Source organism: Membranihabitans marinus, assembly GCF_019802045.1.
GTDB lineage: Bacteria > Bacteroidota > Bacteroidia > Chitinophagales > Saprospiraceae > Membranihabitans > Membranihabitans marinus_A.
Genome location: NZ_JAHVHU010000013.1, coordinates 1 through 57,671, shown reverse-complemented (window position 1 = coordinate 57,671; position 57,671 = coordinate 1). Strand labels below are relative to the sequence as shown.

Below are 57,671 nucleotides of genomic sequence, written 5' to 3'. Positions count from 1 at the left end.
AGCCGTGGATCCACTGGGTGGTGCCGGTGTCCATTATTGGGGGCCCATCGCTGAAAAATACAATCTAAACCTGGATATTTTAAATAAAAGCGTTGATCCTACCTTTCGTTTTATGACCGTCGATTGGGATGGCAAGATCCGAATGGACCCATCGTCACCCTATGCTATGGCGGGGCTGGTTGACTTAAAAGAAAAATATGATGTGGCATTTGGTTGCGACACTGACCACGACCGGCATGGAATTGTAACTGGAAAAAGTGGTTTGCTCCAGCCCAACCACTTCTTATCTTCCTGTGTTTATTATCTATTCAATCATCGGCCCCAATGGAGCACCGATACCATGATCGGTAAAACTTTGGTTAGTAGTCAGATGATCGACCGGGTAGCTAAAAAAATTAACCGGAAGGTTCTGGAGGTGCCCGTCGGTTTCAAATGGTTTGTAGAGGGCATGTATAGTGGATCATTGGGTTTCGTAGGTGAAGAAAGTGCCGGCGCTTCATTTCTTCGGACCAATGGAAAGGTGTGGGCTACAGATAAAGATGGGATTATCGCGTGTCTTCTTGCAGCAGAGATGAAAGCTGTGACGGGTCAGGACCCCGGTGAAATTTATGCGCAACTCTCTGCAGAATTAGGGGAACCAGTCTATGATCGGGTCGAAGCCATTGCCACTCCGGAACAAAAACAAAAACTAAGTAAGTTATCTCCTGCCATGATTCAGCAAAAAGAGTTAGCCGGAGAAAAAATTACAGACATTTTAACCAATGCCCCGGGTAATGGTGCCCCGATCGGCGGGCTAAAAGTCACTTCAAAAAATGGATGGTTTGCAGCACGACCATCCGGGACAGAAGATATTTATAAGATTTACGCAGAGAGTTTTTTAGGAAATGAACATCTGAAAAAACTAATTGGAGAGGCGCAGGAAATCGTTGATAAAGCGTTGAAGTGATTTGTTTTCAGTATAGCTAATGCTCTGTTTCATACATTTTTATAATTAAAATGTAACGAACCAAATTATGCAATTCACAATCTAATCCGACATCTCTGAGGTCTGTTACCTGCAAGGATTCTGGCCCAGTCAGGGTCGGATTAGATTGAACTCAGAGTCATTTTGAGATGTATGAGATGTTTTTTTTAATGACTTATGAAACATGCCACTAGTAGTGCAATTCAAAAGTTGTAGGCATTAGATGAAGCACTTTCCTCCACAACAAGTTGGGGTGCTTGCTTAGCGCTCCAAATGTAGATTCTAAGCAGACCTGCAGCGCAGGTCCAAATATACTTGCGACGGTTATGGTCAAAATATCGACCTCCGAGAGGCTGTAATGTGCCCTTGGACATTGCTATTTCTCCAAAGTCGAAGCGGATTTCCAACGCATACTGCGAAAATCAGGGAATAATCTCAAACTCTTTCCCCAATCCACTGTCCTCAGTTAGTTTTATAATTCCCTGCTCCACATACTTTTCATTCCCAAAGTCAGACCGAATCAAATACTCTCCATCGAGATCCAGATAATCAAAATGAGAAGCTAAGTGCGCCATGGCTCCGATACCTACGGAAGATTCCGTCATACAACCCGCCATAAGCTCAAGCCCCAAACGTTTGGCTTTCTGAATCAAGGCCAGTGCAGGTGTGATGCCACCGCATTTCTGTAATTTGATATTCACCACCTGGTAAATTTTGGCAATTGACTCCAGATCACCGATCCCCTGAAGACTTTCGTCAGCAGCTAGTGGTATGGTAGTGTCTATTCCCTCCAATTCATACTCCGCTTCCCGAGGTACTGGTTGTTCAACCAGGTCCACCCTGTTCGTTTGCAATTGAGGCAACCGGCCCAAAAAGTCAGTCACCGTCCATCCACTGTTCGCATCAATCCGCAATGGCCCATGGTAGTGGTATCGAATCTCTTCGAGCAGATCCATATCTCCTTCGAATCCCATCTTCAATTTTAGCACAGGCCAGCCCCAGTTCAATTTCGTTTTCCAGTCATCCTGTGTGATGGTCAGACTGGAGGTAGCCGGAATCGTCAATGATCCACCTGTTTGTTTCCACACCGGTACGTCATGGATTCTGCCGTGTAAATCATAGAGGGCACAATCGATGGCCGACAATAAAAAAGAATCTGGATCTAACTTTTTACTTAATTCCAGGTGCAACTCCTCGGGTGTCCATCCATCGGAAAAGTGATCTAAAAAACTTAGGATTGCCTGTAGCTGCTTTTCTATAGCAGCTTCTTTTTTACCGTAGTAAGGGACAAAGCTCATCTCCCCATAACCCCGATGTTCACCCTGGCGCAGTTCGATTATAAAACTCGACCGCTGATAAAACGTCCCGTAGGATAATTTAAAGGGGAATACCAGCGGATAAGTGACTTTTATTCTTCTTCCTTCCACAGTCATTTCAATTTATTATTCTATCCAAATAAGCATTAGCATCTGGGGGTGTCATTTGCTTTAAACGATCCATTTCCAGTTTTTGATCATCGTTTTTACACCAAGCTTTTAGTTTTTTGACATCACTACTCCACACGTTCCCATCGGAAAATTCAACCCCCTTAAAGTCTCGGACTTTATAGAGGGAATGAGCTCCATAGCAGGTTCCCAGATAACAATAACGCAGCCCTTTCTCCTTACTGCGTCGTATGACTTCCAGCATCATGTATTTCCCAAGCGGCAGGTCCTGAAAATCTTCTAACTCAAAAAAACTATACCAATAATGTATGATTTCTTTGTTTTGAGAACTCAATACATAGCCCGCTGTCTTCCCCGCTATCTCAAATATGATAAGATGGGTCAGAAAAGGAGACTGCAACACATATTCCAGACGTGCTTTGGACATCTCTCCACCACGGAATCGCTCCCGGCTATAGCGTAGGCAGAAATTTAAAAAATCCGCTGACTGAACATTAAATTCTTCCAGGGGTATCCAATTAACCGACACGTCAAAATCTTCAAATTTCCGGGCTACTCGTCTGTTCTCGGATCCCATGCCAAACTTCGCCAAGTTAACTCGAAGACTTCTGGCTTTGTAATACAGAAAATGATCCAACTCCAAATTCCCCGTGTAAGGCAAAAATCCGGCTTCATACGTTTCTGTCATTTTATTTCGGTTTTGAAACACGACATAAGGCGCGTAGGAAAAAGTGTAAGAATCATAATCTTTCACATATTCGGAAAATATCAGTTTCATAGTGTGACCTGTGGAATTATTTAAATGGGCCAAGATAAAAAATCCCGACATCAATACTTGATCAACCCGACCGGAAGTTACTTGCCACGTGATGTATTTCGCTTTTTGTACTATCTTAGTGGTAGATTTCAGTAAATTGAATATCAAATATATGATTGCAAGCATATTTGCCCTCGCCGCAGGAATTGACTTATCCAATCCATACATTCTTCTTAGTGGAGCATGTATCATATTGATTCTCAGCTACTTCTTCAACAGATTGTCGGATCGCACAAACGTACCTTCAGTGATACTACTCATTATCACAGGGATCTTAGTACGGTTTGGGATCGAACAAGCTCATTATGACATGCCCAATCTCATGCCCTATCTGGAGATACTGGGAATAGTGGGACTGATCATGATCGTTCTGGAAGCCGCATTGGACCTTCAACTTACCCGGGAAAAATACCCCATGATAGGCCGGACAGTGATCGTAGCTACCACTTGTCTGATTGCGACCACCTTTGCAGTAGCCTGGTTTTTGAAAAGCCAGCTCGATATTACCTTTGGAATTGCATTTTTGTATGCCACGCCATTGTGTGTCATGTCCAGTTCGATCATCATACCAAGTGTCACAGGTTTATTGCAGGACAAGAAGGAATTTATGATTTATGAGGCAGCTTTTTCAGACATACTGGGTATTTTGCTGTTTTATTTTGTCATATCCTTTCTGGAAGAGGGCGGGATGGTAGCCACCTCGCAATTTTTTGTGAGTCTTATTTTGACGATATTGGTTTCACTGATAGCCACCGCGATCCTGATATATCTTTTCAAAGATCTTAAAAGCCAAACCAAGCTTTTTTTATTGACAGCTAACTTGGTCCTGTTGTACAGCTTGGGTAAGCTTTTTCACCTGTCTCCCCTGATTATTATCATGGTATTTGGAATGGCCCTGGCGAACCATGGCAAATTTAAAAGTTTGCTCAACCGTTATGGGGTTGGTACGGAGAGTATTGAAAAAATTGAAAAAGAATTTCATCTAATCACGCTGGAGTCCGCTTTTCTGGTTCGGACCTTCTTTTTCGTCGTTTTCGGGATGACGATCGATGTGGGAAATTTGTTGAACTTGGAAGTTTTTCTTATCAGCCTGGCTGTCGTGGCTTGTATATTTATCTTCCGGGCGATCATGTTGCATTTCTTTGCCCGCGAAAATTTTACGCCGGAATTATACATTGCCCCCCGTGGATTGGTGACTATTCTGTTGTTCTTCCAGATTCCAGATGAATTCATCAGTTCTGAAGTAAAACCAGGAATTCTGCTTTATGTAATCATCCTAACCAGTTTGGTGATGACCTATTACCTTATTAAAGACAAAATGAAACGCGACCAGCAAAACGGGAATGGAGGGGCAGAAGAAAAAGTGAAGGTAAGTACGCAAGAACCCGAACTCAATCCGGTGGATGTGGCGTGATTAATTTTCCATTAGTCGTTTGTGCCCCGTGCCTTTAGGCCGGGGAATGGTGCATCTCCCGGGATCTGGCTTTACCCGTTAATCATTTCCCGGTAAGGGCTAAAGCCCGAATCTTTGTTTATCTATTATAACCCCAGGCTAAAGCTCTGGGGCTAAATGACTTTCAGAACCAGAATGAGTCCATAAATCAATACCATCCCAGGCTAACCGCGTGCGCTAAAGCTATAGCGGTGGCGCAAGCTGTGGGGCTAAACTCTTCATTTCATAATCATCCCTTTTGGTTGAGTAATTGCGATGTATTTTGCCCCGTGCCTTTAGGCCGGGAAAAGGCCTGAACATAGTTACTTTCTTCATCGGTCTAATCTTTCTTTTTATCGATCAGATTTCTTCACTCATCTAAATTACCTTCCATTAACAGGTATTATGCTTTGCAAAGTACTATATCCATTGTATATTTACCATCGTAATCAAAACAATCTTTCGTTATGAAGGTAGAAAACATCAAAGCACAAATGAGGAAAGGAGTGCTCGAACTGTGTGTACTCGGACTCCTGTCCAAAGAAACCATGTATCCTTCCGATATAATTCAAAACTTGAAAAAAAATGATCTGATCGTCGTCGAAGGAACAATGTATCCTCTGCTGAACCGATTGAAGCGGGATGGGTACCTGTCCTATAACTGGGTGGAATCGAGCTCCGGCCCACCCCGGAAATATTACGAAATTACCCCGAAAGGAAATGACCTCAAAGAAGAACTCACTAAAGCCTGGGAGAACCTGGCTCAAACCGTCAATTTTTCAAATTCAATAAATACTACGAACAATGAATAAGATCGAATACATTAACCTTGGAGGAATACCATTAGCGATCGATATGGACGCATCTCAAAGACTGCAGGATTATCTCTACGAATTGGACGATTATTTTGGCAAATCTGATTACGCCGATGAAATCATCCGCGATATTGAACTGCGGTTGGCCGAACTGATCGAAGAGTCGATGGGTTCACGCAAAGTAGCAAATATGACCGATATCGAAAAGAGTATTGCGATCATGGGAAGACCTGATCAATTTGAGCAACCCGATCGTGATGAACCAGGGGAAACTTATGCCGGAAATAAAGAAAGCGCCTCCTACCGGAGAAAGCTATACAGAGACCCTGAAAATAAAGTCATCGCCGGCGTATGCAGTGGAATAGCAGCATATTTTGACATTGATGACCCCATCTGGGTCAGACTTGCCTTTGCCATTATTTTCTTTACTGCTGGTGCTGGTGTTTTACTTTATATCATTCTATGGATCGTAATGCCCAAAGCCCGGACTTCCATTGATCGGCTCCGCATGAAAGGCCAACCAATCGATCTGGAAAATATCGAACGAATGATGGAAAGCGGTATTGACCACATCTCCGATTTTGCTGATAAGGTCAGCGATAAAATAAAGCGTAAAAACCGGTGGTAAAAACATTATCCCATACCGGAATCCTCCTTCAAGTACCATAATTGAAGAGTTTTGATGAATACAAATGTTCAGAATTTGAATGATCAATATTTCCTAAAATAATATACTTCGGCTAATAATAAATTAAAAATTAGTATATTAGGTCATCATCACCGCTGGAAACGCAAACCAAATCGGCTTCCACTTTTATGGTTTTCCATTCTGGCCAACACCTAATATACTTCGAATGATCAGAAAATTTCCCATAGTAATTTTACTGCTCTTGTTTCCTTTCATTTCTCAAACCCAAAATGAAATTGAAGTCGTATACGATGACCACAGCCGCAGTATAAAAGTGAATCCGGCGCAGAAAGTCATCGAAGCCGGTAAGCAATACCGTCTTAAAATTACTTCTATTAACCCGGTCTATATTCAGGATCGGATCTACATCAGAAGTTATCGTTATATCTCTCCCACGCCGGAAATACTAGAACCGCTCCTGCCCGGGATCCCAGGAACGGATGTATTTGATCATTTTGAGGTTATACCTTCCGGGCAGCGTGAATTTTTCCTCAAATCTTTACAGTTTTTTAATGAACTGGAAGTGTTGCGCAGTGCGAGTGATGAATTGTACCAACGGACTCGTCACGCCCCCGATCCTGATTTTGCAAAAGAAACCCTGGAGCACATCCAATCTGTTTTCGATACCACGGAATTGCAGGATATCGTACGTCAAATCGCCTATTTTCAGGACTATATTCGAGCTGCTGAATCTATTTATAAGACCAATATTAAAAAAATAACACTTCGAACCCCCGATACTGATATTGTTTTGCGGGAATATGCCCGATTGACCCGCATAATGCAAAAGACCCAACAAATTAACTATATCCAATTACTGGATTATATTGTCCGATCCGTTCATGCGGTGGATAACATTTATTCCGATGTTTTTACCGGTCAAAAGGATGTTACGGAAATCAGGCTGGGATTGTATGACCACTATATTAACGATACGATATATTCTGGAATTTTAAGGTTCCATACAGAACAAAACTGGCGTGTAAATTTTTCTTCTGGGCTATTTTATACGAATCTGCATACCAGAGATTACTATTTGAGAGAACGCACCGAGACCATAAATGATATCGTCGAAGAAACCAATTTTAAAGGGGATATTTCTGTCGGTGCTTTGTTGCATTTTTCATACAAGGTCAAAGCGAATGTAAGCATCGGCCCGGCCCTCGGTGCCTCGATATCGCCATTGGATGGAAAGATCCGCTACCTGGGTGGTTTGGGTACAATACTGGGAAAGAAAAGAATTTTCAGTATAAATGCCGGAATATCTATTGGTAAGCTGTCCGTCCTTTCGGGACAGATACCCATTGATCAAACGGGGCCTTATCTTCCCGCTAGTAGCACAAAAATCCCTCGGTATGCCCGGACTAAGGCAGGTTTTTTTGTTAGCCTGAGTTACAATCTCACACAATTTGGAAATCCATAGATTATGAAGAATCACATCATTATGGAGGCTTATCCGGATAAAATCCAGGCTCGTCTGGAAGCACGGAGCCGGCAACGAGCCCAGGGTATTCCCGGCTCAATCAATCATTTTGCCCGGGAATTGGTTTTTGAGGATTTAAAACTTTGGCGAGTAGGGGCATTAAAAGTCAGCTTTAAAGGAGGCGATAGCGACTTGCACACGCTCATAGCACAAACTGCCAGCAGCTGGTCTCAATGGGGAAATATTACTTTTGATTTTGGATGTAATGAAACGGAAGAAACGTGTCGGTTATGGCACGAACAGGATACAAGCCACATCAGGGTGGGTTTTGACCAGCCTGGATATTGGTCGTTAGTAGGCACGGACAGCACGGATCAAGCTATTGTAGGACCTGGTGAAATCACACTGAATTTATCTGGCTTCACTGAGGTTTTACCTGAAAACTGGAAAGGTATTGTGCTCCATGAATTTGGTCACGCTTTGGGATTTCATCATGAACATCAGACCCCTGCTTTGGAGTGTGATTTTGATTGGAACAAGCTGTATGATTATCTGGGGGGGCCGCCAAATTACTGGCCCAAATGGAAAGTGGATCATAATCTTCGGCAGCTGCGCAATGGGGGACTATCCTTTTCTGCGCACGATGCCCAATCCATAATGCATTATAGCTTTCCCGCCTGGATGTTCGTTCAAGGCGAGAAATCTCCGTGCTTCACCTCAGAGAACACCTCGCTTTCTGAAATGGATAAAGAAATGATGGCTCTGGCCTACCCTTTTGATGAAGAACTGATAGCAGCTGTAGATGCTGAGCGAATCAACCACCTGCAAAGCTTAATTGCTTTCCAATCACCGGGCTCTTCAATACGGCAGTTTAACAAAAAACACTTGGCGTACTACCTGAGCATGAGCTAATCACCACATTGTCATTTCTTCCAATTCTTTCGTAGTAGAACTTATATTCTATCTTAGCGTTGAGATAGAACCACTATAGATCGCGTTCAAAAATCTGAAGCGCTATTTTTTTCTTAGAATTTAAAATACAAAATTACAATGTCTACACAAATGAAACCATGCCCGGTTTGTAAATCTCCTTATGGATATTCGACAGGAACCGAGCTTTATGCTTGTCCGGAGTGTGCCCATGAATGGAATCCGACCACGCAAATCGAAGAAGACACCCTCCGGGTATTGGACTCTAATGGCAATCAATTGCAAGACGGGGATTCGGTTATCATCGTAAAAAGTCTTCCCGTGAAAGGAGCTCCCAAGCCCATTAAGTCAGGTACGAAGATAAAAAACATACGATTAACAGACGGAGATCACAACATTGATTGCAAGATTCCCGGTTTTGGATCCATGGCTCTTAAATCAGAATTTGTCAAAAAAGCGTAATCGATGGGGGGAATTTCTGAGGTTAAAAATAAATAAAGTAATACAATATAAGACATTCCACGAAAATACGTCGTATCTTTAGGGCTTGGTAAGGCATATATACTTTATGTGCCATGTTTTTTAAAATTACAACAATTTAACAATGAGTATCGGAACAGTAAAATTTTTCAACAACAGTAAAGGATTCGGATTCATCACACCTGACGATGGTGGAAAGGATGTATTTGTACATGCTAATGATTTAGACGGCGTCTCTATTACTGAAGGCGACAAGGTCGAATATGATGTTGAAGAAGGAAAAAAAGGATTGAATGCAGTGAATGTCACTTTGATATAATACAACCATTCATTTTTAGAAAAATTACAGGCTCGTCATTCATTTGACGGGCCTGTATTTTTTAATTCTACATGGAAGTTTCATCAGTCCGGATTCCCTTAAGCAATAATCCAGAAATCGTGAATTGGTACTGCCCCTCCTTTAGGATTTTTTCATACGCCCCATTCAGTTTTTATTCGTTTTACAAATGTATTTCATCAAACAAAGCATCCTGTCAAGATGAGGACAGTTCACATCATTGGAGGCGGACCTGCTGGCCTGATGCTGGCAGCCCATTTGGATCCTAGCAAATATCGAGTTACTCTGTTCGAAAAGAAAAAAACAGTGGGACGAAAGTTTTTAGTTGCTGGGGAAGGCGGACTGAATTTGACCTACACGGCCTCTATAGAAGAACTCACGACACAATATTCCCCGGATGGATTCATAGACCCCATCCTTCGACAGTTCACCAATGATGATCTGAGAAACTGGCTGAACCTCATTGGGATTCCTTCTTTTATAGGGTCGAGTAGCCGCGTATTTCCGGATCTGAACTTAAAACCAATCGAAGTGCTCAACAAGATCCTAGATCACATTTCCACCAGAGGGATCGCATTTCAGTTGGACACACCATGGACGGGATGGAATACAAAAGGACAGCTGTGTTTTGAAGGATGTGAGGCTGTGGACTCTGATATCGTGGTGTTTGCACTGGGTGGATCCAGCTGGAAGGTGACCGGTTCTGACGGTAGATGGCGAACCACCTTTGAAGAACGCGGGGTCCACGTAGTCCCCTTTAGGGCAGCCAATTGTGCATTTGGCGTTGATTGGAATGGTGATTTTATAGCGGTGCATGAAGGGAAACCATTAAAGAATATTGCGTTGACTTACCAGGACCATTATTCGAAAGGAGAGCTGGTTATTTCAAATTTTGGCCTGGAGGGAAACGCTATTTACGCCCTGAGTCAAAAAATACAGCACACCCTGCTGACCGAAGAAAGCACAGTCATCCATTTGGATTTGAAGCCGACATTGACCATTCATGAATTAAGACAAAAATACGAAAACTCACATCGCACTAAGGTGACTGATATTTTAAAAAAGGATTTGAACCTGGACCGCACCGCCATTGGGCTATTAAAGCAATTCACCGATAAAGACACTTTTCTGGATCCCGATCGGCTTATAAAAACGATCAAAGCCGTCCCGGTTATTATCCATTCTGCGGATGAGCTCGATAAAGCCATTTCGACCTTGGGGGGTATTGCGTTGGATGAGGTTGATGCGCATTTCCAATTCAAGAAAATACCGGACACTTATGCCATTGGAGAAATGCTGGACTGGTATGCGCCCACCGGAGGATATTTATTGCAGGGCTGCTTTAGCATGGGTTTCGTATTGGCAAAGCACCTGAATGAGCTGGAGGTTGGGGAGGCAGAGTGAGCGGACAATTCGGTGCTTTTTGCAAGGTATTTACAATTGGAAATAGCATTTTTGAGCAATAACCTGAAAATTGTCGGTTAATCGTTCGACTTTCGAGTAAAACGAATATCTTGTCAATGTCATCTATTTAGTTCAACCTTTAACTCCCTCCCGATGAAATACAGGCTCGTGTTCTTACTTTTGCTCTTTGGTTTTTTAGATATACAGGGACAGACCAACACCTCGTCTGAAAATATCACAATCACCGCTAAAAGAAGTAAAACCAGGGTGCAGACCAATCAAAATGGTGAGCTTCAGATCAATGTATCTCCCGGGGATGCCCGTAAATTCAAAGCAGCTGGACGGGTTCATTACAGTAACTTTGGGGCGAAAGGTGACGGAAAAACCGATGATATAGATGCTATCGCTGCAACACATGCTTTTGCCAATCTGCATCACCTGGCTGTGAAAGCAGATGAAGGGGCCACCTACTACATTGGCGGTAAAGCCAGAACCGCGACCATCCAGACCGATACCGATTTTGGTACGGCAGCCTTTATCATTGATGATACCGATGTCGAGAATCGAAGTGCATCTGTTTTCAGGGTTCGATCCAGCCTTGAATCCTTTACTCCCGTGGGAATAACTTCTCTTAAAAGAGACCAGGACAAAATCAATGCCAATCTCCCGTCACCCTGTCTGATCACGGTCACCAATTCTCATAAAAGGCGGTATATTCGCTTTGGGCCAAACCAAAACGATGGATCACCCCAGACAGATATTTTTCTAGTGGACAAAGAGGGCTACATTGACCAAAACGCACCGATTATCTGGGACTTCGATCAGATCACAGAAATCACAGCCCTTCCTATTGATGAAAATAAACTTTACATCACCGGAGGTCATTTCACCACCATCGCCAATAAAGCAGAATCAAAATACACCTATTATAGTCGAAACATCTCGATCAGCCGATCGAATGTATTGGTGGATGGACTGGAACACGACATCATTGGCGAAGGAGACCATGGTGCACCTTATGGTGGTTTTATCACCATCCGGGACTGTGCTTTCGTTACGGTTAAGAACACCACACTGACCGGGCACAAAACCTACCGAACTATTGGTTCCGCAGGAAAACCCGTTTCCATGGGCAGTTACGATATTTCGGTCGGCCGTGCCGTCAACATATCCTTTGTGAACTGCAAACAGACCAATGATATTAACGACCGTACGTATTGGGGCATTATGGGATCCAATTACTGTAAAAATCTGGTATTTGAACAATGTACGTTCTCCCGATTTGATGCACACATGGGTGTGGCTAATGCCACCATCCGGAATTCAACTTTGGGCCACATGGGAATTAATGCTATCGGCAGCGGTGTTTTTATGGTGGAAAATTCCACCATCTATGGTAGTAGACTCATTAACCTGCGCTCAGACTATGGCAGTACCTGGCGGGGGGAGTTTATTATCCGCAACTGTACCTTCGTACCTGCCGGAGGACGTAGAACCAGCGCCAGCTTATTTGGTGGTTCCAACTCAGGTCAGCATGATTTTGGTTATACTTGTTACATGCCAGAGCGGATCACGATCGAAAATCTTAAAATCGATGACTCCAATCATCCGGACGATTATCAGGGTCCCGCAATTTTTGGAAATTTTAATCGTCAATTGACCGATAATTCTTACCGGGAGAAGTTCCCCTTTATTCTAACTAAAGAAGTCATTCTTCGAAATGTGACGACCACCAGCGGAAAGGACTTGAGGCTGAGTGATAACCCTTTTATGTTCAAAGATGTTCGGATTGATTCCAGGTAACTCGTATATTTTAAAGCAATTTATTTAATAAAATCGGGAGTTGCTTCAATAGACAAAGCGCGTATGACGTATTACTCCAAATTTACCATAAAATAATCCGACCTAAGCCGCTCTATTCACCACGTCAATCTGTTATGAACAAAAGAGGCAGTGCATCAATTGCTTAAATTTCAAAATGGGACATATTACATCGCCCAATTTTGGGTAACGTGACTTTTGCGGGATAACTTCATTACCCAAACAAACACTATTACTTAAGCTATCGCCGTTATACTGCAGTAGCATAAAGAACTATTTCTTTATACATATTTTAGCACACCTCTTAAATTAAATGATTCGTGGTTTTTCCCCGGTTAACTAAAATTATATTCTCACCGGTTCTTATTCTGGTTTTAAGTGCGTCACAAAACCTTCATGCCGAGCAGTTTCTAAAAAACAGAGTAATTGTCCTTACTGATATTGAAGCGGATCCGGATGACACGCAATCATTAATTCGATTGTTATTATATTCGAATCAAATTGATATAGAAGGAATTATTGCTACGACTTCTTGCTGGCTTACTTCAGCGGTGCACCCTGAATCCATTGAAAAAGTTATCCAAGCTTATGGTAAGGTGCAGCCAAACCTAATCAAGCATGAAGCTGGTTTTCCTGAGGCGAAAACACTATCGGCAATAGTCAAAGAAGGTTTACCAGAATATGGTATGAAGGGTGTCGGAGAAGGAATGGATTCCGAAGGTTCTGAATGGATTATTCAGGTTTTGGAAGAAGACGATGAGCGTCCGTTGTGGATATCAGTGTGGGGTGGTGTTAATACACATGCACAAGCTCTATTTAAAATAAAAAATACCAAAGAAGAAAAAGAAGCAGATCGGTTAATTTCAAAACTCCGGGTTTACACCATTTCGGATCAGGATGACAGTGGGATTTGGATCAGAAACAATTTCCCTGAATTGTTTTATATTGTCAGTCCGGGTGATCATTACAGCAGCGCCACCTGGACCGGAATCAATGCTTATGTCCGGGGCATTGACAACCACAGTATAAGCAACCAATGGATAGCACAAAACATTCAACAAAACCACGGTCCGCTCGGCGCAGCATACCCCGACGTAGCTTGGGGGGTAGAAGGGGACACCCCAGCTTTTTTGTCACTAACACCCAATGGTTTAAATCAACCAGAACATCCGGAATGGGGCAGCTGGGGTGGTCGCTATGAACTTTATAAGCCAGATTTTTCGAAGACCAAAGAAGGAGGTTCAAGAGTAACGATAGCACCAGAAACCAGACCGATCTGGACCAATGCCATAGATCATTATACACCATACCTTCCTAAAGAATACGGCCGTTCAGTGAAACAAGATACGGTTTCATTTCATAACGATAAGGTTACTTTATGGCGGTGGAGAGATGAATTTCAAAATGATTTTGCCGCGCGTATGGATTGGTGTATCCTATCGTATGAAGAAGCCAATCATCCGCCAGTTCCTGTCCTCAGTCATCCTGAAGAAATCTCCGTTAAATCGGGTGAAGGTTTTACGCTGGATGCTATCAACACGACCGACCCCGATGGTGATAGTTTTAGTTTTCTGTGGTTCAACTACCCGGAAGCTGGCACCCTAAACAAGCCCATAAACGTGAATGGAGCAGAGAATGTGTACAAGGCTTACTTCAAGGCCCCGGAAGTAACCAAAGAAGAAACGGCGCATTTCATATTAAAAGTAACGGATCGGGGTAAGCCTCGATTAACAAGATATAAAAGAATAGTCGTTACCATCTCCCCCAGATCTTAAGCGTATTGAGTGATGAAAAATGTTAAAATCCTGAAAATCAGAAAACTTTTTACATTGATAGCAATCCTTTTGATGTCAACAACTGGCTTCACACAGAATAAGCAGGCTACCCCTAAAGAATTACTAAATAAAAGATGGAAAGATGTGGCTACTAATATGCCAGCAGAATGGTACAATTCCAAGGAAGCGAAATTAGTGGCAGAAAATGTATTATTGAGCCAAAAAGAGATTGGTGGATGGGAGAAGAACAAACCTTATCATCATACCTTTTCTGAATCTGAAAGAGAACACTATATTAACAGTAAATCTGAAATTGGCGCCACATTCGACAATGGTGCGACGATAATGGAAATGAGGTTTCTTGCCAGAATGTATTCGCATATCAAAGATGACAGATATAAGCAATCTTTCCTAAAGGGATTGCAATATATTTTCACTGCACAATATAAAAATGGCGGATGGCCGCAATTCTATCCCGTTCGCCAGGGAAGTGTTGCCTATTCTGGTCACATTACCTACAACGATGATGCCATGGTCAATATCATGGAGTTTCTAAAGGAAATTTATACCAATGACGGGATTTATACTTCTTTAAAGATAAGCAATGATATAAAGCAAAACGCCCGGGAGGCCTTCAATAATGGAATTCGATGCATACTTGACACCCAGATCATCGTTAACGGGTCACCTACTGTCTGGTGTGCCCAGCACGATTCTGTGACACTAGCCCCGGCCAAAGCCCGCAGTTACGAACTTCCCTCCTTTAGTGGATCGGAATCGGCCGGAATCGTATTGTTATTAATGGATATTGAGCATCCTTCCGAAGAAATAAAAGCCGCGGTAAACGGCGCCGTAGAATGGTTTGAGACCAATAAGATTGAGGGCATAAGAATAGAAACAGTAACCTTGGATGACGGTCGGAAAGACAGAATTGTGTTAGAAGATGAAAATGCGCCGCCACATTGGGGTCGATTTTATGATTTGGAATCAAATGAAATCTTTTTCTGCAGCAGGGACGGCATCAAAAAAAAGTCGATGCGTGAAATTAGCTACGAGCGACGAAACGGGTATAGTTGGTATACACGGGCGCCGGAAAAAGTGCTGACACGATATCCCGACTGGAAAAATCAAACAGTACGGAAAAAATAAGGACTCTCCACAATTAAACCCGGTATCAGCGTGATTATTAAAATAAAACAATAAAAATGTCCTTTAAACACAGAGCTATAATAGCAACGCTATTCATCCTAGCCCTCTCCCTAATCAGTTTAAACGGCTATGCCCAACAACTCGCTTTTCCAACCGCTGAAGGATACGGTAGATATTCAAAAGGCGGACGAGGTGGGGATGTGTATGAGGTCACAAATTTAAATGATCGAGGCGAAGGAAGTTTAAGAGCTGCGGTTGAAGCTTCCGGCCCCCGGACCGTGGTTTTCAGGTTATCCGGGACGATCACACTTGAGAGTCCTTTGAAAATAAAGCATAGGTAGCGAATTCCTCTCTAATGTGTGGAATCATTGACACGCAGAAAGATGTAGGTGGATGGCCGGTTCTCAAAAGCGTACCGCCACCAAAAGATTCAGACCGTGATGGAATGCCTGACCAATGGGAAGAAATGAATACCCTGGACAAAAATAATCCGGATGATAGAAATAGAATGGCTTCGGATGGATTCACCATGCTGGAAAAATATCTAAACAGCATCAAATAACCATATCAATCATTTATAGTACACGTTTAAAAATCACGCTACATTATTTTGGCACCTTCCACGCAATTTCCATGGCTTGTGATATATACATACCCAAATAAGAGTGAATATAGTCTTGGCTCGGAAGAGCCCATGTTTCCGATGGATATCCATTATTTGTTTCACAATCGGCATTTTTAACACCCTATCTGCAATCCCCGTTCAACCAATTTTGATTTCCACGTAAAACACGCTTTCAGAACAAAATTGATTATAATTCCTATCAAAGAGACGGACAATCACCAATTAATAAAATAGAAACGCATATAATCCCACCAGACCTGCCGTGATGGGCGTGATAATCAATGTAAATATTAAAATTATGGCCAGACTTTTAATTACTGACTTACTCCATCTTTGCCTATAAAATCGTTTTACTCCGACCAATAAATAGACAAGCGGTAAAATACTTAAAATCCAGGTAAGCCATTCAGGTAATACATTCAACCACCGGTTGAAACTGTACAATAAGCCGAAAATGACATAGACAAAGGAGAAATAATAAAAACTAAAAACCAGATGATGGACGTATCTGCCTTCACGGTAATAAAATCCCAGAAGCAACAATGCAAAAAGCGGTAAAAGAAAAAACATAGCCACAGGTATCGTATCAAAAAACCGCTGGTAAATAGCTCCCACTTCGTGCGTTCTGTACAACTTCAAAAGCTGTGCGTAAATTTTTCGGACAAAATATCCCGAATCTTCAGTGAGCCCCATGGCCCTAAGGATTTCCTCATCGGAGGCATCTGCGGCAATCAGCGAGTCTACCTTAGCAGAATTTATGACGATTCCAGGTATGGAACTATCCACAGAATATGCAGAATTTGGAACAACGATATGGTGGGTATCTCCTTCGATTATTGCTTCTAATTCTCGCGTTTTGCTCCGTGGTATAGAGACCTCATCCACTGAAACAACATCATCTCCATGTGTACTATCGGAAGGCACTTCAACCATTCCTTTCTCGAATGAAAATTCTTTTCTGACTTTTTCATCAAGAACTCCCCTGGAATCTCGTATAAAAAATGAAAAGAGAAAGAAAAATACGAAGGTCAGGAACAGAAACATGCGCGCAGGGTGTAGATACATCCTGCGCTTACCTGCTACAAATACTTGAGGCAAAAACCCCGGTCGAAACAACAATGGACCAATACTCCTAAAAAAACGGGCATCGATAGAAAAATAATTCTGAATAGTCGCTTTGAACAACACTCGGAGCGAAAGTTCTTCATCAGTCTGTTGGCCGCAGTTTGGACAGTAAATAAAATCTTCTTGTAGTTGCCGATTACAATTTTGACAAGTGGTTATATTGGAGTCCATAACGTATGTTATAACCCGATAAATATATGGAATGTCAAAGAAAATTTATTACCTAAATTCTAATACGCTGGTAGTTTTTTTTGATTAATATTCTTACGCGCCACTCTTCTGTGGAAGATGACACTAACGGATAGTCGTGGTAAACTGATTTTTCAAACTGTTTATACACCAGAAGCTATCATGGCGAATGCCTGGAGAATATATCACCCATTCAAAACCATTTTCAGTCTCTTCATTCTAAAATCTACAATCGAATAAAGCCACCATCGATCGGATAATCTGTGCCGGTCATAAAACCGGCTTTATCACTGCAGAGAAATAGAACAAGATCCGCAATTTCCTCTGGTTCTCCCATCCGTCCGATGGGTTGTGTCTTGGACAAATTCTCAAACATTTCCTGTTCTCGGCCGGGGTAATTATTCTTTATGTACCCATCTACAAAAGGGGTGTGGACACGTGCCGGTGAAACGGAATTGCATCGGATCCCATCATCTATAAAATCTTTGGCCACCTGGTAAGTCATCGCCAGCACAGCTCCTTTGCTGGCACTGTATGCAAATCGGTCCGGGATACCCAATGACGCCGCAATTGATGCCATGTTGACAATCGCCCCATTTTGTTGCTTCACCATGTGGGGCAATACGCTGTGCAGGCAATTGTACACCCCTTTGATATTTACCTGATAGATCCGATCTAAATCTGCTTCACTGGTCGACACCGCTGTGCCTATGTGCGCTACACCAGCGTTGTTGACAAGTACATCAATCCGTTCGCTTGAACGAATAATCTGTGCGACACACTCCTGTACATTATCTTGATTGGACACATCACATTGCAACGTGGTGATCCGATCAGAAAAACCCATTTCTTCCACTTTTTTCTGAGCAGTATCTTTATCGATTTCAAGCATAAACACTTGCCCCCCTTGGCGGGCAAACGCCTGCGATATAGCCCATCCAATACCACTGCCACCTCCGGTAATCACGATTGTTTTTTGATTGAATTCCATCAAGTAAAATTATATTGTAAAAATTTTAAACTTCTCTCTTTCTCCTTCTTTCTTTGAGCTTTCAGCTGCCCTACTTTGAGCTTTGAGCTTCCCTACTTTGAGCTTTATAAACTTACTCCTCGTTTCCAGGGAATAAAATCATCCTGATTCAGTAATTCTGCCTTGGTTCTTTTTTTACCACTGGCCACGTCGATAACGGTTTTCATCAAACCGGTCGCTACTTCCTCCAGTGAAGCGGTTCCATCGATTATAGGGCCGGTATTGTAGTCAATAATATCGGGCATATTATCAGCTAACTTTGTATTCGACGATATCTTAACCGTCGGTGCAACAGGATTCCCCGTCGGTGTCCCCAAACCGGTCGTAAACAGCAATACATTGGCCCCGCTCCCGGCCAGCCCAGTCGTTGATTCGACGTCATTTCCGGGTGTACAGAGTAAGCTCAAACCATCTTCCGTGACTTGTTCTGTGTAATCAAGCACGTCTTTTACCGGTGAACGACCGCCTTTCTGAGCTGCTCCGAGTGATTTGATCGCATCTGTAATCAATCCATCACGGATATTCCCCGGGGATGGATTCATGTCAAAACCACTACCGACTTCTTCAGCAGCCTGATTATATGACTTCATCAAGAAGGTAAATTTGTCAGCCAGTCGTTCATCAACCATACGATCTACCAGATCCTGTTCTGCGCCAAATAATTCAGGGAATTCAGATAAAAGCACCTTCCCACCCAACACGGATACAAAATCAGCTACCCGTCCTACCGATGGATTTGCAGAAATTCCTGAAAACCCATCACTACCTCCACATTCCATACCAAGAATGAGTTTGGATAATGGAGCAGGTTTTCGTTCAATCTTATTTGCTTTTTGGATCTCCCGAATCGTCTTCTCAAGCACTTTTCGAATCAGATCATCTACAGTGCGAAAGCTCTGTTGTTCAAATGCCAATAAAGGTTTATCAAAATCCGGGTTTGTCTCCTTGAGCAGGTCCATAAACAACTTAAGCTGAAGATGCTGACACCCCAGGCTCATGATAGTCACTCCAGCTACATTGGGATGGTTGGCATAACCGGCCAATAATTTACCCAATACTATACTGTCTTCTCTTGTTCCCCCACATCCACCCTCATGAGTCAGGAACTTAATTCCATCTATGTTTTTAAAAACCCTGTCTTTGGGGACTTTCTCTATCCCGTTTTTTGATCCCGGTTGAACGAGATTTCGAACAAAGCTTCTGTATTGATTGTCATTGGCGTAGCCCAGTTCAGTCAGCAAGGCATCCTTGATGATTTTGAGATTGTTGTTCTCACAAAATACCATGGGAATAAAAAGCCAATAATTCCGGGTACCAACGTCTCCATTGGATCGGTGATATCCATCAAAGGTTAACCCTTCAAAGACACTAACATCAGGTGGATTCCAGGAAACAGTTTCAACGGTACGCTTGTAATCTTCATTGCTGGCATGATGCAAGTTTTCGGTGGTCAGCAACCCGCCTTTCCGGACCGGTTCCGTCGTTTTACCCACCAATACACCATACATAATTACTTCATCACCTTCATCAAAGTCCCGAATAGCCAATTTATGCTTTGGCGGGATGTGGTCGATCAGCGATATTTCAGCACCATTTTGCTGAATAGTCATACCGGCAGGTAGTTTTTCCAAAGCCACCAGTACGTTATCCCGAGGATGTATCTGGAGAACTTTGCTTTTTTCTTTAATTTTCACGAATTCATTTTTAGGTAATTTTAAATTTGCCGGTATGATTTAATAACAATTAATATAGTGATAATTTTTTATATTCTAATGATAGGCCCGATCAAGGTGCGTATACCCGCCGTCTACGTACACAATTTGTCCCGTAGTATGACCGGAAACCATATTTGACAATAAAAATACAGTCATATTTGCAATTTCAGCTGCTGTCGTAAATCTTTTTTCAAAAGGGATTCGAGAAACGATCTCTTTGAGTCTTTCTTCCGGATTCGCCAGCGTATGAATCCACCGATCGTACAGTGGCGTCCACACCTCTGCGGGGATGACACAGTTCACCCGAATGGAATGTGCTGCAAGATCCACAGCCCATTCTCTGGTCAGTGCATTGATCGCACCTTTGGAGGCCGCGTAACCGGACGTACCTCCTTGTCCGGTATCGGCCACTTTCGATCCGATATTTACGATGCTTCCTTTCGATTCTTTCAATGCAGGCAGGGTCTTCTGCACCAAAGAATACACATGGACTACATTCTTTTGATAGCTTTCTACAAATTCATCCGCACTCCCCTGTTCCAGCCCGATTCCGTCATTGACGCCGGCATTATTCACCAGGCCATCCAATCTCCCATACTTTCCCAATACATAGGTCACCAACTCTTCCCGGCGATCATCATCTCGCAATTCGATCTGAAAAAAATCTGCATGTCCGGCCCGATCAGCCAGTTCAGCAATTTTTTTCTCGCCATCTTCTTTTTTTCGACCAGCAATGATTACCGTCGCCCCTTCATCGACAAGAACTTCTGTGATGGCTCCACCGATCCCTTTGGAACCGCCGGTGACGATAATCACTTTATCCGTTAGACCTAAATCCATTTGTTTTAATTTTAAATTTCTTTTTCAGCTCACATCGCATTTTATTCCAAATAGAACCGCCGGGCATTTCCACCCAGCACATTCTTCTGATCTTCTTCTGACCATCCATTGATGTAGTCTCTTATCCCTCCCAGCACATTTTCATAAGTACCAGCAACATTCAGTACCGGCCAATCCGACCCAAACATCAACCGATTCGCTGAAAAAGCGTCTGCGGTCACATCAAGATAGGGAGCAAGATCTTCCTGTTGCCATGTCTGCCAGTTGGCTTCTGTAATCATTCCTGACCATTTACACATCACATGTGGGTACTTACTAATTTCTTCCATCATGACTTTCCATCCTTTCCAAAGACCTGACCGAATATATGGCTTGGCCAAATGGTCAATAACAATCGGAGCTTCTCGAAACTGATCGATCAGCTCCAGTGCCACACCCAGCTGGTGCGGATAAATTAACAAATCATAGGCATATCCTCGTTCGAAAATCATCTCCAAGCCACGACGAAACCTGGGTCGCATCAAAAACAATGGATCTTGCTCTCCCTGAACAATATGACGAAATCCAACTAACTTTTCCCGATGCGCTAAAGCATCCAGCTGGGCTTCCAAATGATCACTCTGCAGGTCTACCCACCCGACCACACCATAAATAAAATCATATTCATTGGCTTGGTCCAGCAAAAAGTTAGTTTCTGTAATCGATTGATCAGCCTGTACCGCTATTGTCCCATCCACCCCGTTTTCTCTGAGAATGGGCGCCAGGTGTTCGGGCAAAAAATCACGCCGAATAACAGCCATAGAATCATCGATCCAATCATAAGTGTCTGGTGAATAAACCCAAAAATGCTGATGTGAATCAATTACTTCCATCTCATATTACTTGTTTAAAAAATTAGTTGAACTAAATATTTTTTCAGCCAACACCCACTTTTCACCCGGTTTACATCCAGGAATCGCTTGCTGATATTTCCACATCAATTTTTCCCATTCCTGTACGGTTTCATTTTCAGTATTAATCTGCATCTGACGTGAAAAAGAGAAAGTTTCATTGACCTCCATGACCATGGCCATACGGGATCCATACCGATAAATCTCCATGGATTCCACGCCGGCATCAGTCATGCTCCGAATGACTTCAGGCCAAATTTTTTTATGGTATTCCTCATATTCCCGGATGAGATCGGGGTCATCTACGAGGTCCAGCAGCAGGCAATAGCGTTTCATCTTATCATACTTTATTGGCCAGAATAAGCTTTCACGTGCTGTTTGCTACTTCCTAATCCGTCAATACCAAGTTCCATCACATCTCCAGGTTTTAAAAATGTCGGTGGATTAAGTCCCAATCCGACGCCGGCTGGTGTTCCTGTTGAAATAATATCACCGGGTTCCAAAGTCATGAACTGACTCAGGTAATGGATAATGTGTGGTATCTTAAAAATCAAATCTGCTGAAGTACCATCCTGGAGCTTTTTGCCATTGATCTTCAACCAGAGGTTGAGGTTGTTTACATCGCTGATTTCATCGGGTGTAGCTATCCACGGCCCGACCGGAGCGAAAGTGTCGCAACTTTTCCCCTTTACCCATTGTCCTCCACGTTCGATCTGAAAAGCGCGTTCACTAACATCGTTGTGCAATACATAACCAGCTACATGATTCATCGCTTCGGCCTCGGTCACATAGGATGCTTTTTTGCCAATAACCACCCCAAGTTCCACCTCCCAATCTGTTTTCTCACTACCCTTGGGAATGATAACATCATCGTACGGTCCCACCATAGAGCTCGTTGCCTTAAAGAAAATGACAGGTTCTTCCGGAGCATCCATCCCTGATTCCGCTGCATGATCTGCATAATTCAGACCAATACAGACTATTTTGCCCGGACGCGCCATCGGCACCCCCCAACGGACATCAGCATCCACCTCTTTCAAAGAATGCGCGTCGATTTTATCCTGAAGATCAGTTATACCATCAGAACCAAAAAAAGCCGTGTCGTAATCTTCAATTATATCACTTACATCGAAGCGCTTGCCATCAATAAGAATACCAGGTTTTTCCTCCCCAGGATTTCCATATCGGATAAGTTTCATACTATTGTACTTTGTTCGTTTTTTGATTTGATGTGCTAAATAATCAAAATAAATCGTTATTCCAATGATTATTATCAAAGAGATTTGATATATTTTTGATTATTTCACATTTCAATAATATCATTAACCTCCTATTCTTTCCCATCGCATGCAAAATCGATGGTTTTATCACTTACTATTCAAAGCATAAGTGAATAGACGGTCCGCCTCATCTTTTGAATAAAGACCCAGCATTCCTTGCTGGATCACGATTTCTTTGCCATTTCTCACTTGGATAAAGCGAAAACCGTGATTAATTGTCGTGGAATCCAATTGGAATGCGTACACAAACCCATTGGGTTCTTCGCGTACGAACTCTTTAAACAATGGATTTTGTTTGATTTCACTCTTATATTCGGCCACAGTTGAAGCCTCGTTTTTATATGCATCAGAGGAAAAAATTTGAATCCTGTAGCCATCCGCTCCCTGGAGCACGACGTCCCTTTGACTTCCCATATCTGAAGACGTTATATCAACACTATCAGGGGCTTGGATCTCAATGGGGATTCCGTAAGTCAACAAATCAATGTAAGTAAGGTTTTGCTTTTCTGATGAACAAGCCACCAAAAAATAAAAAACGCAACAAAATAGAAGGATTATAGGTCTCATTGAATTTTATTAGTTAGTTTGCAAAGATCACAAAAATATTTCAGACTTCTATGATTATTGAAATTGCTGCCAATTCATACGAATCTGCCCAGATTGCCAGTCGGGCAGGTGCTGACCGGATCGAGCTTTGTTCCAACCTCGAATTGGGTGGAACAACTCCCAGTCCGGGACAGCTTCTGTGCGTCAAGAATAATCTTGATATTCCGGTTCATGTTCTTATTCGTCCACGAGGCGGTGACTTCATATATACGTCGCTGGAACTGGAAGAAATCATCGAATCCATCCGATTCTGTCGCTCTATTGGTATAGAAGGTGTTGTTTTTGGCTTTCTCACCCCGGCAGGCGAAGTAGATGTTGCCACGACCAAAAAGATTTTGTCGCATGCTGAAGGAATGGATATAACTTTTCACAGGGCATTTGATATGGTCACCCATCAGGATAAAGCATTGGAAACAATCATCAGCCTTGGATTCGACCGTATTTTAACATCAGGAGGCAAACAATCGACGCCAGAAGGTATTAAACAAATCGCCAAGCTAATCGAACAAGCCGATGGGCGGATAACAATCATGCCCGGAGGAGGCATCACAGAGAATAATATTAATGATGTCATTCATTTTACGGGAGCTTCGGAGTTTCACCTCTCCGGAAAAATGATCGTAAAATCACCACTTGAGTATCGAAATAAAGCCTTGGATCTGGTTCATGCCGAGGATATTCACCCCTACAATTACCAGATAACCAGTTTTGACAGAGTAAAAAATGTGGTTACAAAAGCGAAGTCAGGGAATTAGAGCTTCGCACTTAGTGCTTAATCACACAGCCGACGGGACGTGTTTTGACAGGCTCGGGATCCACCCCGTCTTGAAGTGCACGTATGGCATTTTCCAGATATTTATCGGTCACACTTTCAGCACCTTGTGCACTGTTATCGATCGCCCCCCGGTATTTTAAAACATTGCTTTTATCCATCAAAAACACTTCCGGTGTTTTGCGGGCACCAAACCGACGAAACAATCCGATAGAATCTATCAAATAAAGTCCGGAATAGCCCGATTGTGAAACCCATTTCATCAACTCCGAAGGATGATCACCAGGCTTTAAGTCCGGATTGCTTGGATTGATCAAAATCACTGTATATCCCACGTCATTATATACATCATGCAACTGCAGGATTCGTTCCTCATAAAGCTTGGCGTAAGGACAGGTATTGCATGTAAAAATCAAAATAGTTCCTAACGAGCCTGTAGACTCAGAAAAAGCAACCTCTTCTCCATTCAGATTCTTCAATGAGAAGTTTTCGATGGTCTCCCCAATTTTATATTCAGCATCCTGTATTTCATCAGACAGAAACACGCCGGCCGCAGCAGTACCACCAAGCGCGAACAATCCGATGAGACCGTAAATCAAGTTCTTCATGCTCTTTCTTATTTACTTTGTGCAGTTAGCACTGAATATTGATAGTCGTTCTGCTCCAATTCCATCAGAAAGTCATTGTCGATGGTTACTCCTCCATTCATCGATCGCAGTCCAATCTGAACCTCTTTATCTGATTTATCAAAAACGGTTAGTCGAATTTTTTGTTGCCCCTCGTGTTCTTCCATCAAAGTTTTCAGATTGTTAATATATAGTTCATCAATATCAACGACGGGCACGTATATTTTGACGGATTGAATGGAAGACTCAGCCACCTCTCTCAGTAAATTAACCGCATCTACCGAATGGCGTAAATCTCCGCCTCTGGTCAGGTTAAATGAAACCTGAAGATGTAAAAAGTTTCCACTTTCGATAAGACCCTGGTTATTTAAAAAGTGTTTTCCGCTGATGAAGAATTCATAGCTTCCACTGTAATCCTGCAAGGTAAACACCCCATAGTTCAATCCACGTTTACTGACACCGGCTCGACTGGCCGTGACGAGCCCACCCACCCGAAACCGTCTGCCAGGCTGCTGATATTCTTCCATCGTTCGAATATCACAGTCTACCAACTCTTTCAGCAAATGCCGCACCTGATCCAGCGGATGTCCACTGGCATAAATCCCCACAATTTCCTTTTCCTTCTCCAGGGTATACATCTTCTGCCAGGATTCCGCCTCCGGGGGTTCAGGCGGATCCAGAGTCACGGTTGATTCAAATCCAAAAAGAGAATTCTCCATGGAATTTTTGGCCTCCCGATACATATTTCCATATCGTACCAAGTGCTCGATAAAGGTTTCATATTTGTCAGAAGGTTCAAAATACTGAGCACGATCGATACCAAAGGAGTCCAAGGCCCCACTATACACCAGGTTTTCAATGCTTTTTTTATTGAGCGACCGCAGATTAATTCGTTTGATAAAATTATCCAGATCTGTAAAATCTCCAGACAGGTCGCGTTCGTCAATCAAAGATTTGGCAGCACTCTCTCCCACCCCTTTTAATCCATATAATCCTATCCGAATGTTTCGCTCATCATCTACTGTAAAGTTAAGATCACTTTTATTGACATCAGGGCCAAGGACCTTGATTCCCATCGCTTTGGCCTCTCGCAGAAAAAACTCCAGCTTGGAGATATCTGAATAGTTGTGCATAAGCACTGCAGCCATAAATTCTTCGGGGTAATGTGCTTTCAGATAAGCCGTCTGAAAAGCGACGATCGCATAACATGTTGAGTGAGATTTGTTAAAAGCATAAGAAGCAAAGGCCTCCCAGTCTTTCCAGATCTTTTCCAGAATCTTTGGATCATGTCCCCGCTCCTGGCCTCCCTGAAGGAATTTGGGATGCAATTCATCGATGATTTTCTTTTTCTTTTTACCCATTCCTTTACGGAGAACATCCGCCTCACCTTTGCTAAATCCGGCCAGTTTTTGGGACAGCAACATCACTTGCTCCTGATAGACCGTAATTCCATAGGTTTCAGCCAGGTATTCTTCCATATCATCCAGATCATAAACGATGGCCTCCCGACCATGTTTCCGCTCAATAAAATTTGGAATATACTGCATGGGACCCGGTCTGTACAATGCGTTCATTGCAATGAGATCCTCAAACTTATTGGGTTCCAGAAGCTTGAGGTTTTTCTGCATGCCAGGGGATTCATACTGAAACACACCGACTGTCCGGCCTTTCTGAAAAATGCGCTCGTAGGTCAGTGGATCATCCAGGGGAATCCCATCCAAGTCAATTTTAACCCCATGATTTTTCTCAATAATCTTAATGGCATCTTTGATGATGGTCAGGGTTTTCAAACCCAAAAAATCCATTTTAAGCAATCCCGCATCTTCCACTACCGCATTATCAAACTGTGTCACCAGCAGATCAGAATCTTTGGCGACCGCTACCGGGATAATTTTCCGTATATCGTCCGGCGTAATAATCACCCCACAGGCATGGAGCCCTGTATTTCGCACTGACCCTTCCAGGTTGCGGGCTGTACGCAACATTTCTCCAACCAACGAATCTTCTTCGGACAGTTTTCGTATGGTTTTCGCTTTGGATACATCGTCCGCATTCATATCCTCCAGAATTCCCTTGTCCATCTCGCCGGGTCTCAAAACCCGGTCCAGATTCGCCTTGGGGTGGGTGGGATACATTTTGGAAATTCGGTTCACTTCATTTAGTGGAACATCCAATACACGGCCGACATCCCGTATCGACATTTTGGCCGCCATGGAGCCATAAGTAATTATTTGAGCCACCTGATGTTGCCCGTATTTTTCCACCACATAATCGATCACCTTACTCCGTCCTTCATCATCAAAGTCGATATCAATATCCGGCATGGAAATTCGTTCCGGATTTAAAAACCGCTCAAATAGTAAATCATACGCTATGGGGTCCACATTCGTGATACCCAGACAATAGGCCACTGCGGAACCGGCAGCTGATCCTCGTCCCGGTCCCACAGACACATCCATTTCGCGCGCAATGGATGTAAAATCCTGAACTATCAGAAAATAACCGGCATAGCCACTGCCATTGATGACCGACAACTCAAAGTCAAGTCGCTCCCGGACCACCTCATTGAGTTCCTGATATCTGCGTTTGGCTCCCTCATACGTCAGATGTCGTAAATATTCTTCCTGTGAAGAAAACTGTGCTGGTACCGGAAATGCCGGTAATAATATATCTCGTTTTAGTTTTAAAGTATCTACTTTGTCATAAATATCGAGCGTATTGTCCAGTGCTTCCGGAATATCCGAAAACAACATGTTCATCTCGTTCTTAGTCTTGAAGTAGAAATCAGAACTGGGAAATCGGAAACGTTTCTCTTCCTCTACTTTATTTCCAGTATTGATGCACAGTAATATATCGTGCGCCTTCCAGTCTTCCTCTTCGAGATAATGGGAATCATTCGTTGCAATGATCTTCACATTGTGCTTCCGAGCTAATTTTATTAAAGTCTGATTAATATACTCCTGACTGATACCTGTCCCATCGATATCCTCAAGACCGCTGTGTCGCTGCAACTCAATGTAATAATCTTCTCCAAATAGATCGAGCCACCATTTCAGCTTTTCTTCTAACTCAGCTTCTTTTCCTGCCAAAATGGTTTGCGGGAGCTCAGCGCCTATGCAACAACTTGTTGCGATCACCCCTTCGTGGTATTTCTCGAGCAATTCCTTATCAATCCGGGGAAAATCATTGTACAGCCCTTCCGTGAAGCCCAAACTACAAAGCATTGATAAGTTTTGATACCCTTTCTGGTCTTTGGCAATAAGCAATTGGTGATACCGTTTGTCTTTTTCACCCCGTTTTCTGGAAAAGGATTGTTTGTGACGGTCTTCTACCAGATAAAACTCACATCCCACCAATGGCTTTAAATTTCGCTTTTCTGCTTCGGCCACGAATTTGAAGGCGCCAAACATGTTTCCATGATCGGTTAAAGCAACTCCTTTCTGGCCATCTGCAGCAGCCTTGTCCATCATCATCTCAATCTTGGAAGCGCCATCTAGCAGAGAAAACTGAGTATGACAGTGTAAATGAAGAAAATCAGGCATATATTATTGAGTTTAAATGTTGAGATGTTTTTTGAATCGGCGATTCGGTATATGGATTGGACAAATATAGAGCTTTTAAAATATGATTGAAAATAATCAGTGCCTATAACACTATAAGTTTCCTGCTATCGTACGCCCGATGCTTCAAATATTTTATTCCGATGTGTTTCCCAAAAGTATCTATACACCATACCGGACGATCCAGCTCATTTAAGAATGTGCAATCTGAAAAACAAGAATTTGATACAAACCATTGTGCCTGGCAGGTAAAAATAAATCCACAGATTAAATCCTATCCTGAAAATAGCCTCCTCAAAAAAGGATGACAATCCGGGTCGAACAGATCATCCTAAACCCAGGTGGAAATTTCAATAATAGACGTCATTTTAGTATATTGCCAAACCCCCTTTAAGCGTCAATCAAATATCGACCATATTGCAATACACCAAAGAAACCGACATCTTATGAAAAACACGACATCCCGGCCTCCCGTCTGGTTTTATATTCTTACCATCATTTTGTTACTCTGGAATGCAATGGGATTATTTGCCTTCTTTGATCAGGTTATGATAAGTGCCGCCAGGCTGGAGGCTTTGCCTGATAATGAACGCAATCTCTATGAAAACACACCTGTCTGGGCAGTTATCGCTTTTGCATTAGCTGTATTTGGCGGTACGTTGGGATGCATCGGACTTCTCCTCAGACGGTCGTGGGCCAGAATTCTGTTTTTGATATCCCTGGTTGGTATTATGGTTCAAATGTATTACAACGTCTTTATTGGAAAAGCGATGGATGTATATGGACCGGGAGCGGTCACAATGCCAGTATTGGTGCTTCTTGTCGCCGTTTTTCTCATTTGGTTTGCAAATTACGGTATACGGAGGGGTTGGCTGGGATAACTAATCTTAAGTGCCTCATCCAGTGTTTGTAATCAAAGTCACATCACTTGTTCAAAGGAAGAATTACATTTGTGTCGAAATTGAAAACACAAATTAATTTTCTAGTCTTATGAATGAATTTATTGAATTCCTCAGTCAACCCTGGCCGTGGTATATTGCTGGTCCCTTGTTAGCTTTGGTCATGTTGTTATTAATTTATTTTGGCAATACCTTTGGTGTCTCGAGCAACTTCAGAACGATGTGCAGTATTGGAGGAGCGGGTAAAAAGATCCCTTTTTTCGATTTCAACTGGAAGAGTCAGGTATGGAACCTGGTCTTTATATTGGGAGCATTCTTGGGTGGTCTGGTCACCACGATGTTCCTAATGCCTGATACCGCCGTTGGAATAAGTGAAACCACCAAATCCGAACTCATCTCGTATGGGATACAAAACCCGGGAGAGCAAATGCTGCCATCGCAAATCTTTAATCTGGAGTCCCTATTTACTGTACAGGGCCTTATCATGATCATCGGAGGTGGCTTTCTAGTCGGGTTTGGAACCCGGTATGCTGGTGGGTGCACATCGGGGCACGCCATCACCGGACTGAGCAATCTACAGCTGCCTTCCCTGATTGCAGTAATTGGATTTTTCATTGGTGGCCTTTTGATAACAAACTTGGTCATGCCCTATCTCCTCGCGGTTTAATTTTTTCTAATCGCGAAATATTTATTAGTTTATAAAATATAAAAAATGAAATACTTAAAGTATTTAGTTCTCGGAATTCTGTTTGGGATCATCTTGACCAAATCTGAAGTGATTTCCTGGTTCCGGATATATGAAATGTTCCGCTTTCAATCCTTTCATATGTATGGGGTAATCGGATCTACTGTGTTAATCGGAATGCTGGGATTACAGTGGATCAAACGGAAAAACATTCACTCGATTTATGGCCAACCCATTCAAATCGCAGACAAAAAGATGAGTGTCTCCAGATATCTTATTGGAGGTACAATTTTTGGATTGGGCTGGGCTTTGACCGGTGCCTGTCCGGGTCCTATGTTTGTACTCCTGGGAAATGGCTTTGTCGTAATCCTTGTCGCTATAGCTGCTGCGCTCGTCGGAACCTATGTGTACGGTGCCTTGAGACATAAACTTCCCCACTGACCAGGGATCGAAACAGCCTTTCGATGTCCAAAAAAGTACTATGTAACCATTGTTACCTAAAAAGCAAAAAACATGTCTTATTTTTGATACGGACGCAAATATTTTTAAACTTAAATTATTGTTTGAATGATTATTGAACAAATATATGATAAAGCGTTGGCCCACGGATCGTATGCGATAGAAAGTGATGGTCAGGTTGCATTAGTGGATCCGGGTCGTAATCCGGAACCCTACCTTAAGTTCGCAGAAAAGCACCATGGTACCATTGTGGCTGTTTTTGAAACCCATCCACATGCTGATTTTGCCAGCAGTCACATCGAATTTCAGAAAAAATTTGATGCAAAAATATATGTGAACCCCAAAGTGGGAGTCAGCTATGACTATGAACCCATGGAGCATGAGGATACAGTCCAAATTGGCTCCATGACCATGAAAGCACTTTTTACCCCCGGCCATTCACCAGACCATAACTCCTACCTGGCTATCGACGAGAACGGGGTAAAGAAAGCCGTCTTTACCGGAGATTCATTATTCATAGGAGACGTCGGTCGACCCGATCTTAGAGAAGGCGCCGGAAACATCCAGGTTAGCCGCAAAGAACTGGCAGGAATGATGTTCGATACGATACATGATGTATTCGCTCATCTCCCTGATGATGTTGTGGTATATCCAGCTCATGGAGCCGGATCCCTGTGTGGTAAAAATATCAGCGACGAACGCAGCAGCACCATAGGAATCCAAAAACAGGAAAATTGGGCCTTTCAAATGGATGATAAAGACCGATTTATGGAAAGTTTCCTGGAAGGACAACCATTTATCCCCAGTTATTTCCCGCATAGCGTGGAAATTAACCGGAAAGGCGTACCACCTATGGCCGACTCAATCAACAAAATTCCACGTCTGGATTCTTCAGCCATTCTGGAAGAAAATACCACAATTATTGACACCCGTAAAGAGGAAATATTCAAGAAAAGTCATCTTAAAGGAGCTATAAATATTCAAGCTGGAGAAAATGACAAATTTGAAACCTGGCTGGGCGCTATGGTCAAACCAGGGGAGCCATTCTACCTCGTAGGAAAAGATGAGGCCGCCGTGACGAACGCCATGGAACGCACAGCTAAAATCGGCTATGAATCATATATCAAGGGAGCATTGGTAGCTTCTGCTACCGACGAAAAAGTGAGTAGTGAAACAACCCCATTGGATCGTTTCAAAGAAAACCCGGAAAAATTTACCATCGTGGATATCAGAAACAAACCAGAAGTACAAGCTGAACAGTTTTTCCCTTCTGCTATCAACATACCACTTCCGGAGCTTTCGGAAAGAATCCATGAAATACCAACGGATCAACCCGTGGTCGTCCATTGTGCCGGCGGATATCGATCGGCCATAGGGTCGAGTCTTCTCGATAAGAAAATAGGCGACCAGGTCAAGATATATGACCTAAGTGACGACATTCAGTCCTGGAAATAGATCAGATGGAATGCCAATAATCAATGGAGGGTTTAACACCCTGAATTGAAACGAATCGGCCCGAATAAAGTACATGGGATGTGCTTTATTTGGGCTTTTTTTATTCAGAATAACCCGGTACCTACTATTGAATACCACGAACCACGTTGGCAACATTCAAGATCTCCATACATATAGAGCACAATCAAAATATTTTATATATCTTGAGAAAGCTATGTTCTATGGAATGGTCTGGTAATTCAAAAAACGCTGGCTGCGTTCCATCACAAATAAACTAATGTAGAATTCACGAAAACACACCAACAACTATGGACTGGTTTATCTATGCGCTTCGGAGATACAATGATTTCAATGGTCGATCAAGGCGACGGGAATACTGGCTCTATGTTTTATTCTATATTCTCCTGGCAATCGGTGCACATTTCTTAGATAGTTTATTTGGGTTTGCAGACGTCGGCGAAGTATATGGTCCGATATATACCTTATTTGTAATTATCATGGTACTGCCTAGTATAGCAGTAGCCGTGCGTAGATTGCATGACATTGGCAAAAGTGGTTGGTGGATTTTTGTCGGGTTTGTTCCGATTATTGGTTTTATCTGGCTCCTTATCTATTTTGTCCGCGAAGGCACGATCGGTCCTAATCAATATGGTCCGGACCCGAAAGAACAACTTCGATAACAGCCCCAACCGGTTAGACTAGAATTTGGTGTTTTTGCCATTTTACGGCGCAGACTTGGCCGGGTGATGGAAAGGTGATCAATGGACTAATCAAAAAGTGCCCCGAGATTTATTCTTTGCAAGATGACTCCTGTATTCTCAGTGCGGCCAGGCTCCTGACCATAACCAATTGTTCCTTTCTGGTCAAATTCGTATTATCGATTACTACGGAATCTTCGGATTGTTTTAAAGGACTATCGGCCCGGGTGGAATCAATGTGATCCCGGGTGAGCAGATTAGTACGTATTTCATCAACATTCAGGTATTGATTGCTCGATTTGATATCATTCATTCTGCGGCGAACACGTGTTTCTAAATTGGCCGTGAGAAAGATTTTAAGAACGGCGCCTGGGAAGACCACTGTACCAATGTCCCGTCCATCCATGACAACGTTGTGCGTATGCCCATAGTCTTGCTGAAGCGCGACTAATCTTCGACGAACGTTGGGTAGTGCAGCGACTTTACTAACATTTTCGTTAACCTGGGATGTACGCAACTTCGTGGACACATCTTCGCCGTTCAGATAAAGTTTATCGGCAGCTCCCGGAACATATTCAAACCGAATATCAATAGATTGGACCAACGCATCGGGTGGTTCGGTATCAAAAGAAACACCTTCTCGAAGGAAGTAGAGGGTCACTCCGCGATACATCGCCCCGGAATCTATGTATATAAAATTTAACTCATCCGCCAGTTCTCTTGCCAGGGTACTTTTCCCACACGCTGCATATCCATCAATACTTATTTGGTGACAAGGCATTCTTGAGGTGTTAGGCTGTTAATCATCAAATCGTCTGATAAAGCTATTTCGTAGTTCGTACTTTAAGAACAATCTATGTGATCAATAGCACGATCAAAAAAGCTCTACGAAGGGGTCTTAATATTCATCTTCATTGAAGAGAAAATCATCCTTTCTCGGATAATCCGGCCAAACATCCTCAATGGATTCATAGATCTCGCCTTCATCCTCCATATCTTGAAGGTTTTCGATGACCTCCAGTGGAGAACCCGAACGCACGGCATAATCAATCAATTCATCTCTTGTGGCCGGCCAGGGCGCGTCTTCAAGATGGTAAGCTAATTCTAATGTCCAATACATGTATAATCTTTATTTTTTGCTTTACTAATAAATACACTATTAGTATATCAAAAATAAATCCAAATAGTTCCAACTTTGAAGAAAAATCATAAAATAAGCATGGCATCTCCATAGCTGAAGAAGCGATACTCTTCTTTGACGGCCTCCTCATAAGCTTCTCTTATAAGATCATATCCTCCGAAAGCAGACACCATAATTAGTAAGCTTGTTTTGGGAAGATGCAAATTTGTAATCATAGAATCAGCAACATGAAAATCATACGGTGGATAAATGAACAGATTCGTCCACCCTTCTGCTTCTTTCAAGAAGTAATCTGCTGACACCGCTGATTCGATCGTCCGTACGGAAGTCGTACCCACAGCACAAACTCGTTTTTTGGCTCGTTTGGCGTTATTAACAATCATGGCAGCTTTTTCATCAACGGAGAAGTATTCGGCATCCATTTTGTGCTTGGATAGATCTTCTACTTCGATGTTGCGGAAAGTTCCCAGTCCGACATGGAGTGTCACTTCAGCTTGCTGAACGCCCTTGATCTTGATTTGCTTCATGAGGCGTTCACTGAAATGCAATCCTGCAGTGGGGGCAGCTACAGCTCCTACTTCCTTTGCATACACGGTTTGATACCGCTCATCGTCCAAGGCCTCTGCTTTTCGATTCATATACTTTGGCAAAGGAGTATTACCAAGCCTATAAAGAATTTCTTTGAATTTTTCATTTGAATCTTCGAAATAGAATCGAATTGTTCGCCCACGACTTGTCGTATTATCGATCACTTCAGCCACGAGTTTATCATCGCTGTTTGGATCACTGAAATACAATTTGTTTCCAACTCTGATTTTACGAGCCGGATCGACCAACACATCCCATAGCTTTGCGTCTTCGTTAAGTTCACGCAACAAAAAAACTTCAATGTTAGCACCTGTCTTTTCCTTACACCCATATAACCGTGCCGGAAAAACTTTGGTATTGTTCATAATGAGGCAATCATCTTCCTCAAAATAATCCAGCACATCCTTAAAAAGCTTATGCTCAATTTTTCCCGAATCGCGATGTACGACCATGAGTCGGGATTCATCCCGCTCACTGGCTGGGTATTTTGCGATAAGTTTTTTTGGTAAATCGTAATTAAACTGTGACAGTTTTGCTTTCATTAGAATCAATATTTTGCTAAGGTACAAACAAGTAAAAGTGTCGATTCAATCAGGAAAAGACACTTTAATCAAACAATCAGATGTAAAAAAGTTTATTTTACTTTTTCGACGATCGCCTTGAAAGTAGCAGGCTCATTCATCGCAAGGTCCGCCAATACTTTTCGATTCAATTCGATGTTGTTTTGTTTCAGACCATGAATAAAAGAACTGTAGTTCATTCCTTCAGCACGAGTGGCTGCATTGATTCGAGCAATCCACAACTTACGGAAGTTCCGCTTTTTGTTTCTTCTGTCTCTGTAGGCGTAGAGCAATCCTTTTTCCACAGCATTCTTGGCTACGGTATACACTTTGGATCGTGCTCCCCAGTAGCCTCTGGCTTGTTTTAGAATTTTTTTCCGACGCTTTCTCGAAGCAACAGCATTTTTTGAACGTGGCATATTTTAAGTTTTTTCCTGGTATAAGGGGAGTATACGTACTGCTTAGCCGCTTATCCAGGCAGTTATAATTCTGGGAGTCAATAAATTCTTGATTAGATGTTCAACATCTTACGTACGCGCTTTGTGTCGCCTTCTGATACTAGGGCAGATCCCCGCAGATGTCGCTTGGCTTTTTTGGTCTTTTTTCTCATCAAGTGAGAAGTGCGAGCCTGGAAGCGCTTTATCTTTCCAGAGCCGGTGACACGAAATCTTTTCTTAGCGCTGGAATGTGTTTTTACCTTGGGCATGATTCTTAATATTTCATATTTTATAAAACGGTGGGCAAAATTACGAAAAATACCCGTACGAACAAATAATACTGTTCCTAATTTTTCTTCTTTGGCGATACGATGACGATCATCCGTTTCCCTTCAAGTTTAGGCAGACTTTCAGCAGATCCATAATCTTCGAGTTCTTTCAAAAAACGAAGTAATAATAGTTCTCCACGTTCTTTAAACACGATCGTCCGACCACGAAAGTGGACATATGCTTTTACCTTCGCTCCATCTTCCAAAAATCCTTTGGCATGTTTGAGCTTAAATTCAAAATCATGGTCATCCGTATTGGGCCCAAACCGAATTTCTTTGATGACCGTTTTGGAAGCTTTATTTTTGATTTCTTTTTCCTTCTTCTTCTTATTGTAAAGGAACTTGTTGTAATCAATGATCTTCACTACAGGAGGCTTCGCTTTCGGCGCTATTTCAACCAGATCCAAGCCCATCTCTCGGGCCCAGTCTTTGACGATATTAGTTCTAAACACCCCACTTTCTATATTCTGCCCGATGACTTCGCCCAATTCATCCAGGTTATCCCCGACCAAACGTACTTCCGGGATTTTAATGTGTTCATTGATACGGTGTTCTGCAGTATTTTTAGGTTTATAATTTCTACTTCTTGAATATCTTCTGGCCAAATTAACAAAGGTTTAATGAAAAAATGTTTTGCAAATGTAATTACTTTCATCGAAAATGTAAGAAAAAAAATTACGCTTTACAAATCAACGGAAGGTTCTTTATGTATTTCGGGTTTATAATTAGGATTTCACATCACTCTTCAGGTGAACATTGAGCTCTTCGTTGTCCTCAATCTCAGTATCATAGTCGACCACAAAAACTGCACCTTCCTCAGGGTTTTCATTTAAGATGTACTCAGCCAGTGGATCCTCAATGTATTTCTGTATAGCACGCTGCAAAGGCCGTGCTCCAAACTGAGGATCAAATCCTTTATTGGCCACAAACTCTTTGGCATCGTCGGTCAGTTCAATCGAGAATTTCATTTCTTCCAATCGCCCATACAGATCATTGAGCGTAATATCGATGATGCGGAAAATATGTTCTTTTTCCAGTGTATTGAAAATAACTATGTCATCAATTCGATTCAAAAATTCGGGTGAAAAGGTTCGCTTCAAGGCATTTTGAATCACGCTTTTGTTGTGATCTTTGGAACTTTCTTTCCGTGACTTGGTCGCAAAACCTACCCCCATTCCAAAATCTTTCAATTGGCGAACACCGATATTGGAAGTCATGATGATCAAGGTGTTTTTAAAATCAACCTTCCGACCAAGACCGTCCGTCAACTGACCATCATCCAACACTTGCAACAATATATTATAAACATCGGGATGTGCTTTCTCAATTTCATCCAACAAAATCACTGAATATGGTTTTCGACGCACTTTTTCCGTCAACTGGCCACCTTCTTCATACCCCACATACCCCGGAGGGGCTCCGATCAACCTACTGATACTGAACTTTTCCATGTACTCACTCATGTCGATCCGTACCAAAGCATCGTCGCTGTCAAATAGATATCGCGCCAGTGATTTTGCCAGCTCCGTTTTTCCCACCCCTGTTGGTCCCAGGAAGATGAAGGTACCGATGGGTTTGGAGGGATCCTTAAGCCCTACCCTGTTGCGCTGAATCGCTTTGGTTACTTTCGATATCGCCTCGTCCTGACCGATAATCATTTTCTGAATATCACTGTGCATTCCGACAAGCTTTTTACTTTCACTTTGTGCTACTTTTTGCAGGGGTATGCTGGTCATCATAGACACTACTTCAGCAATGGCCGCCTCATCAACCGGGTATTTTTTGGTTTTGGACTCTTCCTCCCAGTTAGCGCGGGCTTCATCCAATTGTTTTATCATTTTGGATTCCTGATCACGCAACTCGGCTGCATTTTCATATTGCTGATTCTTGACAGCCTGGTTTTTCATTTCTTTGACATCCTCTATTTGCCGCTCCATCTCCTCGATGTGTTTGGGCACAAAGATGTTTTTGAGGTGAACCCGTGCACCTACTTCATCCATTACATCAATCGCCTTATCCGGGAGAAATCGATCTGTAATATATCGTTCACTCAGATGCACGCACGCTTTAATCGCTTCCTCATCGTATTCTACATTGTGGAAGTCTTCGTATTTTGGTGCGATATTCTGTAATATATTCACCGTTTCTTCTGCCGTCGGCGGATTGACCAATACCTTTTGGAAACGACGATCCAAAGCGCCGTCTTTTTCGATATACTGACGATACTCATCCAGCGTCGAAGCACCGATGCATTGCAACTCTCCCCGCGCCAGGGCTGGTTTGAATATGTTCGATGCGTCCAATGATCCGGTCGCTCCTCCTGCACCAACTATCGTATGTATCTCATCAATAAACAGGATCACATCCGAGTTTTTCTCCAACTCATTCATAATCGCCTTCATTCGCTCCTCAAATTGTCCCCGATATTTGGTTCCTGCTACGAGTGCAGCCAAGTCCAGCATGACAATCCGTTTATCAAACAAGGTCCTGGAAACTTTTTTTGATTGGATCCGAAGCGCAAGTCCCTCTACAATGGCGGTCTTGCCCACCCCGGGCTCCCCGATTAATATCGGATTGTTCTTCTTCCGACGACTTAAAATCTGCGAAACCCGCTCGATCTCCTCGTCACGGCCTATGATGGGATCCAGCTTATCTTCGACGGCCAACCGGGTAATGTCCCGCCCAAAATTATCCAATACAGGTGTCGTCGATTTTTTGGCTCCTCGTTTCTGAAATCCTCGGGTCGAACTGCCCTCATCCTCGTAGGAGGGCGAATCATCCGATGCGGACTGAGAATAAACATCAATATCCACCTGATCCTCATTAATCAGATAGTACAATTCATTTTTATACGTTTCATAATCGACGTCAAATTGCTTTAGGATCTTGGAAGCTCTGTTCTCCTGATGCTTAAGCATGGACAAGACGATTAGTTCAGGGGAAATTTCCTGGTTCTTAAATACCTTGGCTTCAAGAACTGAAAACTTTAATATTTTTTCAGCGTGTTTGTCAAATGGAATATCACGATCAGGGCTAATTACTGGCCGAACCTGGTTACTGCTATACTTTTCAAGATAATCGGACAACTCAACCAAATCCACGTCCAAAGATTCAAAAACCTTGGCCGCCAAACTTTCCTCTTCGTGTATGATTCCAAGCAATATATGCTCCGGCCCCGCAAATCCATGCCCCATTCGCTTTGCCTGGATTTTGCTGTGACTGAGTATTTTCTTTACTTCTGGTGAGAACTTTTTCATATAGAGAGATATAACTTTATTCTAAGAAACAATAAAAAATTAGAATGCTTCAGAAACGAAGGTAAATTAACATTATTTTTGGGAATAAGGCTACTTTTGAGCAGCCGGTCCTGAGAAATAACTTTTACAATTAATTTTTTCAATTTTCTTCCTTGAAGTTTCTGACATTTCACTATACTTATCATCAAATTTAATACCAATATGAAATACACGGTCGATAAACACGATATATACACGGTTCTACGCATCGATGAACCACAAATTAATTCTCTGAATGCGCCACAACTCAAGTCTGAACTGGTTTTCTTCCACAATGAAGGTGTTGAACACATGGTACTCGACATGGAACAAATCGAATATGTCGATTCGTCAGGACTGAGCGCCATTTTGACAGGCCACCGACTGTGGAGAGACGGCGGACTGTTTGTTTTGTGCAACGCAAATCATGCCGCTGTACAGCGATTAATCGAGATTTCTAAATTGGATAAAATACTGATAATCATCCCCACTCTTGACGAAGCGATCGACTACGTCATGATGGAACAACTTGAAAAAGACTTCGCAAGTGAAGAAGAAGAATGAATTGGAAACTTTGTATTCTGGGGGCCAACTCGGCCGTTCCTACAATTGACCGATACCCGTCTGGACAAGTCCTTCAAACGGGGATTGATAGTATTTTAATCGATTGCGGGGAAGGTTCACAGCTTAGGATGTTGGAATACGGCATCAAAAAATCACGGATCAACACGATACTGATATCCCATATGCACGGTGACCATATCTTTGGCTTACCCGGCCTACTCACTTCCTACAATCTTTATGGACGCACGTCACCACTACACATATTTGGGCCCCAAGGGATCAAATCATACATCGAGTTCATGATTGGCATCACCAGTCACGATTTCAAATACCCCATTAATATTCAAGAAATCACCAATGTGACCCCGGTCAATATTGTAAATAATACAGCAATGGACATTGTAGCCTTTCCGCTCCGTCACCGGATTCCGACATATGGTTACCGCATTCGTGAAAAAATTAACCGTAAATACCTGTCCAAAGAAAAAGTCACGGCGCTTAATCTTTCGGACCAAGATATCAAAATACTTCTGAATGGAGGATCAATTCGGATACAGGACCAACCCTACACACTGAAACACATTGAACGCCACCCCACCCCCCGTTCCTATGCCTATGTATCGGATACGGCTTACTTCAAAGAATGCGCTGACTTTATAGGACCTGTTCGCTTGTTGTACCATGAATCTACCTTCCTTGGTTCGGATCAGGAACTGGCCACCGAACGGTATCACTCCACAGCCACAGAAGCGGCTAAGACCGCTTTGGATGCTCAAGCTGAGCATTTGTTGTTGGGTCATTACAGCAGCAGATACAAGAACATTAAGGTATTTCAAGAGGAAGCTGAAAAAACCTTCAAACCAGTCTCACTGGCACGCAGCGGAAAAATGTTTGTTATTCCGCTGGAGGATAATATTGAAATCCTTGACCTAAATGAATCAAATCAATTCGGGAGTTAATCACAAATTTTCAACACAGTGGACTAATAGAATTAAAATGCTCATTTCTAAAGGAATGGATAAGATTGTAACCCCATATCCCTTCGTCTAAATTAAAAATATCCTTATCAATCCCGGAAAAAGTATTTCTATGGTTTGGATTTTCTATGAATGATTGTATCTTTGCCATCGCTTTACGAAAAAAGTGGATGATTCCGTAGCTCAGTTGGTAGAGCACTTGACTTTTAATCAAGGGGTCCTGGGTTCGACCCCCAGCGGAATCACATAAATTTTATTTATTAGTTGTTTTAAAGAGGTAAAAATTATATGCTGATAATCGATGTAAAAGATAACGACTCGATCGACAAAGCGTTGAAGCGCTATAAGCGAAAGTACCAACGCGTAGGTATCCTAAAAGAATTGCGTAACCGAAAGCAATTCACAAAACCTTCAGTCGAACGACGGGAAGAAATTCTCGATGCAGTTTACAGAGAGGAGTACTTACGGAAGAATTCGTAAGCATTTCTTTTCTTTGAAGAATTAAGGAGGCTTGAGATTAATTTCTCAAGCCTTTTGTGTTTAAATCTATTCTAAAAATCTTCCGTTTCTTTCCGGCCGTATTTACAAGGCCTGCCTTTTCATCACGAATTCTTTGTCCTATTATTTGAGCATTGTATTCGTGCTCTGTCCACGAATTAAAAAGCATATACTGCTGCTAACAAAATCTGACTGGCAGATGATACCGGATCACCATGACGGTCAGAGAATTCTGGCCTCTCCGAGAAATCATACCGCCACTCCGGAATTAATGTTAGAGGGCCCAGATTAATATTCCCTGTTAAAGTAGCGGCGAAGTAACCGGAATTCATAAATGAGCCGGTCCCGTTATTTTGGTTGGTATACTTGAACCATTCTGTCCGCACACCCAGCTCCAGTGCATCTGATAAAATCACCTCCTGATACAGGGCCAGCCCCGCATAATCAGGTACCATTTCCGCTTTGCGTTGGACTGTAAAATTAACACCGGTACTCCACATGGAAGTCCAGGCATACCTGGAAACAACATCGACAGTTGTTCCCGATGTAGGACCGGTCAGAAGATGAAAGTCCACATCAAATCCCACGACCGGATTTAAGCTCAATCGGGTACCAAAATCAGCCAACCCGTTCGCATCGTGGTAGACATTCCAGTCGTTGAACAACCCGGCCATAATGGTGATCTTATCACTGATCACAAGCGAAGCCTTTATTCCGGCGTTCTGAAAAGGACCATTCGTAAACAAATAAGAAGTTGAATAATGAAAGTTGTCCACGGGTGAAATCACCTCATAACCTATAAACGTTCCCATAAAACCTGCCGTAAATGTCAACCCTTTCGACGGTGAATAAGTCAGGTAGAGATTTTGAATATGAAAACTATTCCCATCTTTTGCATTGAGTATAGATCGATCCTGGCCTCTGGGCCCGAAAGACAAATCCGCGACAAAACCAACTTTTTCGAGTGTCTGGGAAACAATTAGATTGGCCATTCCAATGGATACTGAATTATGATCACCGGCAAAGCTGGTGTTAATATTGGATTCTTCCAGACCGTCAGATCCACTACGTAGATCGTACTTGTAATAAACATCGACAGATCCGGAAATTTTCAAAGGTGCCATCGTATCTTGTCCTTTCATGGGTAGAGTTGCGAACAACCCCATTATTAGCATAGGTATTAGATTCTTCATTTAAGTTGGTTTAATCAATAATTATAAAATTTAATTCCATTCTTTCCAGCCGGGATGCTATTTCAGTGCAACTTCTTTTGGAAAAACTCAAATTTAAATAGGTATAAGCCAGAATAAAACCACTATTTTTAGCCTCTTGTGAATAGAAAACACGTATTTTTTTACTATATAAATTGGTAATCAACTCTTTATAAAAGATCATTTTGTCATGCCCATTTCCAATTCTGAACAGCTGTTTGGCTTAATAAAAAGCCTGAATAAATCAGAAAAACGAAGCTTTAAGCTCTTTGCAAGTCGTTCTCACAATCAGGGGACTAGTAAATTCGTACGGCTTTTTGAAATATTGGATGGTATGGAGGAATACGACGAAGCGCTGATTTTTCAAAAATCACCACAAATAACCAAAAGTCAGTTGCCCAATCTCAAGCGTCATTTGTATACCCAAATTATGAAGGCATTGAGAAACATACACATCGACAAAGAACTGGATATACAGATTCGCGAACAGCTTGACTTCGCCCGGATATTGTATGGCAAGGGACTTTATATGCAAAGCCTAAAAATCCTCAACCGGGTCAAAAACATAGCCCGTGATGCGCACCAAAATGTATTGTATTTTGAAATCCTTGAATTTGAAAAAAGAATTGAAGAAAAGCACATAACACGAAGTAGGAGTATTGCAGGCAAAATGGAAGACCTGATAGAGACCTCCGATTATGCGAACAAGATGATCAATATGGAATCTGCATTGACCAATCTAAAATTGAAGATTCATGGTCTTTACATCAAAGGAGGCCACGCTAAAAATAAGGATGATGCCGATCACGTCTATCAATATTTCGAAGCTAATAAACCCGATGTCGCTTATGAAGCACTCAGCTTTTTTGAAAAGGTGTACTGGCACCAAAGTTATGTCTGGTTATACTATATTTTACTCGATTTTGAAAACTGCCTGTTTCACGCCCGCAAATGGGCTGGCTTTTTCCATGATGACCCCATGATGGCTAGTGTCAATCCAGATCTTTACATGCGGGGGATGCACTATGTCATGACCGCTTGTTTTCATCTGGACAACGAAGCAGAGTATTGGGCCACGCTTCAATCATTGGATGCATTTTACGACTCCAATCATGAGCAATTCAACCAAACTTCAGAGATCATCTATTTTTTGTATAGCAATTTTAGTAAACTGGATCTGGCTAGCCTCAACGGCCGCTATGATAAAAATGTCGCCCTGGTCCCTGGTATTGAACGCAGACTGGCGTTGTATGCCCCTCAACTGGACAATCACCGGGTCATGCAATTTTACTACAAGTTTGCATGGACTTTCTTTGCGCGAGGAAATTATGACCAGGCGATCAACTATCTGCACAAAATACTGAATCTCAATGTCTGGCATCTTCGGGAAGATATCCAATGTTACAGTTGGCTGCTCTTTATCCTCTCCCATTTTGAAGAAAAAAACTTTACACTTCTGACTCATTTAATTAAATCAGCCACCAAGTTTTTTAAAAAAATGAGAGAAAAAAATAAAGTTCAGCAAATTCTTATTCAGTTTGTTCGTACCCAGTTGCGTTCGAATCAATCGTTGTCCCAGCAAACCTATCAAGCCCTTATTGACGAATTGAATCTCTACACCAAAGACACCTACGAAGGGAAAGCATTGCTGTATCTCGATGCCATGACCTGGGCCGAAAGCAAACTAAAAGGAAAAACCATCGAAACACTGATGCTAGAGAAATCAGCGGCTAGAAGTTAGATTCTGTAGACTAGTGCTCCAAGTCAGAAGTTGTATGAAATATATGAAGCGCTCCCATCCCCAACACGGTGAGGTCCTCGTTTAGCGTGTTTTGTCCTGGTGCTTTAGCCCGGGGAGTCATGCGGTTTGCTATACTGAGCTTAAAGCCCATTTCACCATCCCCAAATCGTTGGAGATGGTGAGGCTTTGCAACGCAGGATAGCATAAAAAGGGGCAGAATTTACCATAATGATTTATGAATCGCAACCCTAGAGACAACCAGGCTCTCATGCTCCGATCAGGTTTTTCGTAGAAACTTCCTCCTCTTTTGCTTCCTCCTTACCAAATTTCTTCGCAATCCATTCCTGAATATCATCCGCCATCCGATAAGCTACCGGCACGATGATCATGGTCAGAATCATAGAACTCGTCAAACCACCGATCAGTACCCACGCCAGTCCATTTTTCCATTCCGAACCCGCACCCGTCGCTACCGCAATCGGGATCATAGCTATCACCATGGCAATCGTGGTCATCAAAATAGGCCGAAATCGCTCCAGGGTGCCCTTTATCACTGCTTGCTTCCGGTCCATTCCTTCCGCTTTGAGTTGATTTACAAAATCGACAATTAATATCGCATTTTTGACAACCAAACCGATCAACATAATCATACCAAGCATGCCAAAAATGGACATATTTTGCATCGCTAGCGCCAATGCTAACAAGGCACCAATGATAGCTACCGGTACGGAAAACATTACAACAAACGGATAGATAAAACTATCGTACAAGGCAACCATGATAAGATATACCAATAACAATGAAGTCAACAACGCAAAAATAAGACTTCCAAAAGCTTCTGCCTGTGATTCCAAATCACCCCCCTGCGAAATGGAGATACCCACAGGAATATCCATGCGATCGATCCGTTCCTGAATTTCATCACCCACTGACACCAGATCCCGACCAACGAGTTGACTTTCAATCGTCAGAGATGAAACTTTATCTTTTCGCTCCAGACGCGAAGGTCCCGTATCTTCCGTGACATGGGCAAACTGACTGAGCTTCACCAACTCACCTTTGTCATTGAGGAAGGTCAGATTTGAAATATCAGAAATATCCCGTCGGTCAAACGCATCCAACTGAACACGAATATCATAATCATACGAGTCGTCCTGGAACTTCGAATCCGTATTGCCGGTAAAAGCATTTTGCATGGTAGCCCCTACCCCATCGATCGATAAACCAAGATCAGCCAGCCGATCTCTTTTTATATCAACACTGATCTCCGGGTTGCCGCCTTCTACGGTAGACTTCACTTCGGAGGTCCCGGGTACTTTACTGACCTCCCGGACTAGTTTTCCACCAAAAGGCAACAATTCATTTAGATCACTGCCCTGCACGACCAACTGGATAGGGGCTGTCGTACCTCCACCGACCATGCTTACCGCAGATGCCGTAAACTTAGCACCGGGAATGGTTCGGTTCAGGTGATCTTTGACCATACGTGCATATTCATCAGAAGCCAGATTCCTTTCCTGAGCACTCACCAGCTTTACATTGATCTCGGAAAGATAGGCTGTGGTGGCTGTACTCATAGACCCTGAACTTTGTCCGACGGTGGTGAATACATTTTCCACCTCCGGTAGTTGCAACAAATATGCTTCCACTTCCTGAGTGAGGCTGTTATTTTGCCCAATGGGTGTTTCTTTCGGCATTTCTATCTTAATCTGAAATTCTCCGTTATCCCCGCTGGCAGCAAATTCCGCTCCGATATATCCTTTCGTAAATAAGGTCGTCGAGGCAAAGACCATCCCAAAAATAACAACCATAGTAGCTATTTTATGCTGCAAGGCAAACTCAAGAATGGTCCGGTATCCCGACTCGATACTTTTAATCATCCGTTCAAACCAAATAAGCGGCCAATGCCATACTTTATCCTTTCTAAGATGGGTCAGCCTGGTAAACCGAGAGGCCAGCCAGGGGGTCAAAGTGAAGGACACCAATAAACTGATCAGTGTCGAGGTCACCACAACCAGAGAAAACTGTCGGAGCAAATCAGCGACTACGCCCGATACCATTCCAATAGGTAAAAACACGACCACGATCACCATGGTAATAGAAAACACAGAAACACCAATCGACTTCCAGGAGCCCATTGCAGCATCCCAGGCCGACTCTCCTTTTTCCATCCGGGCATGAATATTTTCCAATACCACGATACTATCATCTACCAGAATTCCAATCACCAGGGACAAAGCCAGCAAGGTCATCAGATTCAATGTAAATCCCGCCACACTCATCACCGCAAAGGTAGATATGACCGAGACCGGGATGGCTACCATGACAATAATCGCATTTCTAAAGTTGTGTAAAAAAAACAACATAATAAATGCCACCAGTACCACAGCCAGAATCAAGTCATTAATAACATGATTTGCCGCTTCCAATGTAAATACAGAGCTATCATTAGCAATCTCAAATTTCAAATTTTCAGCAGCATACTGGTCTTCCAGTTCGGCCAGTCTTTTGCGAACCTGCGCACTAACTTCGACGGTATTTCCATCACTTTGCTTGGAAATGGTAATGCCCATGGCAGGGTCTCCATTGATCCTGGATATCGTGGTGATTTCTTTTTTCGTATCATAGACTTCGGCCACATCACTAAGATGGACCTGAGATCCATTGCCGTTTCCGGTAATGACCAGATTCCGCAGTTCATCCAGGGTACGAAACTTACCGGACAACCTGACCAAAACCGTTTGATCCACATCTTTAATACTACCTGTGGGGAAGTTGATGTTTGCACGGGCAATAGCCTGTGAAACCTGCAAGATTGAAAGATTATAATATTTTAGCTTATCTGCGTTAACATTAATATTTATCTCACGGTCTGCACCTCCGATTATCTGTACTTGAGCCACTCCTTCTATTCTCGATAATTCGGGTTGAATACGGTCTTCAAACAACTTGGTAAACGCCACATCTTCCATGGTGGACGTAGCTCCAAGACGCATTATAGGCAATTCATCCAGAGAGAATTTACCTATGGAAGGATCTTTGACATCATCCGGCATATCGACCATGATCCCATCAATTTTCCGTTGGGCATCCTGGACGGTCAAGTCGATATTGGTTCCATATTTCATTTCGACAACGACGGTCGAAACACCCTCCATAGAAATAGCCTGTGTTTTTTCCAGGTTTTCGAGGGAGGAAAGCACATCTTCGATGGGTCGTGTCACCGAAGTCTCCACTTCCGAAGGCGATGCACCCGGGTACACAGTGGTTACGGTTACCACGGGCGCTGAAATATCCGGTAAAAGTTCGTAGGTCAGACTTTGATACCCGTACAGTCCAAAGAAAACCAAAGCACTAAATAATACAATGACCAGCGAAGGTCGCTTAACTGATAATTCTGTGATATTCATTATTTCTTGTTTCTGTTGTTTAATTGGAGGATACATCGTGGATGACTTTCACCGCACGACCATCATCAAGGTTAATCTGACCGGTCGTAATAACCTGCTGACCGGGTTCAAGGCCCTCGAGTACCACGACGGAATCGTCCATGTTTTTTCCTATCCGAATGTCTGTTAGCACCGCTTTTCCATCTTTCAGGACAAATACCCGGGGTTGTTTGACGCTACCCACCACGCTTTTCCGTGGAATGACCAGCACCGATTCATCAGCCCGTTCTTTCAAGGGAATACTTGCTGTACCGTACATACCTGCTTTCAATTGATTTTCACCCTTGTTGGCCACTTCGATTTTTATCTCATATTTACGTGCAGCATCAGCTTTTACACCAACCTGGATGATGCGACCTTGAATGACATGATCGGGATACACTTCTGTGGTTATCTTTACCTGTTCTTTTTCTTTAATTTTCGGCACATTGGTTTCATCCACAGTGACGATCAGATTTAGTCGACCGACATCCACAATCCGGGCAATTTCTGTCCCTGGACTGGCAAAGCTTCCTTCTTCCAGAATGATATCGCTGATCACGCCGCTCATGGGGGCATTTACCGTAGTATATTTCAATTGGGATTCGATGGAAGTGAGGTTGGTCAGATTGTTTTGCACGGACAATTCAATTTCTTCGTATTGGGTCTGACTAATCGCTCCAACCGACAGAAGGTTTTCATACCGCTCCAGGTCTTTTTTACTTTTTTGCAAAGCAGCTTTGGCCGTAGAGAGCTGCGACTGGATTGATGTATCGTCTATTTTGGCGATGGGTTGTCCGTTTTTGACATGCTGACCTTCCGTGATGTACAGGTGCGTAATCCGACCCTGAGTCTCAGCGATCATGCTCAGTTCTTTCCGGGCCTCAAAGGTGCCTACTCGTTCGAGCTCATTTGAGGATTTGATCTCCCTGGCCGCCACTATGTTGACCGGAATTTCTTTTATAAATGTTTCTTCCTGCTGGGCATGTTGATCAATAATCTCTTTATTCGATTTTAGTTTGGAAGTGCCCAGATAAACCAGGATACCTAAGATCAGGACCGATGCTATAATTTTAAAATATTTCATTTTTCTGCTTTTTTGATGGTTTATTTATTGATTAGAAGTAATTAATTCCGCCAGCTGACCACTCGCTTTTATATGATCCAGTTCGGCCAGTTTGAAGTTGATCAACGCACTGAGGTATTGGGTTTGGGCATTCTTAAGACTGGTCTCTGCATTTAGGAGTTCAGTCAAAGGAGCCACTCCTTCCTGATAAGATAGTTGAGTGACCTCGTACACATCTTTAGCCAAATCCATATTGGCTTGTTGTTTTTCTATCAACTGCTCGTTTTGAACCAACTCGTTCACGGCATTATCGAACTCCAGCTGGATGTTATTCTCCACCACTTCCCGGTCGTGTTTCAGCTGTTGAATTCGCACTTTATTTTCCTGAAGCTTTCTCTTTTTTCGAAACCCATCGAACACAGGAATAGAGACATTCACCCCATAGGTGCCGGCTCCAAACCCTGAATAGATATCGTTATCAAAGGTGAGTTTTCTACTCTGTCCGGAATAATTGTACCGGAAGAATGCAGAAACCGTGGGATAATACCCCGCTTTGATTACATCATTTTCCAAAGCGGTCAGATCCAACTGCTGGTCAATGAGTTTGTATTGTATATTTTCTTGCGTGGCTGAGTACGGATAGAGGGGATACCGTTCCGTGTCATTCAATTCTTCATCCAGTACGATCTGTGTGTCCGAATCAAGATCCAGGTAAAACCGCAATGCATTGATTAGTTGACGCTGTGAAATCGTGGTATTGGTTAATTCTGACTCCAGGTTCGTCCGGTTAACCCGAATCTGATCCAGGTCCAGTTTTTTAATAATCCCATTTTCATATTGGGCCTTAGAAATGTCCACCAGCGTATTCGTCCGGTTGATGTTATCTTCCAGGAGCTTTCGTTGCTCCTCAGATATTTGATATTGAATGTAAAGCTGAGCCGTGTTGTATACCAGGGTTTCTGTATTTGAGATGGTTTGCAATCGGGCTATATTCTGAGTCAGCCCCACTTTATTCAGATTGGCGCGATAGTTTTTGTCGTACAATAATTGATTTACCTCCACGCCACCCTGCAATCCAAACCGGGTTCCAAATTCAACCGGAATTTGCTGGCCAGGCTGTCCGACAATCTCTCCGGGCAACAATTGTTTCGCAATGGAAAAATTATCAGAGAAACCAAAATTTGCAGAAACCTGGGGATACATGGCAGACTTGATTCCGGCAATCTGTGTTTCAACCAGAGATTCTCCTAATTTCACCCTTTTCAAATCGGGATTGTTCCGTATTGCCATTTCGATGGTCTCATACAAGGTCAACCGGAGGGTATCTTCCTGACCGTAACTCTTTTGCAGAGCAAAAAAGACGATCATTATAAAAACAACATTGAACTTCATAATTACACTTTGTTTACTAAAATATGTTTTGTTTATTTCTGTATTTCTTGTTCAGTTTTTTATGAACTTATCAGGCAAAAAAATTTACCGGTTATTCCATTCTTTAATGGCTAACTCGATTTGATTGGACAAATAAATTTGAAAATCGAGTACATTGCGCAATTCTGTGACAAATTCCACATGTTCCTCCGGATCGCGAATTTCCAAGGTAGCTTCCAGCACTTCACTAAATGCAGTCAGCGTCATGGCGATGTTCTCCAGGTTTTTCTTCCAGGCCCCGATATCAATCATGAAATATCGTTTCCGGTCACCACTAAAGGTCCGATAGGTCAAGGTTCCTTCGTGCATAAATCGATTTATAGCGTTGCTGGTAGAACCCTTGCTTGCTTTCAAAAACTCCATGATGTCATCAAAGCTTTTGTAGGGCGGATTGGCAACCAACAAATAAGCAAACACGCGACTTTCTATGGGTGTGTAGGAAAATCGCTCGAGGATGACGCCCAAATCTTCGACTTTTTGCTCTATACTCTTTTTCGTTGCCATTTGTAAATCATTTGATGAATAACGATGCAAATATAGACAATTAGTTTTTATAGTTCACTATTCATTGAACTATAAATAATTATAATTTGCCACCCCAATCAATCACCTCTGATTATCAGTCACTTATGACGTAGTATTTTTTTTATTTTCTATGAAAAGATTGAAGGAATTTCAATTTCACCTTTTTTAGACCCCCTGGTCGTTTCCGGACTAAAGCTCAGCAATGAACCCCATACTGGGTTCTCAACAGGGAGAATCGTCCCCCTATTGCACTTGATGACCGGGGGTTAATAAATTTGAACTTCATCCGGGGTTCTGAGTATTAATAAACTTTCTATCGTAACATTTCAATCCATTCGATCTCCTGCTAAACCCCCACAATACGCCAAGTGATGAGGGGGCATATCACCGAATAAGCCGGCCGACAACTTTTGGAGCGATGAATTTTACGACGGGTTGATCTCCAGTTGGTCAACAAATTTATTTGATCCGTTTACATTACAGCTTCCGCTTGTAAACACTTTTCATCCCACAAAGACATACTACCCTTGTAACATACAAACATCCACTCCTGTAGCGGCCCCAAATTCCATATGGGGCAAGCTGACTTTAGTCGCTGGAGATAGCGAACGCGGTAGGCGGTTAAAGCCGCCTGTACGAGGGTTTATCTGGTCGTGTTCTGACTTTGGAAGTTAAGATTGACCATTGTAGTATTTTTGTAGCATTAGGAGCATTGGTTATTGGATAGAAATTAAGTGTAAGATATACTGCTCGTTAAAAATCTCTGACTTATACTGGGGTTTCTGCAAAAAAAAAACGAGTAATCCCTAAATTAATGCATTTCCACGCCACTTCTTCGGTAAACGAAAAATAAAGAATGTAACGATTAGTGTTATTTTGAACTATTTTCGTTACATTACACTCATTAGGGAAAAAAACAGATTGTCATCAAGATGAAAAAGACCACGGAGCAGTCTATTATCGACACCGCAAAAGGATTGTTCTGGAAGCACGGTATCAAGCGCGTCACCGTAGAAGAAATTGCCAAAGAAGCCGGGGTGAGTAAAACCACCTACTACCGGATGTTCAGCAATAAAGAGGATGTAGCCGAACGAGTCCTGGATGCTATCCTGGAAAATGGACTCCGGGAATACAAATCCATTATGGCCCGGGATATACCGTTTTCGGAAAAAATAAAACAGGTGGTCGAAATGAAACATACCGCTTCTAAAGGCATCAGCAATGAGTTTCTAAAAGATATCATGAGCGACCATTCCGGATTGCGCAACCGGCTGGTGGAAGAGAGAAAGAATACAGAATTGATGTTTATTAAAGATCTCCGATCTGCGCAAAAGAAAGGATGGATCAGAAAAGATCTTAAAATTGAATTTATCCATTACATGCTCAACCTTTTTAATGAAAAAATAATGGATGACACGTTCTTAGCGCTGTTCGAAGATAGTGATGACGCCATCATGGAAATCATCAATTTTTTCTTTTATGGTATTCTGACTACTGATCATGAATCGGAATGAAAAAGAGAATTACATATTGCACCATCGGAATGCTTTTCATTTTTTGCTCCGTTTTTGGCCAGAAAAGCACCTCGTTGGAATTTAAAGGACAAATTTCTGCCGTGGGCAACTACAGTCCGGATAATGAATTGGATGTATTCACCGGGATTCGGTATATTCCCGAATTGCGTTATACTATTCCGGTAGATTCTACGAAATTGATCGATTTTGAAGCTGCCGCCAACATCTCCGGCTCTTCCTTCATCCGCCCGTTTGATTCAGCTACTACGGACGGCACCCTCCGCCCCTACCGCTTATGGGCCAGATATTCAGGCAGGCAATTTGAAATCAGGGCCGGATTACAAAAAATCGATTTTGGTTCTGCTACTTTACTCCGTCCGTTACAATGGTTCAATGAAATAGACCCGCGTGATCCACTGCAACTAACCAACGGTGTATATGGTTTATTGGGTCGGTATTATTTTCTGAATAACGCGAACATTTGGCTCTGGGGACTCTGGAGAAATGAAAAGAGACGGGGATTTGATGTGGTCAACACCTACCAAATACAGCCTGAATTCGGGGGCCGGATCCAACATCCCACGCCCCGGGGCGAAATAGCACTCTCTTATCATCACCGCACCGCGGATTCACGCGACCTTACTTCTGTTCCTTCCATCGAACAGATCCCCGAGAACCGGATTGGACTGGATGGGAAATGGGATATTAAAATAGGGCTGTGGTTTGAAGCGTCTTACATACACAAGTCCAAAGATGTCGGCGATCTGACCAACCAGGCTTTACTGAATGTGGGAACAGACTATACCTTTGGGGTAGGAAATGGATTGAATGTAGTCCTAGAACACCTGTTCACTTCATTTGACCGGCAGGCATTCGAATTTAAAAACACGGCCCATATTACCGCTCTGAGTCTTTCATACCCCTTCGGCTTGTGGGATAACCTGAATGCCTTTACCTACTTCAACTGGCCGACCAAAGAATTCACCTATTTTTTAAATTTTCAGCATCAATTTAAAAAGATAACCGGGTACATCATGGCCTCCTATAATCCCAAAAACCAACAGGGTATTCAACAAAATGAGCTGGTCAATCAGTTTGCCGGACCAGGGATCCGAATCATGGCCGTTTATAATTATTAAAAAACCACAGACTAATGAGCACCAAACAAATTCTAAAATTAGATAACGTCGTCAAGAAATTTCCGGTGGGTGACGGCAGGTACTTTACAGCACTGAAAGGGATCAACCTGGAAATAGACAAAGGTGAATTTGCCGGTCTGGTCGGACCCAGCGGATCTGGTAAAACTACTTTACTCAATATTATCGGGTCACTGGATAGCCCTACGGAGGGAAAGGCCATCGTCATGGGACAAAACATCTCTGAATTAACGCATAAAGAATCGGCCAAATTGCGGAACATTCACATCGGATTTATTTTCCAAGTCTATAATCTGTTACCGGTGTATACGGTGTTTGAAAATGTGGAATTTGCATTGATACTGCAAAATGTAAGTGCTTCAGAACGCAAAAAAAGAGTCATGGAGGCCCTGGAGTGGGTCGGATTGCAAGACCTGGCAGACAAGAAACCGGATAAAATCTCCGGAGGGGAAGGCCAACGGGTGGCCATTGCCCGGGCTATCGTAAAGAAACCGGACATCATGCTTGCGGATGAACCGACCGCTAATTTGGATGCCAAAAATGCGCATCAGATTATGCGAATTATGAAAAAACTGAACGAAGAATTGGATACGACCTTTTTGTTTTCCACCCACGACGAAAAGGTCATGAAGTATCTGGAAAGAATTATCACCCTAAAAGACGGCAGCATAGCAGAAGACAAGCAGGTCACCCCTCAAAAGACTTTGAAATGAAATTAGCCTTCCAAATAGCGTATAAAAACCTCATCGGTTCAGGTTTACGGACCTGGCTCAATGTGATCGTATTGTCCTTTGTTTTTGTAGTTATTATATTTTTCAACGGTCTGATTGATGGCTGGAATCAACAATCCTTGCAGGAGAGCATAAAATGGGAATACGCAAACGGCTATCTTCTGAATAATGATTATGATCCCAATGACGCTTTCACCATTGCGGATGGTCATGGCCACCTGCCGGACAGCGACACAAAGAACCTGACCCCGGTGCTAATCAGACAGGCCACCATTTATCCTCAAGGCCGTCTGAAATCTGTCCTGTTAAAAGGCATCCCGGCAGGTCAGGAAACCATAGCGCTGCCAACGGCCTCGCTGGATAGTAGTCATGCGAATATTCCGGTCTTGATCGGCAAAAGAATGGCAGAGACGGCCAAACTAAAAGAAGGGGATCAGGTGCTAATGCGATGGCGGGATAAAAACGGCACGTTTGACGCAGCTGATGTGACCGTTCATCGGATATTTGACACGAGCGTAGCCTCGATGGACAATGGACAAATCTGGATGCCGGTAGAAAGGCTGTGGGAATTAACCGGACTTCACGGACAGGCAACGCTATATATAGCGGATAGTGATTTTCAAACTGAAAACTTCGACGGCTGGAATTTTGAAAGTCAGGATGAGTTGTTGCAGGATTTCCGCGATCTGATAGAAATGAAAAAAGTATCGGGCAATTTTATGTACATCATCCTACTGTTTATAGCCCTGATCGCCATTTTCGACACACAGGTCCTTTCCATATTCCGGCGACAAAAAGAGATCGGAACGTATGTGGCCATGGGGATGACAAGAATGCAGGTGCTGCGCTTGTTTACCGTAGAAGGAGCCATGTACAGTGTGTTTGGGGTAGTCTTGGGGATGGCATATGGGATTCCGCTTTTTATAGTATTGAGTCGGATGGGTATTACCCTCCCTGAGTTCTATCAGGATATGGGTGTGAATTTACCGAGAACCATCTACCCGGTATTTGGTGTTGAGTTGATCGTCCTTACCGTCCTAGCGCTGATTATATCAGCTACCTTGGTCAGCTTGATTCCTGCCCGAAAAATTGCAAGAATGGATCCCGTCATGGCTTTAAAAGGAAAAATACAATGATAAAATTTTTATTCAAGGGGATCATCAGAGATAGCAGTCGAAGTGTGCTGCCGATCATCATCATTTCGCTGGGTGTAGCACTCACGGTCCTGCTCAGCGGATATATCACTGGCATGATGGGCGATACCATAGATCAAAATGCTCGGTTTGAGACCGGCCATGTCAAGGTGATGACCAAGGCTTATGCCGAAAATAAAGATCAGGTGCCGATCGATCTCGCTCTTCTCGGTGTGGATTCATTGGTAAAATCACTGCAAAATGAATTCCCGGACATGGAATGGGTGAAGCGCATCCGCTTTGGGGGATTGATCGATGTACCCGATGAACAGGGAGAAACGAAAGGACAAGGACCGGCAAGCGGGCTGGCCATTGAATTACTTTCCACTAAAAACAATGAGGTGGAACGGCTTAATCTCAAGAGTTCGCTCGTTACCGGATCTTTACCCACCCAGCGTAGTGAGGCCATTATAGGCCATGAATTTGCAGAAAAACTCCGTATATCTATAGGTGACTCTGTGACTTATTTTGGCACGTCCATGAATGGGAGCATGACCTTTGCAAATTTTGTGGTGACCGGAACCATCCGTTTTGGGATAGCTTCTATGGACAAAGGGGCTATCATCGTGGATGTATGGGATGCGCAGCAAATGCTGGATATGGAGGATGGTGCGGGAGAAATACTGGGTTTTCTGAATACAGGCGTATATGACGACGAGAAAGCAGAGAAAGTAAAAAATGCATTCAATTCCAAACATACCGGCAATAAGGATGAATTTGCCCCGGTCATGCTAAAACTCAGGAATCAGAATAATCTCGACGGATTACTCACCTATGTAGATCTAGCCTCAGGCCTGTTTGTAGCCATCTTTGTTTTTGCGATGTCGCTGGTGCTTTGGAATACCGGCTTGATCGCAGGATTGCGCCGGTACAATGAATTTGGCATACGGCTGGCACTCGGCGAGTCCAAGGGTGGTATTTATCGAACATTGGTGTATGAGGCCATACTAATCGGGATTATTGGTTCCTTCGTAGGAACAGCGATAGGACTGGGGCTCACCTATTATCTGCAAGTGGTCGGAATCGATGTGAGCGGGTATATGGACCAGGCCAATATCATGATGCCTTCGACACTCCGGGCGAAAGTAACGCCTAGCTTATTTTATATTGGATTCATTCCGGGGTTGTTTGCGATGGTATTTGGAAATATGCTGGCGGGAATCGGAATTTACCGGCGGGAGACAGCCACTTTGTTTAAAGAATTGGAAGTGTAATAAAATGGTAACTACGCAGCCATCAGAAAAATCGCCTCGTTTTGCCCCAACCCTAAAGGGAGACGAGTCGGTTTTCGCTCTTTTCCCTTTAGGGGAAGGGCGAAAAAGAGCGAAAATCAATTGACTTTCCCAAGTGAATGTGTAGTTACGATAAAATGAAGATACCACTACGAACTTTTAACAATAAAATTCAAATAAAATGAAAATAGCAATAATCACCTTACTGGTTTTGGGATTCATCCATCAAGATCCCGGTACAGACGCGAGTAGTATCATCAAAAAGGTAGATGACAATATGATCTCCAACACTCAGATTTCCATCACTAAGATGATTATCCATGGCCGGCGGAACAGTCGTACCGTTGCATCCAAAAACTATGCGGAAGGAACGGAGAAGTCTTATACAGAATATCTTTCACCGGCCCGGGAAGAAGGAACTAAAATGCTGAAGCTCGAAGATAATTTATGGATCTATTCTCCTTCGACCGACCGGACCATTCAGCTTTCGGGACATATGCTCCGCCAATCGGTGATGGGATCCGATCTTTCCTACGAAGATATGATGGAAGACCGGAAGTTAACTGAAGTATACAACGCCCAAAAAATCGGTCAGGAAACCATTAACGGAAGAAAGACCTGGGTTCTCGAGCTCCATGCCAAGGTAGATGATGCTTCCTATGAAAGCCAAAAATTATGGATCGACCAGGAACGATTTGTTCCTCTGCGACAGGAGATGTATGCAAAAAGCGGTAAACTGCTCAAGCGGGCTGAAGCTAGTGATGTAAAAAGGGTTGATGGCCGGTGGTATCCGATGAAAATGAATTACAAGGATGTATTGAAAGAAGGTAAAGGGACGGACTTCGTGATCACTGATATTCAATTTGATGTAAAAATACCGGAATACATTTTTAGCAAAGCTTCATTGAAAAGGTGAAAAACTGGAAGTTGGAAGTTGGAGGTTAGAGGGCTTGTTTAGAGGGTATGGGACTGTCAAGTAGTTTGTGTATTTGTGGAGTTCAAGAAGACTTTCCAAAAAATTTTGTGTTGAGCGGAATTGATCTGATTTTGTGAGTCTAAAAACTTTATACTATGAAAGATCAAACTCAAAAATTACTCGATGAATTGGTCAATCAGATTGCAGACAAGGATGAACTTGC

53 protein-coding genes, 1 tRNA gene and 1 pseudogene (1 of these 55 running past the window's edge) are annotated in these 57,671 nt (G+C 42.8%); 31 read left to right on the top strand and 24 right to left on the bottom strand.

Translation table 11 applies throughout. The features are described 5' to 3' along the window. Positions 1–946, top strand: the 3' portion of a protein-coding gene (gene pgm / locus KUV50_RS14045; protein WP_222580805.1) for a phosphoglucomutase (alpha-D-glucose-1,6-bisphosphate-dependent). Its footprint begins 695 nt before the window's first position; only the last 946 of its 1,641 coding nucleotides appear in the window; its start codon lies beyond the left edge, outside the window; its stop codon occupies positions 944–946. A 440-nt stretch (positions 947–1,386) separates the two neighbouring features. Here the strand turns inward: pgm and KUV50_RS14040 are convergent, their stop codons facing one another. Then, complete coding sequence (locus KUV50_RS14040; RefSeq protein ID WP_222580804.1) at positions 1,387–2,391, bottom strand: dipeptide epimerase; 1,005 nt, start codon at positions 2,389–2,391, stop codon at positions 1,387–1,389. A gap of 7 nt (positions 2,392–2,398) precedes the next feature. After that, positions 2,399–3,187 (bottom strand): GNAT family N-acetyltransferase, encoded by a 789-nt coding sequence (locus tag KUV50_RS14035; RefSeq protein ID WP_222580803.1) that lies wholly within the window; start codon positions 3,185–3,187, stop codon positions 2,399–2,401. Positions 3,188–3,338: 151 nt separating this feature from the next. On the opposite strand from KUV50_RS14035, the gene KUV50_RS14030 reads away from it, so the two are divergent. From KUV50_RS14030 to KUV50_RS13975, 13 genes and pseudogenes are all read left to right on the top strand, one after another. Continuing rightward, positions 3,339–4,640, top strand: coding sequence for a cation:proton antiporter (locus tag KUV50_RS14030; RefSeq protein WP_222580802.1), 1,302 nt, complete (start codon positions 3,339–3,341; stop codon positions 4,638–4,640). A gap of 485 nt (positions 4,641–5,125) precedes the next feature. Then, complete coding sequence (locus KUV50_RS14025) at positions 5,126–5,470, top strand: PadR family transcriptional regulator (RefSeq protein WP_222580801.1); 345 nt, start codon at positions 5,126–5,128, stop codon at positions 5,468–5,470. After that, positions 5,463–6,101: a PspC domain-containing protein gene (locus KUV50_RS19450; RefSeq protein ID WP_261395244.1), complete on the top strand. Its 639-nt coding sequence runs from the start codon at positions 5,463–5,465 to the stop codon at positions 6,099–6,101. Before KUV50_RS14025 ends, KUV50_RS19450 begins: the two co-directional genes overlap by 8 nt. Positions 6,102–6,327: 226 nt before the next feature. Beyond that, complete coding sequence (locus tag KUV50_RS14015) at positions 6,328–7,584, top strand: hypothetical protein (RefSeq protein WP_222580800.1); 1,257 nt, start codon at positions 6,328–6,330, stop codon at positions 7,582–7,584. Positions 7,585–7,587: 3 nt separating this feature from the next. Beyond that, positions 7,588–8,496, top strand: coding sequence for a hypothetical protein (locus KUV50_RS14010; protein WP_222580799.1), 909 nt, complete (start codon positions 7,588–7,590; stop codon positions 8,494–8,496). Positions 8,497–8,634: 138 nt separating this feature from the next. After that, positions 8,635–8,976, top strand: coding sequence for a zinc ribbon domain-containing protein YjdM (locus tag KUV50_RS14005; protein ID WP_222580798.1), 342 nt, complete (start codon positions 8,635–8,637; stop codon positions 8,974–8,976). 142 nt (positions 8,977–9,118) lie between these two features. Then, positions 9,119–9,313 carry a cold-shock protein gene (locus KUV50_RS14000; protein WP_222580797.1) on the top strand — a complete coding sequence of 65 codons (195 nt, stop codon included), beginning with the start codon at positions 9,119–9,121 and terminating at the stop codon, positions 9,311–9,313. 219 nt (positions 9,314–9,532) lie between these two features. Further along, entirely contained in the window at positions 9,533–10,735 is a 1,203-nt protein-coding gene (locus tag KUV50_RS13995; RefSeq protein WP_222580796.1) for an NAD(P)/FAD-dependent oxidoreductase, read from the top strand. Positions 10,736–10,888: 153 nt separating this feature from the next. Next, entirely contained in the window at positions 10,889–12,538 is a 1,650-nt protein-coding gene (locus tag KUV50_RS13990) for a hypothetical protein (RefSeq protein WP_222580795.1), read from the top strand. 383 nt (positions 12,539–12,921) lie between these two features. After that, positions 12,922–14,331 (top strand): nucleoside hydrolase-like domain-containing protein, encoded by a 1,410-nt coding sequence (locus KUV50_RS13985; RefSeq protein WP_410000062.1) that lies wholly within the window; start codon positions 12,922–12,924, stop codon positions 14,329–14,331. Positions 14,332–14,343: 12 nt separating this feature from the next. Then, positions 14,344–15,480: a pectate lyase gene (gene pelA / locus KUV50_RS13980; RefSeq protein ID WP_222580793.1), complete on the top strand. Its 1,137-nt coding sequence runs from the start codon at positions 14,344–14,346 to the stop codon at positions 15,478–15,480. 56 nt (positions 15,481–15,536) lie between these two features. Further along, positions 15,537–15,815, top strand: a pseudogene (locus tag KUV50_RS19775) (pectate lyase); the annotation flags it as partial. Positions 15,816–15,835: 20 nt separating this feature from the next. After that, positions 15,836–16,042 (top strand): hypothetical protein, encoded by a 207-nt coding sequence (locus tag KUV50_RS13975; protein ID WP_222580792.1) that lies wholly within the window; start codon positions 15,836–15,838, stop codon positions 16,040–16,042. A gap of 285 nt (positions 16,043–16,327) precedes the next feature. Here KUV50_RS13975 and KUV50_RS13970 read toward each other — a convergent pair whose 3' ends face one another. From KUV50_RS13970 to KUV50_RS13935, 8 genes are all read right to left on the bottom strand, one after another. Further along, entirely contained in the window at positions 16,328–17,401 is a 1,074-nt protein-coding gene (locus tag KUV50_RS13970; protein ID WP_222580791.1) for a DUF3667 domain-containing protein, read from the bottom strand. 244 nt (positions 17,402–17,645) lie between these two features. Further along, positions 17,646–18,413: an SDR family NAD(P)-dependent oxidoreductase gene (locus tag KUV50_RS13965; protein WP_410000060.1), complete on the bottom strand. Its 768-nt coding sequence runs from the start codon at positions 18,411–18,413 to the stop codon at positions 17,646–17,648. 101 nt (positions 18,414–18,514) lie between these two features. Continuing rightward, positions 18,515–20,143, bottom strand: a complete 1,629-nt coding sequence (locus KUV50_RS13960) for an altronate dehydratase family protein (RefSeq protein ID WP_315899982.1) — start codon at positions 20,141–20,143, stop codon at positions 18,515–18,517. A 75-nt stretch (positions 20,144–20,218) separates the two neighbouring features. After that, positions 20,219–21,004 carry an SDR family oxidoreductase gene (locus tag KUV50_RS13955; protein WP_222580789.1) on the bottom strand — a complete coding sequence of 262 codons (786 nt, stop codon included), beginning with the start codon at positions 21,002–21,004 and terminating at the stop codon, positions 20,219–20,221. A gap of 41 nt (positions 21,005–21,045) precedes the next feature. Beyond that, a complete protein-coding gene (locus tag KUV50_RS13950) occupies positions 21,046–21,876 on the bottom strand; it encodes an amidohydrolase family protein (protein WP_222580788.1) in 831 nt (276 codons plus the stop codon). A gap of 6 nt (positions 21,877–21,882) precedes the next feature. Continuing rightward, on the bottom strand, positions 21,883–22,230 hold the full coding sequence (locus KUV50_RS13945) for an L-rhamnose mutarotase (protein ID WP_222580787.1): 348 nt from the start codon (positions 22,228–22,230) through the stop codon (positions 21,883–21,885). A gap of 11 nt (positions 22,231–22,241) precedes the next feature. Further along, positions 22,242–23,093 (bottom strand): fumarylacetoacetate hydrolase family protein, encoded by an 852-nt coding sequence (locus KUV50_RS13940; RefSeq protein ID WP_222580786.1) that lies wholly within the window; start codon positions 23,091–23,093, stop codon positions 22,242–22,244. A gap of 168 nt (positions 23,094–23,261) precedes the next feature. Then, positions 23,262–23,588, bottom strand: coding sequence for a hypothetical protein (locus KUV50_RS13935; protein ID WP_222580785.1), 327 nt, complete (start codon positions 23,586–23,588; stop codon positions 23,262–23,264). 203 nt (positions 23,589–23,791) lie between these two features. Between KUV50_RS13935 and KUV50_RS13930 the strand changes: the two genes are divergently transcribed. Further along, complete coding sequence (locus tag KUV50_RS13930; RefSeq protein ID WP_222580784.1) at positions 23,792–24,535, top strand: copper homeostasis protein CutC; 744 nt, start codon at positions 23,792–23,794, stop codon at positions 24,533–24,535. Between the two features lie 10 nt (positions 24,536–24,545). On the opposite strand, the gene KUV50_RS13925 is transcribed toward KUV50_RS13930, so the two are convergent. Continuing rightward, positions 24,546–25,160: a redoxin domain-containing protein gene (locus KUV50_RS13925; RefSeq protein ID WP_222580783.1), complete on the bottom strand. Its 615-nt coding sequence runs from the start codon at positions 25,158–25,160 to the stop codon at positions 24,546–24,548. Positions 25,161–25,168: 8 nt separating this feature from the next. Continuing rightward, entirely contained in the window at positions 25,169–28,720 is a 3,552-nt protein-coding gene (gene dnaE, locus KUV50_RS13920; protein WP_222580782.1) for a DNA polymerase III subunit alpha, read from the bottom strand. Between the two features lie 464 nt (positions 28,721–29,184). Between dnaE and KUV50_RS13915 the strand changes: the two genes are divergently transcribed. From KUV50_RS13915 to KUV50_RS13895, 5 genes are all read left to right on the top strand, one after another. Next, a complete protein-coding gene (locus KUV50_RS13915) occupies positions 29,185–29,619 on the top strand; it encodes a hypothetical protein (protein ID WP_222580781.1) in 435 nt (144 codons plus the stop codon). 109 nt (positions 29,620–29,728) lie between these two features. Further along, positions 29,729–30,304 carry a YeeE/YedE family protein gene (locus KUV50_RS13910; RefSeq protein ID WP_222580780.1) on the top strand — a complete coding sequence of 192 codons (576 nt, stop codon included), beginning with the start codon at positions 29,729–29,731 and terminating at the stop codon, positions 30,302–30,304. A gap of 45 nt (positions 30,305–30,349) precedes the next feature. Continuing rightward, complete coding sequence (locus KUV50_RS13905; protein ID WP_222580779.1) at positions 30,350–30,763, top strand: YeeE/YedE family protein; 414 nt, start codon at positions 30,350–30,352, stop codon at positions 30,761–30,763. A gap of 126 nt (positions 30,764–30,889) precedes the next feature. Beyond that, positions 30,890–32,236: an MBL fold metallo-hydrolase gene (locus KUV50_RS13900; RefSeq protein WP_222580778.1), complete on the top strand. Its 1,347-nt coding sequence runs from the start codon at positions 30,890–30,892 to the stop codon at positions 32,234–32,236. A 308-nt stretch (positions 32,237–32,544) separates the two neighbouring features. After that, positions 32,545–32,916 carry a DUF805 domain-containing protein gene (locus KUV50_RS13895; protein WP_222580777.1) on the top strand — a complete coding sequence of 124 codons (372 nt, stop codon included), beginning with the start codon at positions 32,545–32,547 and terminating at the stop codon, positions 32,914–32,916. A gap of 109 nt (positions 32,917–33,025) precedes the next feature. Here the strand turns inward: KUV50_RS13895 and cmk are convergent, their stop codons facing one another. The 7 genes from cmk to KUV50_RS13860 form a co-directional block, all read right to left on the bottom strand. Further along, a complete protein-coding gene (gene cmk / locus KUV50_RS13890; RefSeq protein ID WP_222580776.1) occupies positions 33,026–33,715 on the bottom strand; it encodes a (d)CMP kinase in 690 nt (229 codons plus the stop codon). Positions 33,716–33,832: 117 nt separating this feature from the next. Beyond that, positions 33,833–34,054, bottom strand: a complete 222-nt coding sequence (locus KUV50_RS13885; RefSeq protein ID WP_222580775.1) for a DUF2795 domain-containing protein — start codon at positions 34,052–34,054, stop codon at positions 33,833–33,835. A gap of 86 nt (positions 34,055–34,140) precedes the next feature. Next, positions 34,141–35,205, bottom strand: coding sequence for a tRNA preQ1(34) S-adenosylmethionine ribosyltransferase-isomerase QueA (gene queA, locus KUV50_RS13880; protein WP_222580774.1), 1,065 nt, complete (start codon positions 35,203–35,205; stop codon positions 34,141–34,143). 92 nt (positions 35,206–35,297) lie between these two features. After that, positions 35,298–35,642 carry a 50S ribosomal protein L20 gene (rplT, locus tag KUV50_RS13875; RefSeq protein WP_222580773.1) on the bottom strand — a complete coding sequence of 115 codons (345 nt, stop codon included), beginning with the start codon at positions 35,640–35,642 and terminating at the stop codon, positions 35,298–35,300. Positions 35,643–35,734: 92 nt separating this feature from the next. Further along, positions 35,735–35,929, bottom strand: a complete 195-nt coding sequence (rpmI, locus tag KUV50_RS13870; protein ID WP_222580772.1) for a 50S ribosomal protein L35 — start codon at positions 35,927–35,929, stop codon at positions 35,735–35,737. A gap of 77 nt (positions 35,930–36,006) precedes the next feature. Continuing rightward, entirely contained in the window at positions 36,007–36,594 is a 588-nt protein-coding gene (gene infC / locus KUV50_RS13865; RefSeq protein WP_222580771.1) for a translation initiation factor IF-3, read from the bottom strand. A gap of 120 nt (positions 36,595–36,714) precedes the next feature. Further along, complete coding sequence (locus KUV50_RS13860; protein ID WP_222580770.1) at positions 36,715–39,246, bottom strand: ATP-dependent Clp protease ATP-binding subunit; 2,532 nt, start codon at positions 39,244–39,246, stop codon at positions 36,715–36,717. Positions 39,247–39,447: 201 nt separating this feature from the next. On the opposite strand from KUV50_RS13860, the gene KUV50_RS13855 reads away from it, so the two are divergent. The 4 genes from KUV50_RS13855 (at position 39,448) to rpsU (ending at position 41,285) form a co-directional block, all read left to right on the top strand. Next, positions 39,448–39,828, top strand: coding sequence for an STAS domain-containing protein (locus KUV50_RS13855; protein WP_222580769.1), 381 nt, complete (start codon positions 39,448–39,450; stop codon positions 39,826–39,828). Then, positions 39,825–40,787: a ribonuclease Z gene (locus KUV50_RS13850; protein ID WP_222580768.1), complete on the top strand. Its 963-nt coding sequence runs from the start codon at positions 39,825–39,827 to the stop codon at positions 40,785–40,787. The genes KUV50_RS13855 and KUV50_RS13850 overlap by 4 nt, the downstream gene beginning before the upstream one ends. Positions 40,788–40,977: 190 nt before the next feature. Next, a tRNA-Lys gene (locus KUV50_RS13845) sits at positions 40,978–41,050 on the top strand. Between the two features lie 43 nt (positions 41,051–41,093). Continuing rightward, positions 41,094–41,285 carry a 30S ribosomal protein S21 gene (gene rpsU / locus KUV50_RS13840; RefSeq protein WP_222580767.1) on the top strand — a complete coding sequence of 64 codons (192 nt, stop codon included), beginning with the start codon at positions 41,094–41,096 and terminating at the stop codon, positions 41,283–41,285. A 176-nt stretch (positions 41,286–41,461) separates the two neighbouring features. Here rpsU and KUV50_RS13835 read toward each other — a convergent pair whose 3' ends face one another. After that, positions 41,462–42,496, bottom strand: coding sequence for an outer membrane beta-barrel protein (locus KUV50_RS13835; RefSeq protein WP_222580766.1), 1,035 nt, complete (start codon positions 42,494–42,496; stop codon positions 41,462–41,464). Positions 42,497–42,704: 208 nt separating this feature from the next. On the opposite strand from KUV50_RS13835, the gene KUV50_RS13830 reads away from it, so the two are divergent. After that, positions 42,705–44,255, top strand: a complete 1,551-nt coding sequence (locus KUV50_RS13830; RefSeq protein WP_222580765.1) for a hypothetical protein — start codon at positions 42,705–42,707, stop codon at positions 44,253–44,255. 266 nt (positions 44,256–44,521) lie between these two features. Here KUV50_RS13830 and KUV50_RS13825 read toward each other — a convergent pair whose 3' ends face one another. From KUV50_RS13825 to KUV50_RS13810, 4 genes are all read right to left on the bottom strand, one after another. Continuing rightward, positions 44,522–47,665, bottom strand: coding sequence for an efflux RND transporter permease subunit (locus KUV50_RS13825; protein ID WP_222580764.1), 3,144 nt, complete (start codon positions 47,663–47,665; stop codon positions 44,522–44,524). Positions 47,666–47,684: 19 nt separating this feature from the next. Then, positions 47,685–48,770, bottom strand: coding sequence for an efflux RND transporter periplasmic adaptor subunit (locus KUV50_RS13820; protein ID WP_222580763.1), 1,086 nt, complete (start codon positions 48,768–48,770; stop codon positions 47,685–47,687). A 24-nt stretch (positions 48,771–48,794) separates the two neighbouring features. Beyond that, complete coding sequence (locus KUV50_RS13815; protein WP_222580762.1) at positions 48,795–50,141, bottom strand: TolC family protein; 1,347 nt, start codon at positions 50,139–50,141, stop codon at positions 48,795–48,797. A gap of 84 nt (positions 50,142–50,225) precedes the next feature. Beyond that, entirely contained in the window at positions 50,226–50,684 is a 459-nt protein-coding gene (locus tag KUV50_RS13810; RefSeq protein ID WP_222580761.1) for a GbsR/MarR family transcriptional regulator, read from the bottom strand. A 953-nt stretch (positions 50,685–51,637) separates the two neighbouring features. Between KUV50_RS13810 and KUV50_RS13805 the strand changes: the two genes are divergently transcribed. The 6 genes from KUV50_RS13805 (at position 51,638) to KUV50_RS13780 (ending at position 57,448) form a co-directional block, all read left to right on the top strand. Beyond that, a complete protein-coding gene (locus KUV50_RS13805) occupies positions 51,638–52,219 on the top strand; it encodes a TetR/AcrR family transcriptional regulator (RefSeq protein WP_222580760.1) in 582 nt (193 codons plus the stop codon). Next, on the top strand, positions 52,216–53,358 hold the full coding sequence (locus KUV50_RS13800; RefSeq protein ID WP_261395238.1) for a hypothetical protein: 1,143 nt from the start codon (positions 52,216–52,218) through the stop codon (positions 53,356–53,358). Before KUV50_RS13805 ends, KUV50_RS13800 begins: the two co-directional genes overlap by 4 nt. 14 nt (positions 53,359–53,372) lie before the next feature. After that, on the top strand, positions 53,373–54,089 hold the full coding sequence (locus KUV50_RS13795) for an ABC transporter ATP-binding protein (protein ID WP_222580759.1): 717 nt from the start codon (positions 53,373–53,375) through the stop codon (positions 54,087–54,089). Next, positions 54,086–55,243 (top strand): ABC transporter permease, encoded by a 1,158-nt coding sequence (locus KUV50_RS13790; RefSeq protein WP_222580758.1) that lies wholly within the window; start codon positions 54,086–54,088, stop codon positions 55,241–55,243. Before KUV50_RS13795 ends, KUV50_RS13790 begins: the two co-directional genes overlap by 4 nt. Then, positions 55,240–56,514 carry an ABC transporter permease gene (locus KUV50_RS13785; protein ID WP_222580757.1) on the top strand — a complete coding sequence of 425 codons (1,275 nt, stop codon included), beginning with the start codon at positions 55,240–55,242 and terminating at the stop codon, positions 56,512–56,514. Before KUV50_RS13790 ends, KUV50_RS13785 begins: the two co-directional genes overlap by 4 nt. A gap of 199 nt (positions 56,515–56,713) precedes the next feature. Next, positions 56,714–57,448, top strand: coding sequence for an outer membrane lipoprotein-sorting protein (locus KUV50_RS13780; protein ID WP_222580756.1), 735 nt, complete (start codon positions 56,714–56,716; stop codon positions 57,446–57,448). Positions 57,449–57,671 lie beyond the last annotated feature (223 nt).

Excerpts from the sequence above, each read along its gene's own strand:
- KUV50_RS19450 (WP_261395244.1), top strand. The coding sequence starts at position 5,463 with ATGAATAAGATCGAATACATTAACCTTGGAGGAATACCATTAGCGATC.
- KUV50_RS13795 (WP_222580759.1), top strand. The coding sequence starts at position 53,373 with ATGAGCACCAAACAAATTCTAAAATTAGATAACGTCGTCAAGAAATTT.
- KUV50_RS13850 (WP_222580768.1), top strand. The coding sequence starts at position 39,825 with ATGAATTGGAAACTTTGTATTCTGGGGGCCAACTCGGCCGTTCCTACA.
- KUV50_RS14000 (WP_222580797.1), top strand. The coding sequence starts at position 9,119 with ATGAGTATCGGAACAGTAAAATTTTTCAACAACAGTAAAGGATTCGGA.
- KUV50_RS13835 (WP_222580766.1), bottom strand. The coding sequence starts at position 42,496 with ATGAAGAATCTAATACCTATGCTAATAATGGGGTTGTTCGCAACTCTA.
- KUV50_RS13995 (WP_222580796.1), top strand. The coding sequence starts at position 9,533 with ATGAGGACAGTTCACATCATTGGAGGCGGACCTGCTGGCCTGATGCTG.
- KUV50_RS13925 (WP_222580783.1), bottom strand. The coding sequence starts at position 25,160 with ATGAAGAACTTGATTTACGGTCTCATCGGATTGTTCGCGCTTGGTGGT.
- KUV50_RS14035 (WP_222580803.1), bottom strand. The coding sequence starts at position 3,187 with ATGAAACTGATATTTTCCGAATATGTGAAAGATTATGATTCTTACACT.
- KUV50_RS13955 (WP_222580789.1), bottom strand. The coding sequence starts at position 21,004 with ATGGATTTAGGTCTAACGGATAAAGTGATTATCGTCACCGGCGGTTCC.
- KUV50_RS13915 (WP_222580781.1), top strand. The coding sequence starts at position 29,185 with ATGAAAAACACGACATCCCGGCCTCCCGTCTGGTTTTATATTCTTACC.
- KUV50_RS13885 (WP_222580775.1), bottom strand. The coding sequence starts at position 34,054 with ATGTATTGGACATTAGAATTAGCTTACCATCTTGAAGACGCGCCCTGG.
- KUV50_RS13825 (WP_222580764.1), bottom strand. The coding sequence starts at position 47,665 with ATGAATATCACAGAATTATCAGTTAAGCGACCTTCGCTGGTCATTGTA.
- KUV50_RS13820 (WP_222580763.1), bottom strand. The coding sequence starts at position 48,770 with ATGAAATATTTTAAAATTATAGCATCGGTCCTGATCTTAGGTATCCTG.
- rpsU (WP_222580767.1), top strand. The coding sequence starts at position 41,094 with ATGCTGATAATCGATGTAAAAGATAACGACTCGATCGACAAAGCGTTG.
- KUV50_RS13780 (WP_222580756.1), top strand. The coding sequence starts at position 56,714 with ATGAAAATAGCAATAATCACCTTACTGGTTTTGGGATTCATCCATCAA.
- KUV50_RS13785 (WP_222580757.1), top strand. The coding sequence starts at position 55,240 with ATGATAAAATTTTTATTCAAGGGGATCATCAGAGATAGCAGTCGAAGT.
- KUV50_RS13950 (WP_222580788.1), bottom strand. The coding sequence starts at position 21,876 with ATGGAAGTAATTGATTCACATCAGCATTTTTGGGTTTATTCACCAGAC.
- KUV50_RS14030 (WP_222580802.1), top strand. The coding sequence starts at position 3,339 with ATGATTGCAAGCATATTTGCCCTCGCCGCAGGAATTGACTTATCCAAT.
- dnaE (WP_222580782.1), bottom strand. The coding sequence starts at position 28,720 with ATGCCTGATTTTCTTCATTTACACTGTCATACTCAGTTTTCTCTGCTA.
- KUV50_RS13860 (WP_222580770.1), bottom strand. The coding sequence starts at position 39,246 with ATGAAAAAGTTCTCACCAGAAGTAAAGAAAATACTCAGTCACAGCAAA.
- KUV50_RS13800 (WP_261395238.1), top strand. The coding sequence starts at position 52,216 with ATGAAAAAGAGAATTACATATTGCACCATCGGAATGCTTTTCATTTTT.
- KUV50_RS13930 (WP_222580784.1), top strand. The coding sequence starts at position 23,792 with ATGATTATTGAAATTGCTGCCAATTCATACGAATCTGCCCAGATTGCC.
- KUV50_RS13855 (WP_222580769.1), top strand. The coding sequence starts at position 39,448 with ATGAAATACACGGTCGATAAACACGATATATACACGGTTCTACGCATC.
- KUV50_RS13805 (WP_222580760.1), top strand. The coding sequence starts at position 51,638 with ATGAAAAAGACCACGGAGCAGTCTATTATCGACACCGCAAAAGGATTG.
- KUV50_RS13970 (WP_222580791.1), bottom strand. The coding sequence starts at position 17,401 with ATGGACTCCAATATAACCACTTGTCAAAATTGTAATCGGCAACTACAA.
- KUV50_RS14005 (WP_222580798.1), top strand. The coding sequence starts at position 8,635 with ATGTCTACACAAATGAAACCATGCCCGGTTTGTAAATCTCCTTATGGA.
- KUV50_RS13830 (WP_222580765.1), top strand. The coding sequence starts at position 42,705 with ATGCCCATTTCCAATTCTGAACAGCTGTTTGGCTTAATAAAAAGCCTG.
- KUV50_RS13910 (WP_222580780.1), top strand. The coding sequence starts at position 29,729 with ATGAATGAATTTATTGAATTCCTCAGTCAACCCTGGCCGTGGTATATT.
- KUV50_RS13905 (WP_222580779.1), top strand. The coding sequence starts at position 30,350 with ATGAAATACTTAAAGTATTTAGTTCTCGGAATTCTGTTTGGGATCATC.
- rplT (WP_222580773.1), bottom strand. The coding sequence starts at position 35,642 with ATGCCACGTTCAAAAAATGCTGTTGCTTCGAGAAAGCGTCGGAAAAAA.
- KUV50_RS14025 (WP_222580801.1), top strand. The coding sequence starts at position 5,126 with ATGAAGGTAGAAAACATCAAAGCACAAATGAGGAAAGGAGTGCTCGAA.
- KUV50_RS13940 (WP_222580786.1), bottom strand. The coding sequence starts at position 23,093 with ATGAAACTTATCCGATATGGAAATCCTGGGGAGGAAAAACCTGGTATT.
- KUV50_RS13810 (WP_222580761.1), bottom strand. The coding sequence starts at position 50,684 with ATGGCAACGAAAAAGAGTATAGAGCAAAAAGTCGAAGATTTGGGCGTC.
- KUV50_RS13900 (WP_222580778.1), top strand. The coding sequence starts at position 30,890 with ATGATTATTGAACAAATATATGATAAAGCGTTGGCCCACGGATCGTAT.
- KUV50_RS13935 (WP_222580785.1), bottom strand. The coding sequence starts at position 23,588 with ATGGGAAGTCAAAGGGACGTCGTGCTCCAGGGAGCGGATGGCTACAGG.
- rpmI (WP_222580772.1), bottom strand. The coding sequence starts at position 35,929 with ATGCCCAAGGTAAAAACACATTCCAGCGCTAAGAAAAGATTTCGTGTC.
- pelA (WP_222580793.1), top strand. The coding sequence starts at position 14,344 with ATGAAAAATGTTAAAATCCTGAAAATCAGAAAACTTTTTACATTGATA.
- KUV50_RS13990 (WP_222580795.1), top strand. The coding sequence starts at position 10,889 with ATGAAATACAGGCTCGTGTTCTTACTTTTGCTCTTTGGTTTTTTAGAT.
- KUV50_RS14010 (WP_222580799.1), top strand. The coding sequence starts at position 7,588 with ATGAAGAATCACATCATTATGGAGGCTTATCCGGATAAAATCCAGGCT.
- KUV50_RS13975 (WP_222580792.1), top strand. The coding sequence starts at position 15,836 with ATGTGTGGAATCATTGACACGCAGAAAGATGTAGGTGGATGGCCGGTT.
- KUV50_RS13945 (WP_222580787.1), bottom strand. The coding sequence starts at position 22,230 with ATGAAACGCTATTGCCTGCTGCTGGACCTCGTAGATGACCCCGATCTC.
- KUV50_RS13815 (WP_222580762.1), bottom strand. The coding sequence starts at position 50,141 with ATGAAGTTCAATGTTGTTTTTATAATGATCGTCTTTTTTGCTCTGCAA.
- cmk (WP_222580776.1), bottom strand. The coding sequence starts at position 33,715 with ATGCCTTGTCACCAAATAAGTATTGATGGATATGCAGCGTGTGGGAAA.
- KUV50_RS13895 (WP_222580777.1), top strand. The coding sequence starts at position 32,545 with ATGGACTGGTTTATCTATGCGCTTCGGAGATACAATGATTTCAATGGT.
- KUV50_RS14015 (WP_222580800.1), top strand. The coding sequence starts at position 6,328 with ATGATCAGAAAATTTCCCATAGTAATTTTACTGCTCTTGTTTCCTTTC.
- queA (WP_222580774.1), bottom strand. The coding sequence starts at position 35,205 with ATGAAAGCAAAACTGTCACAGTTTAATTACGATTTACCAAAAAAACTT.
- KUV50_RS13790 (WP_222580758.1), top strand. The coding sequence starts at position 54,086 with ATGAAATTAGCCTTCCAAATAGCGTATAAAAACCTCATCGGTTCAGGT.